A 57,671-nucleotide genomic window follows, 5' to 3' on the forward strand; every position below is an offset into this window, starting at 1 on the left:
ATTTCGAAGAAATGGTACCGGCCATCGGCTTCGAGAACCATTTCGGATTCATGCGCCTGGGAGCGCCCGGCAGCCCCATAATCGCTGTGGTAAACGCCGTATTTGATCTGGGTGGCGGGTTCGGTGCTTTTATCGATGCTATTCTCGATGCAGCCGGCGAGGAGGACGCAACCCATCCCGGCGGCGAGGGGAAATCGGGAAATCATCCCCCTAACCTAATCTTATATCCGCGAATGCGCCCGCATTAATGGACCCGTGCCAACGGTATCAAGGCATCGGGCGTCAATGCGACGGCAAGCGGCGTCCGTCCGGTAGATAATCGAAGGGGCCGCCCGACAATCGGAAGAAGCGCGGGTTATCGGCTGGCGGCGCATGCCGACCCCGGCCTTTGGGGGATGCGGAGAGCGCAAGTGGCGGGTCGCCTCGGCGATAAACTCCTTCCGGAGTGATCGCGAAAAGAGTGCCTTCGGGACTACGGTATAAGGTTTCTATCCGCAGATCCCCTAGCCCTTGGTTGCGCGCGATCCAAGTTGTTCCCAGGTCGGTGCTGGAGAATATGCCCTTACCCCAGGTTCCCAACCAGAGGGTCCCATCGTCCTGCACGCGGAAGGCGGTGAGGGCGGAGTCGGGTAGCGCGAACGGTCGCGAATCGGGCGCGCCCGCGCTGCGGTAACGAAGAAGTTCCGGAACGTGCACGGTACCGCCCTCTTGGAAGGACGCGGAATCGTATATGGCCCACAAGGTCCAGCCCGAGTCGGTCCTTTGTAGCGATATCTTAAACGGGAACAGCCCGTCCGAGGTGGCCCCGGATTGAGTCCAGGTCGCGCCTCCCGTGCGGCTGATCAGCAACCGCGCGCCGGATCCGAAAACCCACTGCGAGTCCGGTGCCTCGAACTGCAACACCGGAAAGTAATAGCCCAACGCATGGCTTTCCTTCCACGTCAGGCCGGAATCATTCGTGTTCCGGATCCTATCGTCGAACCCTTGGAAGGATGCCAAGTAAGTCGCGGGTTTGACTTGGACGACCGCGGAGGCTTCCTTTAGCGGAACGCCGGATCGGTATCCCCAGTTTCTCCCCTGGTCCCAGCTATACCAGCTTACCCCCCATTGCACGGCCCCTTGAGGGTCGGCAAAGAATGGAGCCGGAAGCGTGTCCTGAACGATGTCCTGCCCCGGGAGAGGGGAGAGGCGGTGAAAATGCCAAGAATCCCCATAGTCCAGGCTCATCCAAAAGAGGCTGTCGTCGGAGAGGTATAACGCGCCTTTCCCATCCCCGGCCATACGATTCGCCAACAGCTTTACATGGTCGCGATAGTCCATGAAAGGGCGATTCCCGGCGGATGCATGATAATGCAACTCCCCAACAGGTAATCTCTTCCATACGGGCTGGGCGGAAACCGGAGCCGAAATGGCTCCGATTATCATGATGCGGATCGCGGCCTTACGCATGGGCAGAAAGTACACCCGCGTCAGCGCTCCTGCCGGACCCTTGGCAAAGCTTCCGTTCACTGCGGAGAACGGAAACATTGCGGACTATCGGCGGGGACTACGGAAAACTAGGCCGGCTTTTGCGCGACGATGCGCATCCCGCCGCCGTCGGGCAGTCCGGTAATGGCGGCCTCCGCGAATCCGGCCGCGGCGAAGAGATTACGCAGGGTGGCCTCATTCCAGGCATAGAGTGGCAGCGGGTCCGCCGAGGTATTCGCGGCGTTCCCTCCGTTCGCGCCTCCCGCGGGCACGACGAATATGGCGATGCCGCCCGGCGCCAGGCTCGCGAATCCTTTCCGCAAAACCGACAACGGTTCCGGCTCGCACTCCAGGCCACCGTCGCAGAGCAGGGCATCGCCCGATCCCTCTCCCAATTCATCCCAGGTCCCCAAGGCGTCGATCCCGTTTTCATAAAGTGATTTTTTGCAGGCGGAAACATCCTTATCGATGATCGCCTTGCTGGCGCAGTCCAGGCCGCGCAGGAGTTGCGAGGCATTCCTTCCGATGGCGAAAGCCGTATCCGTGATCTTAATCAGGGATTGGAACTGCAGGGCCGCTTCGGAACGCGTCGGGGGAACGGGCCAGGCATCTCCCATGCCCTGGCGTATTTGATCCAAATAAGGGGCCAGCCGGTCGGCGCCCAAAGGCCGGGATACCCGTCCCGCCGCTTCGAAATGCGGTAAGGCATCGGCGAACCTATTCTGCCTGAGCAGGCTTAGCCCGTACCAGAAACGTAGCCGGCCGTCTATGCCTCCGTCCTTGGAATTGATCAGGTCGCGCAGGGTGGAGTGGAAACCCGGATCGGGCTCTTCCTGGATGCGCTTGTCGGCCGCCAAGAGCTTCTCCCGGGCCGCGGGGCTCCCCATCTCCCCGGCCAGGCTGATCCGCAGGGCCCCGATCAGGGCATGGTCAGGGCCAAATATGCGGGCGTATTCGCCGCACACCTCGCCGGCGAAATCGAAACCGGGCGGGCAGCCCGGCCGTCTCCGGAACGGCCGTCCAGCCACCTTCCTGCCGCAGGCGAGGCTACTGGAATAATCCAGATCGACGAGCAGGTCCTGGGCGTAATCCTTCCAGACCCGCCAAGAGCCGGGCCAGCCCATTTCCACGTCATGGAAGGAAATGAAGCCGCCATCCTTTACGTACGGGTAGATGTTGCGGAAATCCTCCAGCACATCGATGTACTCGTGCGCGGCGTCGATAAAAACGAAGTCCGGAGGGGGATAGAGGTGCCTTTGGGGAACCATCTCGGTGGTGAATCCGCGCAGAGGCGTCGCGTATTTTTCCAGGCCGAAGCGCCGCAGGTTTCCCTCCCAAACGGGCTGGAACTCCTCGACCTTGCCCATCAACCCTTCGTTTCCGCAGAAGGTGTCGACGGAGAAAATCCGTTTGCGCGTTCCCACGCAGGCGAAGGCCATGGCGACCGTGCTCTTGCCACGGCAGGCGCCCATTTCCAGGATCACGGCGCCATCGGGCAACGCCTTTACCTTTTCGAAAAGGAATCGCTCCTGATCTTTCAGGATCCAGCCGTATACGGTATCCAGCAGTACGCTTATATATTCGAACTTTTCCGGAGGCCGCGTGCCGCTAAGGGTCATCGCGGGAAGCGCACCCAAGACGCGCAGGTAGAGTTCGCTTTGGAGGGGATCGGACCACTCCCGGATGGGGATTTGCAATTCCTTGGCCAAGTCCACGAGTTGCGCGTCCGGTTTATGGCAATCGACGAATCCCTTCAGGAATTCGCGCCCCAATTCCACCAGTCCCAATTCGTGCAAAAGCCGGGTCATGGCCGCCGCCGTCCCCTGATCGTTGGGGTTCCACTCCAGCTCGTTCCTAAGTTCGCCGAGCCGTCGCAGGGATTCGTTTTCCATGCAACCCTTCCGTGAAATAGGGGGTCTTCCGCCGCATCGATATTAGCATCAAATCCATCCCCGGTGCCGCAATCAAGCGTCCGTCTTGTTAAGTTAGCCCCGTGTCATCCCTCCCTTTTTCCGAACTGAACCTTCCCGCCCTCCAATTGGAGAACCTGGAAAGCCTCGGGTATCGAGCCATGACTCCCGTCCAGGCCGAAGCCCTGCCCATCGCCTTGGCCGGCCTTGATCTCCTCGCCCAAGCCGCTACGGGAAGCGGCAAAACCGCCGCCTTCGCCATTCCCTTGCTGCAAAAGCTGGTCGCGCGGGAAACCGCGACGCAGGCGTTGATCCTCTGTCCCACCCGGGAATTGTCGCTGCAGGTATCCCAGGAGTTGCGCAAGCTGGCGCGATACCTGGGGAACGTGAAGGTGGTCGCGCTGTACGGCGGACAGGCCATAGCCCTGCAAAAGACCGCGCTCCGGAACGGCGCGCACATCCTGGTGGGAACGCCGGGCCGCATCCTCGATCACCTCGGCCGGGAAACGCTTTCGCTGGGCGCGGTGCGAACCTTGGTGCTCGACGAAGCGGATCGCATGCTGGATATGGGTTTCCTCGGGGACATTACCGAAATCATTTCCGTGTTGCCGCGCGAGCGCCAGACCTTGCTATTCTCCGCCACCTTTCCGGAAGACATCCGCGTATTGAGCGATCGTTTCCAACGCGACCCGGCGCACCTGCATATCGAATCCGATCCGGCGGATTCCCGCATTGAGCAAAAGTTCATCGAATGCGGGCAGGAGAACAAGCTGACGGCCGTCGCCTCCCTGCTATCCCTCAGGCAACCCGAGAGCGCGCTCGTTTTCTGCAATACCAAGATCGCGGTTAAGGAAGTGGCGCGGCACTTGTCCGATCTGGGATTCGCCGCGGCTGCCTTGCATGGCGATCTGGAGCAAAGGGAGCGGGAGCAAACCCTGATCCGCTTCCGGCACGGAAGCTGCCGGGTGCTGGTGGCCACCGATGTCGCCGCGCGGGGGCTGGACATCCAAGGCCTGGGCGCGGTGATCAACTTCGAGGTGCCGCATGATATGGAGGCCTACGTCCATCGCATCGGCCGTACGGGACGGGCGGGGAATTCCGGCTTTGCCTTCACCCTGGCATTACCTACGGAACGGCATAAGATTGCCGCCGCGAGCGCCTTCCTGGGTTTCGAAGTGCCATTTGGGCCCCTCGAATGGGATGACGCGGACGCGCGCGAGCCGCTGACTTCGGAACTGGCTTCCCTATGCATTTCCGCGGGCCGGAAGGACAAGCTACGGGCAGGCGACATCCTGGGCGCTTTGACCGGCGCGGACGGGCTGGACGGCAAAGCCGTGGGCAAGATCGACGTTATGGACTACCAGGCCTACGTTTCGGTGGAAAGCCGGTTCGCGCAGAAGGCCCTGGCCCGCTTGACCGGGAACAAGATCAAGGGGCAACGTTTCAAGGTCCGGCTGCTGGTATAGTCCCGGCGTTATCTCCGCCTCCGCTCCCGCCCGAGCGCATCCCACGATCCCGAACCGAACCACCCGGGGAAGAACGGCTGCGCGGCGCGTAGGGGAGGGCCCGAAGCGAGGATCCCGTCCGGAACGCCGCCCAGGCCCGTCCAGATGCCGTCGTAAGCGGGTTTGGGGGCGTAGGCCGAATCCAAGAGCAGCGCGGCGCCCCAGCCGGGATAAGAGGCCGGTACCCAGGAATAGGCATCGGTAACTCCCCAGATCATGAAGGTTTTGCAATTGGGATTCGCGAGGCAGACCTGGAGGGCTCCTTGGTAATCCTCTTTTTGCTTTTGGAGCGCTGCGGGAGTCGCAGGAAGCGGAACCCGGAAGTCGACCTCGGTGAACGCCACCTGCAAACCCAGGTCGGCTAAGCGCTTGATGTTCGTATCCATGTCCGCGAAGCTCGGCAAGGAATCGTAACGGAAGTGGCATTGCAAACCGACCCCATCGACGGGGACGCCGCGATCCTTAAGGCCTTTCAGCAAGTTGTAGACCTTATCCGATTTGGCTCCCAAGCCTTCGTTCCAATAGTCGTTGTAGAAAAGCTGGACGTCCGGATCGGCCAAGCGGGCCCAGCGGAAGCAGGAGTCGATGAATTCGATCCCCATCCTCTGGAACAGGAAGGTATTGCGGTAGGTGCTGTCGGGATTGTTGGAGATGGCTTCGTTGACCACGTCCCATTGCGGGATCCGGCCTTTATACCGGCCCACCACGGTCTGGATATGCGTCTTCAGGATGGCGTACATTTCCTCCTTGGAGAACTGCGTCGTTTCGAGCCATGCCGCTTCCTTATGCCAAACCAGGCAATGCCCACGGAGCTTCATGTGGTTCGTATCGGCGTATGCCAGCATCCTGTCCCCAGCGGCCCAATTGAAATCTCCGCGCGTCGGTTGGATTTGGCCGAACTTCATCTGGTATTCCGCCACCAGCGCGTTGAACTCTTTTTTAAGATTCGCCTTGAAGACGGTACTGTCCCTTCCGAAGAAGGCCGTGCCGGCGGCGGCTCCCAGCATAATCCCTTTTTTGTCCGCCAGGACGCGCAAGCTATCCTTGGCGATCGAGAAGGTCGGCGCGATGGAAACGGCAAGCAGGATAAGGAAAGAGGGTAAGGTCAATCCGCCGATATTCCCCTGGGTTCTCCGCATCGATGGCTCCTGTCGGCTTGGCTTGGTCAGCAAAATTAGTATCCGGAACCGGATCGCCCGCTCATCTTTGCACCGTGGATCCGGCCCAGAAGGTTATCTTGGTAGAAACGGCTCTGGTTCGATCCCCAACTTTTCCCTGGAGGCCCCCATGGAACCCACCGATCCCCGCTTGGACTCCGTCGATACCGAGGGCTACGAAGCCAAACCCCTGATCGCTTGGGACGATTTCCGGAATATGAAGATCAACGTCTCGGAGGCCGAGCGTTGGGGTTCCGCCGCCCTGGGGGGAGGCCTCGTCGCCTACGGCTTGCGCAAGCGTCGTTGGAGCGGGGTTTTCTTCGTGCTGGCGGGCGGGGTCCTGCTCTTGCGCGGGGCCTTGGGCCGCAGCTTGTTCTACAAGACTTTGGGCATCAATACCGCGACGGGGGAGGGGCTTCCGGGACAGGACAAGACCGCCAATCTCATCCGCATCGATAAATCCATCGTCATCTCCCGCACCGCGGAGGAAATCTACCGGCATCTACGGGAACTGGAGAATCTGACAGGGTTGTTCGGCCATCTCAAATCCGTCGAACCGCTTGCCGGCGCCCGTTCGCGCTGGACCGCGCGCATGCCGGCCGGCGCCGATCTCGCTTGGGAGACCGAGCTCACGGAGGACCGGGCCAACCGCAAGCTCGCCTGGCATTCCGCCGCGGAGGCGGCGCTCAAGAGCGAAGGCGCCATCGTCCTGGATGCCCTGGCAGGGGGTCGGACCCAGATGGGGGTTCATCTCGAATACGCTTTGCCCGCGGGCAAGACGGGGCGCGTCTTCGCCAAGCTTTTCGGCAACCATCCCGACCGATTGCTGGACGAGGAGCTGCACCGCTTCAAGAGCCGGTTGGAGACGGGTGTTTAGCGATCCCTTTTCGAAATTAGGGGCGAACGGCGCCCCGAATTCCTTCCGCCGGATCCAATTTCCTCCCCTTCCTCCTTCCAAAAAGATTGTTTCAACCCTAAGGCCGGTCTTCCCTGGATCGAGGCGGTTATCATTTCGACCGTTCCGATCCGGGGGAACGCGGCCTGCAAGGAGGTCTCACATGGAAATCCGTGAAATCATGACCGAGAACCCCGTCTGCTGCGTTTCCGAAACCAACCTGGAAGAGGTGGCGCGGATGATGGCGGAGAACGATTGCGGCGCCATCCCGGTGGTCGAGGACCAGGAAAAGTGGAAACCGATGGGCATCGTGACGGATCGCGATATCGTGGTGCGCGCCGTGGCCGAGGGCAAGAACCCCCTCGACATGAACGCCGAGGAGGTGATGTCCCAAGGGCCCGTCTCGGTGCGGCAGGACGCGAGCGTGGAGGAATGCGTTCGCGAGATGGAATCCCATCAATTGCGCCGCATCCTGGTGGTGGATAGATCAGGCAGCTGCGTGGGCATCGTCTCCCTCGGCGATATCGCCCTGCATCGAGGCGGACAGGAGACGGTGGAGGTGGTTGGGGAAGTTTCCCGTCCCTCATCCCCGGATCGCTGAACCGCGACATGGCGGAAGTCGCGGCTACCCTCACCGAAACGGCCCCTTCCGGGCACTTCCCCATTCGCGGCGAGATTTTCAGCGCCGAGCATTTGGAGGAATACGCCGCGCGCCTCGCCGAGGCCCATGGTAAGGCCCGCCCCGGGCGCCGGGGCGTTCCCTTGCTGCGGCAGGTGGACCAGAACGGGGCCGCCCTTCGTGCCGTCTACAATTCCATATCCCGCATGGTGCGGGCGGATCGCAGCATAACGCCCGCGGCGGAATGGCTGGCCGACAACTTCCACGTGGTGGACGAGCAGTTGCGGGAAATCCGCAATCATTTGCCGCCGTCCTACTATCGCGATCTCCCCAAGCTCGCATCCGGCCCTTTCGCCCGCTATCCGCGCGTGTACGCCATGGTTTGCGGTTACATCGAACATACCGACAGCCGCCTCGAGGCCGCCTTGCTGTCCCGCTATATCCGGGCCTACCAGAGGGGAACCGAACTGACCATCGGCGAGCTTTGGGCGGTTGCGATCACCTTGCGGGTGGCCCTGATCGAGAACTTGCGCCGCATGGCGGATATGGTGGTGGGCGGACGCGAGGCGCGGCTTCGCGCCGATCGCGTCGCCGATGCGCTCTTGGGGTTGCGCGGCCAGGACGGGACCGCCCCCGAGGCTAAGCCCGGGGACTGGGAGGATTTCGCCGAGTCGCCGTACTTCTCCGCTTTCGCGGTGCAGCTGTTCCAGCGGGTGCAGGATCAAGCTCCCGCGCAAGCCCGCCCCCTGGAATGGCTGGACGGGGAGCTAGCGCGCCGCGGCATTTCGGCCCAGGAGATCATCCGGCAGGAGCATCAGGCCCAGGCCGCCCTCAACGTTTCGGTGAGAAATATCATCACCAGCATGCGCCTGGTGTTGGAACTGGACTGGAAGGCTTTCTTCGAAGACGCCAGTTCCGTGGAAGCCATCCTGCATGCCTCGCCGCTCTATTCCGATCTGGATTTCCCGTCGCGGGATCTGTATCGGCACGCCATCGAGGATCTGGCGCGCGGATCCGGCCGATCGGAAACGGAGGTGGCGCAAAGGGCGGTGCGGGCCGCCGGGGAGCGCGTGCCCGGGGCCACCGGCGAAGTGGGCTTCGTCCTGTTCGGCGAAGGGCGCCTCGCCTTCGAAGGCGACCTGGGATATCGCACCGGTTCCCGGGAAGCCTTCGCGCGCATCCTGCGCGCCCACGGGAAATGGATCTACCCTGGAGCGGTACTGGCGGTCACCGCCCTGTTCGCCTGGTACGGCCTGGAATCCCTTTCCGGCAGCGGACTGGGATGGGCCCCGTTGCTGCTCCTCGGCATCCTGGGCTCGGCCCCGCTTTCCGAAGGCGCCCTGGCATTGGTCAACCGGTTCCTCATCAGCTTCCTGCCACCGCGAATCCTGCCCAAGCTCGATTTCGGGAACGGCATCCCTTCCGCATGCCGCACCTTGGTGGCGGTACCCGCCTTTCTCCGGGACCCGGAGGAGATCCGCGACTTGCTGGAGAGACTCGAAGTGCATTACCTGGCCAATTCCGATGGCGATATCCGTTTCGCGTTGCTGACGGATTGGATCGATGCCGCATCCGAATCCATGGCCGGGGACGAAGCCTTGCTGGAATGCGCGCGCGAAGGCATGGCCGATTTGAACGAGCGCTATGGCGCCCTTCCCGATGGCGGCTCCCGCTTCCTCCTGCTGCACCGGAAGCGGACGTGGAACGAGCGCGAGGGGAAATGGATGGGGTGGGAGCGGAAGCGGGGTAAACTGAAGGAGCTGAACCGCATCCTGCGGGGCGCCCGGGATACGACCTATCTGGCCCCGGCGGGCGGGGAAGGGGCGATTCCCCGGGACGTCAAGTTCGTCATCACCTTGGACATGGACACGCGGCTTCCCAAAGGCGGCGCCGCCAGGCTGGCGGGTTGCCTGGCGCATCCCTTGAACCGTCCCCGCTTCGACGCGCGTTCGGGGCGCGTCACCGGCGGTTACGGGATCCTGCAACCCCGGGTGGTTCCCAGCCTTCCCGAAGATCGCGAGCGCACCTTCTTCCATTGGGTGACCGCGGGGCCGTGCGGCATCGATCCTTATGCCGCCGCCGTCTCGGACGTATACCAGGATCTGCTCGGCGAAGGGTCCTACGCGGGCAAGGGCATCTACGACGTGGACGCCTTCGAAGACGCGCTGCGCGACCGCATCCCCGACAATACCCTGCTGTCCCATGATTTGTTCGAAGGCATCTTCGCCCGCTCCGGCCTTTTGAGCGATGTGGAAGTGTTGGAAGAATTCCCTTCGCATTACGGGGCATTCGCCGCCCGGGAACATCGCTGGGCGCGGGGGGACTGGCAATTGCTTCCCTGGATCCTGGGCCTGCGCGGCAAGGGGCTCCCGTTCCTGGGCCGCTGGAAGATGCTGGATAATTTGCGGCGCTCCCTGGTGCCCCCGTGCGCCTTCCTCTCCCTGGCCCTGGGCTGGATTTTCGCCGCCCAAGCGCCGGGGGCCTGGACCGCCCTGGTGCTGGTAGCCCTGTGCCTTCCTTATCTGGTCTCCGCTTCCGAAGCCGCCGCCCCGCCCCGCGCCGGCACCGCTTACGCCCGTTACTTGCGCGATACGGGAGAGCTGCTCTTGCAAGGCCTGGCCCATTACCTTTTCAATCTGGTGGTTTTGGCGCATCAGGCCTGGCTGCTCGGAGATGCCATGCTGCGATCCCTCTGGCGCATGGCGATCGGACGCCGCAGCCTGCTGGAGTGGGTGACGGCGGCGCAAGCCGCGACCCAACGGGAGAAAGGCCTGTGGGGAGCCTACCGGAACATGCTGGCCGCGGCCATCTTGCCCGTGGGGTTGGCCGCCGGCCTGGCCGCCCTGGGCCGCAACGAAAGCCTGCGGCTCGCGGCCCCGTGGATAGCCTTGTGGATGGCCTCCCCGGCCCTGGCCATGATGGCGGGAGCCCCGAAACGTTCCCGCGCCGACGACATGCTCACCTCCGGGGAAAGGCTGGCCCTGCGTGAGACGGCGCTTAAGACTTGGCGTTTCTTCCGGGAGTTCATCCGCCCCGAGGATCATTTCCTTCCCCCGGACAATTTCCAGGAGGATCCCAAACCGGTGGTGGCCCATCGTACTTCGCCCACCAATATGGGCTTGGGACTGCTCTCCATCGCCACCGCGCGGGATATGGGGTGGATCGGGCTAAAGGAGGCCGCCGGGAGGTTGGAGGCGATGCTGGCTTCCATGGGGAAACTCGCGCGTTACCGGGGCCATTTCTTCAACTGGTATTCCACGACGGATCTGCGGCCCCTGGAGCCACGCTACATCTCTACGGTGGATAGCGGGAACCTGGCCGGGCATCTGCTGACCTTGGCTCGCGCCTGCCGCGAATACATGGAGTCGGAAATCCTCGCCCCTTCCCTGGAAGAAGGATTGGCCGATCTCATCCATCTGGTGCGGGACGCGGCCCAGGCCCTGCCGCGGGACTTGCGCGTGCAAGCCTTCGGGAAACGGCACATGATCGAGGCCCTGGAGGCCTTGGAGGGCGTTCTGCTGCCGGTTCCGGCGGATGCGGGCGAATGGTCGGCGCGGGTGCGCGAATGGGAGGCCCTCGCCGATACCGTGGTCGACGTGGCGCGCACGCTGGCGCTCGAGCAGAAGGAGCCGGGAACCATCGAGCTGCAGTCGCGCGCCGAACTGATGCGAAGCTCCCTGGAAGGCCTGTCCGGGGACGTGAAGGCTCTCTTCCCATGGGCGGGGTCCGGGCTCACCCTGGAAGCCTTATGCGACCTGCCGATCCCCGCCACCCATCGGCTCTTGCATGGACGCTTGACCTTGGCCGAATTGGAACAGGGCTGCCTGGCCGCCGCCGCGGAAGTACGCCAAGTCCCGTCCCTGGGATCGGACACCGGCGCGTCGACCCCTTTGGCCCAGGGACAGGCGGCCACTTTCGCCGCCGCCTTGGTGGATGCCGCCACGGCCGCGCGTTCCCTGATGGATCGTTTCGCGGGCCTGGCCGCGGCGGCCGAACGTCTGGCGTTGGGCATGGATTTCCGTTTCCTGATCGATCCGCAACGCAAATTGTTCGCGATCGGTTTCCGCGTCCGGGAGGAAGCGCTCGATCCGTCTTTTTACGACTTGCTCGCCTCGGAAGCGCGCCTTACCAGTTTCCTTGCGGTGGCGAAAGGGGACGCGCCGCCCTCGCATTGGTTCCGGTTGGGACGTACGCTTACGCCGGTGGGCAGCGGGGCCACCCTGCTTTCCTGGTCGGGTTCCATGTTCGAATACCTGATGCCGCAGCTGGTGATGCGATCGCCGCCCGGCAGCCTTATCGACTCGGCCTGTCGCAGCGCGGTGAAGCGGCAGATCGAATACGGGCGCGAGCTCGGCATCCCCTGGGGCGTTTCCGAAGCAGCCTATAACATCCGCGATCTGGAAATGACCTACCAGTATTCCTCCTTCGGCGTACCGGGCTTGGGCCTGAAACGGGGGCTCTCCGAGGATCGGGTGATAGCGCCTTATGCGACCGGGCTGGCGGCCATGGTCGCCCCCAGGGCGGCGGCCGCGAACCTGGAGAGCCTGCGCGCGGCGGGGGCCGAGGGACGCTACGGCTTCTATGAGGCCATTGATTATACCCAGGCCCGTCTGCAAGAGGGCGAGCGCGCCACCGTGGTGCGCGCCTACTTCGCGCATCATCAGGGGATGATGCTGGTGGCCCTGGGGGACGTGCTGCTGGGCGGACGCATGCAAGAGCGTTTCCATTCCCTGCCCATCGTGCGCGCGGTCGATCCCCTCCTCCAGGAACGCCTGCCCAAGGGCGTCACCGTATCCCTGCCCAATGCCTGGGAGGCATCCTACCCGGCCCGCGTAGAAGCGTCCATCGAACCGGTTCTGCACAGGTTCACCACGCCGCATGAGCTGGTCCCGCGCACCCATCTGCTGTCCAACGGGAATTATTCCGTGCTCATGACCGTTGCGGGATCCGGCTTCAGCCGCTGGCAAGCCTTGGCGGTGACGCGATGGCGCGAGGATGCCGTACTCGACGATTACGGCCAGTACTTCTATCTCCGGGACGGCGAAAGCGGCGCGACCTGGTCCGCGGGCTATCAGCCATTGGCATCGGATCCGGACCTCTACGAGGCCGTCTTCGCCGAGGACAAGATAGAGATCGAAAGGCGCGACGAATCCCTGATCACGCGCATGGAGGTCGTCATCTCCCCCGAGGACGATGCCGAGGTGAGGCGCATCACAATCGAGAATAAAGGGAGTCGTGATCGCGAAATCGAGATCACCTCCTATTGCGAAATCGCCTTGGCTCCGCAGGAAGCGGACATCGCCCATCCCGCCTTTTCCAATTTGTTCGTGCAAACCGAATTCCTCCCCGCACTATCGGCCTTGCTGGCGACGCGACGGCCGCGCTCGGCGTCGGAGAAGCCGATCTGGGCGGCCCACGTTTGCGGGGTGGAAGGGGAGGTGGCGGGCGGATTACAGTACGAAACCGATCGGGCCCGCTTCCTGGGCCGCGGACGCACGGTCCGCGATCCGGTTTCCGTCGCCGACGGTAAACCCTTGTCGAATACGGCCGGCGCCGTACTCGATCCCGTTTTCAGCCTTAGACGGCGCGTGCGGGTTCCGGAAGGGGGACAGGTCCGTCTGGTGTTCGCCACCTTTATCAGCGGCACCCGTGAACATGCCCTGGCCCTGGCGGACAAGTATCGCGAAGCTTCCACTTTCGAGCGGGTCGCGACCCTGGCCTGGACCCAGGCCCAGGTCCAATTGCGCCACCTCGGCGTGGGCCCGGACGAGGCGCGCTTGTACCAGCGCTTGGCCAACCGGCTGTTCTATCCGGACCCGGCGCTCCGTCCCTCTCCGGATCTGCTGGCGTTGAACCATAAGGGGCAGGACGCGCTGTGGCCCTACGGCATCTCCGGGGATTTGCCCATCATCTTCGCGGCCTTCGACGAGGCGGGTGATCGGAACCTGGCGCGCGATCTTCTGAAGGCGCATGCGTACTTCGAAATGAAGCGCCTGGACGTGGACCTGGTGCTCCTCAACGAAAACCCGTCGGAATCGTATTTCCAGCCCCAGCAGAACGAATTGGAGGGTTTATTGCGCATGCGTCGGGGAGGCGGCGAAGGGATGCGCGGCGGGGTTTTCCTGCTGCGACGGGACCGGATTCCCGCCGAGGACCGTCTATTGATCCAAGCCTGCTCTCGCGTCGTGCTCTCCGCCCGCCGCGGCAGCCTTTCCGATCAGGTCATGCGCATGCGGCGAGTGCCGGTGCCGGCCGCTCCGCCCCATAGGCGCCGGGAAGCCTCGGCGCAACCCGTGGTCCCGCCCCCACGGCCCTATCTCGAATTCTTCAACGGCCTGGGCGGATTCACCCCGGACGGGAAGGAGTACCAGATCATCCTAGGCGAAGGGCAATGGACGCCCGCCCCTTGGATCAATGTTATCGCCAATCCTCATTTCGGATTCATCGCATCGGAGGCGGGATCGGGTTACACGTGGTGCGGGAATAGCCGCGAGCGCAAGCTGACGCCCTGGTCCGATGATCCGGTTTCCGATTCCCCGGGCGAAGCCATGTACGTGCGCGACCGCGAAAGCGGGGAAGTGTGGACGCCCACGGCCTTGCCCGTGCGTTTGGCCGGGCGGCCCTATGTGGCCGTGCATGGGCAAGGGTATACGCGGTACATGCATGCCTCGCAAGGGATCCGCTTGGAACTCACCCAATGGGTTCCCGAAAGCGATCCGGTAAAGATCTCGCGGCTGGTCCTGGAAAACGTTTCCCCCAAGACCCGCCAACTGGACGTGACCGCCTACGTGGAGTGGGTGCTGGCCCCGGTGCGGGGGATGGCCACCCAGCACATCGTGACGCGTCGCGACCCGGCCACCGGCGCCCTTACCGCGCGAAATGCCTGGATCGCCGAATTCGCGGAGCCGGTCGCCTTCGCGGATCTGCAGGGCCGGCAATCCTCCTTTACCTGCGATCGCGCCGAATTCCTGGGGCGTAACGGATCCCGGGCCCAACCCTTGGCCTTGCAACGCGTGGAGCCCTTGTCCAACCGCAGCGGCGCCGGCCTGGATCCTTGCGCGGCCCTGCAGGTTTTGATCGAATTGCCTCCCGGCGGCAAGGCCCAGATCGTATTCACCCTGGGACAGGCCGATTCCGACGAGGCAGCCGCCGCCCTAATTAAGAAATACCGCGACATTGATCACGAAAAGAACCTTGCCGATACGCGGCAGCGCTGGGATAGCCTGCTCGGCGGGGTGCAAGTCAAGACACCGGATCGATCCCTGGATCTCCTGCTCAATCGCTGGTTGCCTTACCAGGTGATCGCCTGCCGCCTATGGGCCCGGACCGCCTTTTACCAGGCGGGCGGCGCGTTCGGTTTCCGCGATCAATTGCAGGACGTCATGGCCATGTGCGTCCTCGCCCCGGAAATGGCGCACGAGCAAATCCTCCGCGCGTCGGGCCGGCAGTTCCGCGCCGGGGACGTCCAGCATTGGTGGCATCCGCCTTCGGGCCGCGGGGTCCGCACCCATTTCTCGGACGATCGCCTTTGGCTGCCCTACGCGGTCCTGCATTATCTGGAGGCCACGGGCGATGCCGCCATCCTCGAGGCGCAAGCGCCCTGGTTGGATGGGCCGGAAGTGCCGGAAGGACGCGAGGACGCCTATTTCCAGCCCACGCAGAGCGAGGACACCGACAGCCTTTATGAACATTGCGCCCGCGCCCTGGAGCGGAGCATGGGGCTCGGGGCGCATGGCCTGCCGTTGATGGGGAGCGGCGATTGGAACGATGGCATGAACCGCGTGGGGCAGGATGGCAAGGGGGAGAGCGGTTGGCTGGCCTGGTTCCTGATCCCCAACCTGAAGGGCTTCGCAGATTTGGCGGAGGCGCGCGGGGATGAGCGTGGCCGTATCTGGCGGGAACATGCGGAGCGCGTACGCGGGGCCATGGAGACGGCGGGATGGGATGGCGATTGGTATCGGCGCGGCTATTTCGACGACGGTTCGCCGCTCGGATCTTCCCAGTCGCAGGAATGCCGGATCGATTCCATCGCCCAATCTTGGGCGGTGCTTTCGGGAGCCGCCGATCCCGCGCGGGCCCGCCAGGCCATGTTCTCCGTAGAGGAATACCTGGTGCGCCAAGCGGAGGGCCTTGTCCTCCTTTTCACCCCGCCCTTCGACAAGGCTCCGCAGGATCCGGGCTATATCAAGGGATATCTCCCCGGCGTGCGCGAGAACGGCGGGCAGTATACCCACGCCGCGCTCTGGGTGGTAGCCGCTTTCGCGGCGCTAGGGGAGGGCGATAAGGCCGCGGAGCTGTTGTCCTTGCTCAACCCCGTGAACCATGCCGCCACGCGGGCGGGCGTGTATCGCTACAAGGTCGAACCTTATGTCGCCGCCGCCGACGTGTATGCGGTGGCGCCGCACGTGGGCCGCGGAGGCTGGACCTGGTACACGGGATCGGCGGGATGGATGTACCGCGTGGGCCTGGAGTGGTTACTGGGATTCCGGGTCCAAGGCGATCGCCTGCGGATCGTCCCCTGCCCGCCGCGCGATTGGCGGAGGTACGGGATGCGTTACCGCCGCGGCGGATCCATCTGGGATATTTCCGTTTCCAATCCGGAAGGGGACGGGCGCTTCATGGTGGCCTGCGAAATCGACGGCGTTAAGCGGGAACCGCCTTTCGACGCCATCGACGTTCCCGATGACGGGAAAGCGCACGTGGTCCGCATCGTGTTGGGGAAAGGGAATTCGGAACGGTACATGGATTCTTCTTCCACCCGTCCCGCAACAACTTTATCTTGAGGGGTACAAACCTTTTCGGCTGGGAGGATGGCCATGGAAGAGAATCCCATTTCCGCGGATATCGCCGGCGTGGATGCGGCCACGGAAAATCCGGGCGAACGCGCTACCTTCGGCATGAATGTTTCGATCCCCGAACGCTGGATCTCGGCCGTGATCGGCGGGGCGCTCATCGCTTACGGCATCCGTAGGCGGTCTTGGACGGGCGGGCTCCTGGCCCTGGCCGGAGGGAACCTGCTGCTTCGCGGCGCCCTGGGACGCAGCTTCCTCTACCGGGCCCTCGGCATCGACACGAGCAAGGCATTCGCGAAGCTCGCGGAAAAGGCGGGTAAGGGCGAACGCTTTACGGTGGAGAAATCCATCAGCCTTTCAGCTTCCGCCGCGGATGCTTACCGCTTCTGGCGCAATTTCGAAAACCTGCCCCGGGTAATGCGCCATCTGAAATCCGTTCGTACCATCGACGAGCGCCGCTCGCATTGGGTGGCGACGGCGCCGGCAGGCTTGGACATCGAGTGGGACGCCGAGATCACCGATGAGCGCCAGGATCGCAAAATCGCCTGGCGTTCGCTGGAGAACGCCGACATCGAAACCAAAGGCGTGGTGCTCTTCGAACCCGTCCAGGACGGCAATGCCACCGAGTTGCGGGTTTACCTGGAATACGCGCCGCCGGGGGGCAAGGCCGGCAAGGCCTTCGCGAAATTCTTCGGCAAGGATCCCGCCAAAATGGTCGATGAGGATCTGCGCCGTTTCAAATCCCTGATCGAATCGGGCGAGCCCGTTCTCGATCGGAATGCGCGGGGTTGATATGGTCTCGCCCGCTTCCCTGGAAACCGATTCGGTGAAAGATAGCGTCCGTTTTTACGGGTCCCTGGGTTCCCAGTCCATATCCGATCGCCTCGCCGCTTTGGAGGACGAACCCGAGCTCGAGACCGTGGCCACCCTAGGGCTGGCCGGAGCCGGCGTACTGGCCTTGATCTTCGGGATGCTGGGCTCGCGCCTATGGCGGCTATTGGCCTGGATGGTCCTTCCCCTCATCTTCGCGCATGCCCGAGGGCGCTTGGCCGCCCCCGGACAGTTCCTGAAAACGCTGGGCCTGCGCTCGCGTAAGGAGATCGAAGAGGAGAAGTACGCCCTGAAGGCCCTGCGGGGGGATTTCCGGGACATGGGCGAATCCCAACCCGAAGGAATGCCCGATCCCGCGTCCGCCTTGGACGCGGTCCGTTCCTGATCAAGAATCGAGGAGCTCGGTTGGCCGGTCCTTAGGGGCCGGCCATCGCCGTTTCCACGGCCGCGGGAACGGGAAACAGGAAGGGCCGGAAGCGCGAGAGGGCTTTGGCGGCTTGCGTCGCGAAATGCGCCAACACGTCTTGGTCTTCCTCCGCGAACGCCTTGGGGCCGGCGGGATCCTGGGAGCGTTTGTCGTAAAGCGAAAGCGTGCCGACCACCTCGCCTCCGATGCTGAGGGGCGCCGCCAAGGCGGATTCCGCCGCGTGGATGTCCGTCCCGAACCGGGAATCGGAAAGCTTATCGATCCGCACTGAAGCCGCGGAGGAAGCGGCCTCGCCCGAGAGCTTCCGGTCCACGGCCAGGATGTCCTTCATCCAAACAGGATCGCGTTGGCTCAAGGTTTCCGCGACTTCCGGCTCGGCTCCGGAGCCGTGCCGCAAACGCAGCACGCAGGAATCGGCATCCACCAGCAAGCGAACGTTGGCCAGGATCATCCGCGAGAGTTCGGGAAGATCGGCGGCCCGGGCCGCATCCGCGGTGAACTGGGAAATTGCCGAATACTTGAGGGACTGGACCTTGATGGATTCGAGTTCCAGATGCTTGGCGGCTTCGCGGGAGAGCATGTCCCCGATGCGCTTGAGCAGGAGCATCTCGTCCTTGAAATGGTTCCGTTCCGAATGCAGGTAAAGGAACAACGCGCCGGCCAATTCCGTTCCCGTGCGGATGGGTTGCAACAGGTACCACTTCTTGGCCCGCGGCTCCTTTCCCGCGGAGTTGACGCAAAACCCGTGGGGGGTCTTGAGCAGCCGCTGCGCGAAGATGTCGTCCAGGAGCATCGGCCGTTCCTTGAGGAGGATTCCGCTCATGGAGCTGGATGCCTTGGCCATGAAGGTGCGCTCGGTGGCGTTGAATTGATAGTAGGTGCAGGCCTTGGCCCCGAAGGTATTGGCCATTTTCATGAGCAATAGGTTCAAGCGCTCTTCGAATCGATAGCGCATGCCCAATATGTCGCGCACGCTATTGAGCAGTCCTTGCCCTTGTCCCTGCCCGGCCCCCGCTTCTCCTTCGCGTCCGTAGCGCACCGTCTCTGCCGCGACGCGCGCCAACTCTTCCAGCGCTTCGACGTCCGTTTTAACGAAGACGCGGGCCTTGTTGCGGCTGGCCAGATTGATAACCCCCAACACTTCCCCTTCGCAGCACAGGGGGCAGCAAATCGCGGAAACGAGTTCGGGCCTCTGGTATTCCGCCGCGAAAGCCTGTTGGTCCACGGCCCCGTTGATGATCACGGCTTCGCGATGCCTGACAACGAAGCCGGAGATGCCTTGTCCGACCCGTTGTATCGAAGAGACGACGACGCTTTCTTCCAGGCCGCAAGCGGCTTCGATGGTCAACTGGCGGCGGGAAGGATCGAGAAGCATCAGGGATCCGCTGTCCGCCCGCGAGGTCTTGACCGCCGCGTTCAGGATGGCCTGCAACATGGCCCGTCGATCCTTGTTGGGGCCCGCGGCGCCGCGGATCTCGTCTAAGGCCCGGGCGGCCGTGTCCCGGGATTCGGAATGGCCGTCCCGTACGGCGCAGATCAATAGGCGCGCCCCCAGACCGCTGATCACGTCCACTTTCTTAAGCGGCAGCTTACGCAAGCGCGCCGCGATGGATGGATTCCGGGTGGTATCGATGATCACTTCGAGATGCGGATAGGTCGTGAGTCGGCTCAGATCCTCGAAATCGGGATTGAGCACCTTGACCACTTGGATGCCTTGCGCGTCCAGCAAGTTCGGCAACAGCTCCGCGGTCGCGCGGTTCAAGCCGACCAATGCGATCTGGCGCGCCCCTGCGGCCCGCTCGGGGATTTCCTGGTGGGGAACCGGGGTGAAGTCCGGGGTATCTGGCATATTCCCAATCGTTTTACCCAGAGGTCGGCATGCGGAATTCGCCTATCGGGCAATCGTATCCATTGTACGCTCGGGAATCGGCATGCGGCAAGGGAACCGATGCCCTATTCACGCGTGCTCCCGTCCGGCAGGCATACCCAAGAATTCCAAATTCCCAAGTAAACCCAAAAGCGGGTAATCCTCGGCTACGAAGCGGCGGGCCAGCCGGATAGGGGTAACTTGCACGAGACCTCCGTCCCGGCGCCTGCGCGTTGCGGCAATCGGCCCCCGTCCCTTACAATCCGGGGATGCGCGCCTTGAGTTTGCTGCCCGGCCCGGCCAGTCGCCTGCGTTTGCGGCGCCGCGTTCCCGCGGACGAACGGCCGCCGATCGCCTATGGCATCGGGCTCGTGTCGGTCGCCCTCGCCATCGTCTTTTTGCCCTTGGGCTATGCGGCCCTTTGTTTCGGGACCCTTTGGATCCTGGGATGGCATGCCGTAAGCCACCAGGGCTGGCTGATCGGTCCCGAGTCCGCCTTCTTGCCGGGATTGGCGTACGCGTTAGGCTTGCTCATGATCGCGGGCATCGCCTTGTTCCTCATCCGCCCTCTCGTCAGCGGGCATCGGCGCTCCCGCCCCGATTTGGTGCTTCGCCCGGAGCAGGAACCGAGATTGCATGCCTTCGTCCAGCAGATTTGCAATTCCCTCGGTTCGCCGACCCCCGTGCGCATCCAGGTGAGCATGGACGTGAACGCGTGCGCCCGCCTGGCCCCGGGCCGGGAGAATTTTTGGAACGGCGGTTTGGAGTTGGTGTTGGGGCTTCCGTTGGTACGCGGCCTGGAACTGGGCCAATTCGCCGCGGTGCTCGCCCACGAGCTCGGGCATTTCCGCCAGGGCGCAGCCATGCGCCTGGTGCACGGCATCCGCCGGGTGAACCAATGGTTCGCTCGCGCATCCGCGCACGAGGATGCCTGGGAACGCGACTTGGCGGCCCGCTCCGACCGCATTGATCCCATGCTCTATGGTTTCTATTGGTGCGGGCGCGCCTGTTCCGTCACCGCGCGTGGGATCTTGCGATCCCACGCCCGTGCCGGGCAGGCGGTCAGTTGCCTGTTGCTGCGCGAGATGGAGCATCAGGCGGATAACGCGGCCATCCGCTTGGTCGGGGGCGAAACGTTCGCGTCCATGGTGCTGGAGGCCAAGGTGATCGAAGCGGCCTGGGGATTAGCCAACCGGAGCTTAGGGCTGGCCCTGCGCGAAGGCAACCTGGCCGATGATCTTCCCGCCCTGGTGGCGGCGCATACGCGCGTGTTCATCCCCGAGGTGCGCCGCCGGATGGAACGGACCATCATGTCCGAACGCACTACCTGGTTCGATACCCATCCCAGCCTGGCCGAACGCGTTCGCCGAGCGCGTCGGGCGGCATCGCGGGGCATGTTCCACGCCGCCGGGCCCGCGCATACGCTTTTCTCCGACTTCGTCGCCCTATCACGTAAGGCCACCTTGGGCTTCTACCGTACCGATCTGGGCGAAGAGTTCAATCCCGCCCGCGTCATGGCGACCGGCGATCTGGTGTCCGGCCAAAGCGAGATCCAAGTCGGCGAAGCGGCGGTGACCGGTTATTTCCTCGGCATGCTCTCCAATCTGCGGCCGTTGTGGCTGAACGCCGCCGACATGGCCCCGGACGCGGAGGAGGGCCACCTGCCCTTGCATGGGGACGAGGACGCGGCGGCCGGCTTGTCTCCCGAATCCAGCGCGCGCTGGCGGATCCGTCTGGAAGACGCCCGGCAGCGGCTCGAGTCCGGGTTCTCCAAGGCCAGCGAAAGCTCGCGGGCCTATGCCGCCGCCGATGCGCGTATGTTGGATGCCGTCCAGGCCTTGGCGCTCATGCGGGCGAATTTCTGGATCGAGCCGGGCGATTTCCAGTTGCGCGAAGGCGGGGCCGCCCAAGCCGGCGCGGTTTTCCGCGAATCCGAAGCCGAGCAGCGCGCCTTGGCCATCGGAATGGTCGGGTTCGAAGACGCTATGCGCCGCCGCCTGGCCGCGGCCTTACGATTGTTGGACGACGTCGAGGTGCGGAAGCGTTTGCTGGACGCGAGGTCCTGCTCGCGCGAGGCTTCGCGGCTCTTACCGGTATTGGCGGCCCTCGGCCGGGTGCAAGCGCGCCTGGAATCCCTGCGACGCTCTTTTCATGGGATGGGAATCTTGCTCGAGAACCTGGAAGGCAACGAGAGCGCGCCGGAAGTGGATGCCCAGCTTAAGACCTACGCTCTCGCCATCCGCCTGGAATTGGAGGCGATCGGGAAGGGGCTGCGGGGGGTGGAATACCCGTTCGGGTCTTCGCCATCGGATTTGGCCGACTACGCCTTGGACGAACTCCCCTCGGAGAAGAATTACGCCGGCCACTATGCCATTGCCGAAGAAGCCTTAGGGCGATCATACGCATTGTACTTCCGCATCTTCGGAAGGCTGGCCCTATCGGCGGGCCGGGTGGAAGGCGTCTTGGGGTTAGGACCCTTGCGGGTCGACGGGTAGAATCGCTACCGTACGTTTGCGCTGCCTTATTTCCAAGATCCTTTGCGTAATAGGATCGAAACCAATAGCCAGAATCCCACGAAGGCGGCGCTTAGGAAGCCGGCGACGCCGATCAGGGGCACGCCATACCACTTAGGCGGAATGCCCGAAAGCACGACGAGGGACGAACCGATGATGAGCGAGGCCAGGACCAAGGCGAAAACCATCCGGGTCATCATGCGTTCATGCGTCTTGAGGATGGGCTCCAGACCTTGATGTTGGAATTCGATGCGCAGCTTGCCGCGCTTGATGAGCCCCAGGATATCCCGGGCTTGCGCTGGGAATTCCTTCAGCATCGGCGTCAAATCCAAGGCGCCGTAATAGAGGTCCTTGGCCAAGCGATCGGGCCGTAAACGTTCCCGCATGGCACGCTTGGCGAACGGCTTAATGCTTTCCACCATGTCGAAGGCCGGGTCCAAGCGGCGGGCCACTCCTTCCAGGGTCACGATGGCCTTCAGCATCAGGTAGAAGCCCGGCGGCATGCGCAGCCGGTTGCGGATGATCAGCCGGATGAGGCGATTGAGGAATTCGCCGATGCGGAAATCCTTGAGGGCGACGAATGAGTAGGCCTCGAGCAATTCGCCCACCTGGTATTCCAGATCCTCGACGATGTCCGAGGGCTGGAAGGCCAATTGCAGCAAGGTCTTGGCGATGCGTCCCGCGTCCTGCGTGGCAACGCCCACCAGGATTTCGAGCAAGCGCTCGCGATGAGTCGGTGAAAGCGAACCCACCATGCCATAGTCCAGGAAGCACACGCGTCCGTCCGGCAGGATGAGGATATTGCCCGGATGGGGATCGGCATGGAAAAAGCCTTGCTTGAATACCTGGTGCATGAGTACTTGGGATAGGTCTTGGGCCACGCGCGCGGGATCCAGGCCCGCGCTCCGCAGGCCGGCCAGGTTGGAAACCTTGGTCCCCGCGATGAACTCGGTGGTGAGCACCCTGCGGCCGGTGCGGGAACGATGCACCTTGGGCACGTAGAAAATCGCCAGGTCCGCGGAAGCCTGGGCGAAGCGCTCCATCTGCGAGGCTTCCAGGGAAAAATCGAGCTCCTTCATGATGGTGCGGTCGAACTCTTCGCAGATCGCCACGGGATTGAGTATGTCCATGCCCTGCACGTATTTCTCGAGCAGTTGGGCGAGCTGGAACATGATTTCCACGTCCACCTTCACCAAGTCCTCGATGCCGGGGCGTTGCACCTTGACCGCGACCCGGGTGCCTTCGCCGATGTCTGCGACGTGGACCTGGGCCATGGAGGCTGAGGCGATGGGCGAATCGCCGAAGGAGGCGAATAGGCTTTCGACGGGCTGGCCGAATTGTTCCGTCACGACTTGGCGCGCTTGCGCGGTGGGGAAGGGCGGAACGGAATCCTGCAGCTTCTCCAAGGCGGCGGCCCATTCGGGAGCGAGCAGGTCGGGGCGATTCCCGATCATCTGCCCGAGCTTGATGAAGGCCGGCCCGAGCTCTTCCAGGGCCATGCGGAATCGTTCCGGGCGCGTGGGGTGGATGGTGGCTACGCGCGGCGGCAGCCTCAGGTATTTGCCGCCCAGGTCCAGGTATTTGTCCAGACCCAGCTTGTCGGCCAAATCGCCGAAGCCGTGCTTCGCGAATACGGAAAGGATTTCCCGGAAACGGTTGGCTCCCCGGACGGTGCGGGAGATCCGGCGGATGTTTCGGATCACGCGGGTCAGCCGCCGAGTCGGGCTTCGAGCGCCTTGACCCGGGCTTCCAGGGCCTTGAGATCGCGATCGCGCGCGACGTTCATCCGCTCCAGGGCCGCCGAGACGCCCGCGTCGACCGCGCGCTGCAGGGACGATTTCGCCTCTTCGGATTTCTTCAGGATCTCGTCGATGAACTTCTTCCCTTCGGTCTCGCCCAGCTTGGCCTCTTCGGCCAGCTTCTTCGCCATCTCCTCGATCTTTTCGCTGGTGAGGAAGGCCATCCCCACTCCGGCGTACAACGTTTTCTTCAAGGTGTCGAACAACATGGTTCCCTCCGGGATCACGAATAATGTACAACCTGGAAGTGCGGGGATCCCGCCCATGCGCAAAGGAGCGGGTTTTCAGCCGCCCGTGCTGCGGAGCATGGCATGCAGAGCGGGATGGGGTTCGATGAGGATGCGATCCTGTTTCGCCAAGGCCAAGCGGTCGGCGTCCAGGAGCCCTTGGGAATGCATGTAAGCCATGACCGGCTGATCATCCCGGCGCCCTCCGGCGAAAAGGGTTTGGCGCACGCGCATCAGGGCCGATTCCGCGAACTTGGGCACCGGCAAACCGGCTACGCCCGGATGGCCCCGCAATTCGTCCGTGCCGTTGCCGGCGATGCGCAAATCGGCGAATTGCAAATCCTGGCGGCTGGGCAGGCCCACGGGCAACTTGAGATCGAATCCTTTCGGCAGCGGCAGATTGCGCTCGAAGACCACCGGCCTTAGGGCTGGATTATAGCGCATCAAAACCGCCGTGGAATAACCCGAGAGCAAACGCAATTGCCGCGGGGTCCACTCATGCTCGAGGCGGAGCGTTTTCCACCCGGGCGCGGTCGTACCCGGCTTGTGCAGGCCCGGATAAAGCCTATCCGCCTGCATGGCGAGACTCGAAGCCGCCAGGAACATGGCATAGTAAGCGCGCGAAACCGGACCGAACGCGTCGGCCTGGTAAGTGCGGATGATTTCGCCCGGATCACGCGTGCCGGTCTGCGCTACTGCATCCAGCATCTGGCCGGGGCCGGCATTGTAGGACATGATCGCCAAAGGCCAGGAACGCAGGTTGGCGCGGCACAATTTCAAGTAGCGGGCGGCGGCGCGCGTGGAAGCATCGGGATCGAAACGTTGATCGATGCGCTCGTCGATGACCAGGAAACGTGCTCCCGATGATTTCACGAATTGCCATATGCCGGCGGCTCCCGCGGGGGACATGGCCTCCGGATTGAAGCGCGATTCGACATGGGCCAGGTACTTGAGGCGCGTAGGCAAACCTTCCGCCCGGAAAACCGAGTCCATCATGGCCAGATAGGGGAGGGAGGCTTCCAGGGAAGCCCGGAAGCTTTTGCGCATGCCGCGATGCGCCGTGAGCCGTTGCGCGGAGACGGCGATGTCCCCCTGGCTCCATGCCGCCGGGAAACGCTTGCGAAGCGCCTTTTGATCATCGGTCCATTCGGCTTCAGGCGTGACCGCCAGCCCGCATACCCGGGTGCGCGCCGTCTCGCGCGCCCGCGCCAGGCTGTCCTCGGCGGCTTTGGCGACCAGGTTCCGCAATGGGACGCGGCCCAATACGACTTCGGGCGATTCGGGATCGAAGATCAGGCCCTCGTCCTCGTCCATCCGGTAATTCAGTTCCACCATCAGGCAGGCCTGATCCAGGATGGTCTTATCGGCGGTGAAGGAGTTGTCGGTCAAGATGAGGGCGCGATTCGCGTCCAGCGGGCCGGCGAATGCAGGCGCTGCAAAGCTCGTTAGCCCAGCCAGGCAGGCCGCTATCAGCTTCGCTTGCGTCGATTTCGGCATCTCGCCCCCTAGCCCGGCACCTTGGAATCGATCCGCTTCGCCGCGGACCTTTCCCAATAAAATCAATTGCCTTGGCGGTTTCAACATCTTTTAGCTTGACGCGTTTCCGGCCCGAACGTGAGCCTCGTGGCGCTTAAGATAGTCCGACTTTCATTCGCTGCGGAACATATTTTCCCCCCGCCTGTCGGACTTTGCGGAAATATGGTCGCATTGCAAGGGGTGTTTTCGGTGCGCGTGGAAATCATGGTTTTTGGGCGCCTTGGGTCCTTTCCGAATTCATAGGTACCATCCGTGTTTCGTCCCCTGCGGGTTTCCCCTTTCCTTCCTGCGGAGGCGCATTGGGTAACTCGCGTGTTACCTCCGATCTTGATTGGATCATCATCCACCGCAGTGGTTCGTCATCCACCAACGGAATAGGTCATTTATAGCCGTTTTCGCCGCGGTTGGCTGTGATCGGCCTCATATGTACGCAAGGGCCGGATTCCGCGCGCAAAAAAGGCCCGCCTGGATGGTTTTCCATTAGACGCTATTCCCGGTCCGGGAGTTTCCTCGGAATACGGGCCAAGACGGGAGAATCCCTCCCGCCTAGCCGTCCCGATTTTTGGCGTTTCCGCTGCCATCGACCGGATGGTGGTTTAGATTTCAAAGGATTCAAGGGAATCCCAGGTTCGCGGAATCTCCGTGTAACCGCCGCTCCGCTTTCGGCCCTTGGACTGATGACTCGGGGCTTGGCTTCGCCCTGGCGCCGATGCATGGGATTCATGTCGGACGGCGAATAATTGAACGAACCTTTGATCGGTCCCATCTAATAGGGCCGATCGTTGCCAACCCGGTGGGGGATATCATGGCTGTCGGTAAGCTCCTTTCCATATGCGCAGCGCTTGGCACGCTCGCTTTCGCCTCGCCATCGGCCCCGGACCCGAAGCCTGCGGCGCAAGCGCCGGAAGCCAAGGACGTTTGTAAGCAAGGACGGTCCTTATACTCGTCCGGGGACGTGGTGAGGGCGGCCAAGGCCCTAACGCATTGCGTAGAACAGGAGCCGCGCAACCGTGAAGCCTGGACCGCATTGGCCAATGCCGATCTCGAAGCCGGCCGTTTCGCCCAGTCCGCCGAAGCCTTCGCCCGCGCCGAAGCCCTGAAGCCGGGGGATGATGCCTTCCTCAATGCCTATCTCTCCGCTCTCGAAGGGGCGGGAAGGGATGAAGATCGGATTCCCGTGTTGCGCAAGCTCGCTGCGCGGAAATCCGGGGATCGCCAGGCCGCCGAACGATTGTTGGCCGCCGTGGAGGCCTCCGGGGTCGATCGCCATGCCGATGACTATCTGTTCGCCTTGCAGATTCTCGGCGATGGCCCCCGCGCGGAACGCTTCCATGTCGAGAAGTTGGCCGCGGCCTATTTGAAGCGGAAGGACTACGAGAAGGCCGAAGCCGAATACCGCTGGCTGCTGGAAAAAAGCCCGGAGTCCCCGGAAGGTTGGGCGGGTTTGGGGTCCGCGCTGGCGCTATCCGATCCTCAGGCGGCCTCGGATTGCTATCGCAAGGCGGCATTGTACTCGAACCATGCAGAGCAACGCGCAGGTTACCTTGCCGAGCGGGATCGGCTGGCGAAGGCTTCCCCCGAAGTTAAGCCAAGCCTCCCGCAGGACGTCAAGGAAACGGCATTGGCGGCACCCACGCAGGAGAAGGCCATTGCGCCCAAGGCCGCGCCTGCAGCGGAAAAGAACGCGGTGGCCAAGACCGTACCCGCACCTGAAAAGATCATGGTGGCGAAGGCCGCGCCGGTGGCGGAAAAGCCTCCGGTAGCCAAGGCCGTACCCACGCCGGAAAAGCCGGCCACGGCCAAGGTAGCCGCCGGCTCGGGTCTAGATCTCAAAGCCTTCCAGGACAGCGTTTATCGCGCGGAGTTGGCTAAACAGCTAGCGGCCCGGCACATCAAGAAAGCGGATATCGCCGCCGTTACCGCTCCAGGCACCCAAGCGTCCCCGGTGGTCGCCGTTCCGGCTCCGGGCAAGCCGGCGCAATCCCAACCTCCAATCCAATCCCAAGCCGAAAAGAACCAAATAGCCATTGAGGAAAAGCGCCAAAAGGAGGACGCCCGTAAGCAGGCCGAAGCGGAAAAACTCGCAAAGGCGGAGAAGACACATAAGGACTCCCTTGATCGCGCGGCGGAAGCCAAGGCCACGGCCGAAGCCAAAGCCAAAGAGGATGCGGCGAAACGCGATGCCATGGCCAAGGCCGAGAAGGCCCGCCAGGAATCCCAGGCGAAAGCCGATAAGGCCCGAAGTGATTCCCTGAAGGCCGTTGCGGATCGCAAGGGTGCGGAAGAGAAACTACGGCAGGAGGCCTTGGCGAAGGCGGACAGGGCCCGGCAAGATTCCCTGGCCCGCGCCGATAAAGCACGCCAAGAGGCTATGGCCAAGGCCGAGAAGGCCCGCAACGATTCGCTCGCCCGGGTCGCCGAGACCAAGGCGAAGGAAGAAAAGGCCCGGCAGGATGCGGTCGCCAAGGCGGAGAAGGCCCGCCAGGAATCCCAGGCCAAAGCCGACAAGGTACGGAGCGACTCCCTTAAGGCCGTTGCGGATCGCAAGGCTGCGGAAGAAAAAATCCACCAGGAGGCATTGGCAAAGGCCCGCAAGGATTCCCTTGATCGCGTGGCGGAGGCGAAAGCAAAAGAGGATGCGGCCAAGCGGGAAGCAGTCGCCAAAGCCGACAAGGCCCGCCAAGACTCTCTCGCCCGCGCCGACAAGGCGCGCCAAGAGGCCCTGGCTAAAGCCGATAAGGCCCGACAGGATTCCCTAGTCAAGGTCGCTGAAGCGAAATCCAAGGCGGACAAGGCCCGGCAAGATTCCCTGGTTCGGGTAACCGAGGCGAAGGCGAAGGCGGAAAAAGCCAAGCAGGATTCCTTGGCGATGGTAGCCGTGGCGAAGGCCAAGGCCGATAAAGCGAAACAGGATTCTTTAGTCATGGTTGCCGAAGCGAAGGCAAAAGCGGACAAGGCGCGTCAAGATTCCCTAGCGCAAGTCGCCAAAGTTAAGGCCAAGGCGGACAAGGCCCGCCAAGATTCATTAGCCCAAGTCGCCATGGTAAAGGCCAAGGCGGATAAAGCGCGCCAAGATTCATTGGCCCAAGTCGCAGTTGCGAAAGCCAAGGCGGAAAAGGTACGCCAAGACTCCCTGGCCCGGGTCGCCGAGTCGATAGCAAGGGCCGAGAAGGCCAGACAGGATTCCTTGGCGCGGGCGGACAAGGCGCGCCTGGAAAGGGAACGGCTCGCGCGCGAACGTCGGGATCGGTTCGACCGCGCGTATGCGCATTATCGCGCCGGACGCTTGGACTCTTCGGCGCTGCTATTCAAGGCCGTGCTGGCGGATTCTCCGGTCGCCGATGCGTGGTATTACGCCGGCCGCGTGCAACTGGCAAAGGGCGATTTCTCCCGGGCCCTGGAATTGTTCGAACGCGCTGCTTCCGACAAGCCGGACATCGACGGCCTTAAAGGAAAGGCTTTGCTTGGAATGGGGAAGCCCAAGGATGCGCTGAAACCCCTGCAGGCACAGTACACCAAGGACAAGAACGATTCCTTGCTGGAGGACATCATTGCGGCCAAGCGAAAGATCGGGGATGAAGCGGGAGCCATAACCACCCTGGAGGAATTGGCGACGCGCCGCCCCGGCTCCCTGAAGGTTCAAACCGAACTGGCGGCATACTGGCGTTCGAAAGGGGTTAGGGCTAAGGCGACGGAACGCTACAACCATGTCTTTACGCTCGATCCCAAGGACGGCGAGGCCAATTATTGGCTCGGCATGGAAGCCATCCAATCGAACGGTTTCGTCCGCGCCGCGCCTTTGTTGGAGCGGGCGGTTATCGCCTTCCCGACCCGCGCGGATGCCTGGAAGGGGTTGGCCAAGGCCGACCTCGCTTTGGGGCGCAGGGATGCGGCCTGGGAGGCCCATCGCAAAGCCTTGGCCTTATCGCCGAATGATCTCGAATTGGCGAAGGGCCGTCTGGCCTTGGCCCGCGAATCCCACCCCAACGAATTGGCGCAGGCATATGAAGAAGTGTTGCGCTTGTCCCCCGGCGATACCTCCGCCGCCATGGGCCTAGCGCGCCTTCGCTACGGACGCGGCGACTATGCGGGCGCGGAGAAGGACTTCCGCATCGCGCTGAAGGATTCGAAGGACGGACAGGCCTGGGCGGAATTCGGCCGGACCTTGCTGGAACTGAAGAAGTCCGACGAGGCGGCCGCTGCGCTCCAGAAAGCGGTGGACTTGGGGGAGAAGGATCCATCGCTGCATTTGGATCTGGCGCGCATCCGCATCGATAAAGGCGATCTCGATGGGGCCGAGGCGCTCGTGAAGGACTTGGCTAAACAATCGCCGCGGGACGCGGAAGCCCAGTATTGGCTGGGCCAAATCGCCCTCAAGCGCCAACAAACCCAAGTGGCGGAAGAGTTCTTCCGGAAGGCCCACCAGCTACAGCCCGATCATGCGAAGTACGCCGAGTCTCTTGCCCAGGCCCTGCGCGATAAGGACGAGTTCAAACAAGCCCTCGCCGTGCTTTCGCAAGCGGAGCCCTCCCTCTCGCCGGGGGGAAAACTCCTGTTCGGCGAATGCCTCGCGCGCTCAGGCGATCCGGGCAAGGCCATCGAAGTCTACGCGGCCCTATTCGCTAAGCAACCGTCCGCCCAATTGTTGGCCCGGCGCATGGATCTGCTGGTTCTCGCAGGGAAAGCGGAGCAAGCGGTGGAATTGACGGGAGCTTCGCCTTATGCCCAATCAAACGAAGTCCGGTACGCCCTCGCGAAAGCACAACTGAACCTGGCCGAATCGCACGTCCTGAAGGGGGATGTGGATCAAGCGGTCGATTTGATGAAGCAAGTCGTTAAGAGCGACGATCATCGCCCCGAGTACCACTATTACCTCGGCCTTGGCTTTTTCGATCAGGCCCGTTGGAAAAAGGCGGTGGATGAATTCGGCGAAGCGCTGACTTACAGGGTGGATTATCCCGAAGCCTTGTACCGCAAAGGACTTTGTCTGCTCAAGACCGGGGACGCGAAGGAAGCCGGCGATGCCTTCACCGAGCTTTCGCAGCACGCCGATGCGCAGTGGAAAGCCCGTGGCCTTTACGGCATGGCGATGGTTTTCGAGGCCGACGGGAAAACGGAGGCCGTCCAACATCATCTGGAATTGTCCATCGCGGCCGCAGCCCAAGCCGATGCCATGGCCGACCTCGCGCGCATCCTACTCAAGCAGGGCAAGGTTCCCGAGGCCCAGGAATGGGCCCGCCGGGCGCTGGCCATCGACCACGGCCATGAGGCGGCCACGGTGGCTTTAGGCGACGCCCTGGCCGCGTCCAAGAAACAGGATCAGGCCATGGAATTGGCGCGGGCCGGGTTGAAGGTCAAACCCCTTTCCTGCGGCCTTCTCGTGCAATCGGCGAAATTGAATTTCGAAGCCGGCCGGATCGATTCGAGCCTGGTCGCGAGCAACGTGGCCATGAAAAATTGTCCTACCGAACCCATGGCCTACTACTATGCGGGCGTGGCCACGCGCTCCAGCAATCGATCCAAGGAAGCTAAGCAGTACTTCAAGACTTTCCGCAAGCTGGGCGGGGACGGAAAGATGGTTCCGGAGGAATGATCGCGTGCGGCGGCCGGTTGGATCGCTATCCTTCAGCCGCCGCCGGACTTAACTTCGGGCTACGCGATCCTCGGGGAATTTCCCGGAGCGATTCACCATCCCCGGCAAGATCCAAATCAGGAAAACCATGGCGCTGAAAAGCGCGGTCATAACAGGAAGCGATTCTCGCGGTAGCCATTGCATGGCGCACCTCCCCTGGCGGGTAGCCAATCCATTGTACCAAGACCCGGGCAAGCCTGACCAGGGGGCCCGGAGCCGGACCGGCTTCCCCCACCCGTACCAGCCCGATTCCGCTGAATTCGGAGGTTATTAACGCTTTTTAAGCCGCATGGATCCGTGCTTCCCGAAATGCTATCATTCCAGCGTTCCGCGTGATCCGGGGTCAGAATCGGACATCCCCCCGGGGATATATTGACTAGCGGGACGACCAACTCCGAGTGAAATCGAATCGTGTATGCAACCTTATGAAATTACCGCCATCCAATGGCTCCGTGATGAAATTCGCGTCTACCTAAGGGCGCGGCGGGAAGGTAAACAACCCCCCGCCCCCGGCGATTGGGTAGGCCTCGCTTGGGAAATCGGCCATAGCCTATCCATGATGGCTGCCCATGGGATCGCGGTGAATCCGGTAATCGCGGCCGTTTCTGGTAAATTACGGTTGGAGTTCGTGGGGGTACAAGGTCTCATGCCTTCGGACTTCCACCGGATGCGGCTGTTCTATCTGAGCTATTTCGAGCGCTCCGCCTTGTTGCCGAAGCTGAGGCAAATACCTTGGGACCGCCACGAGGTCATTCTCGAACGGTGCAAGGATCCGGGCCAGCAGGAGTTCTACCTCGACCTGTGCCTGAAGGAGGAGCTGAACCGCGATGGCCTCCTGGAGGCCATCGCCAAGCAGCGTTACGAGACCAGTGCGATGTCGGGTATCGGCCGGGCCGATTCTTCCGTCTGATCGGCTCGGAAATCCGTCTTAGCGGCTCGGAAAGAAGGCTCCCGGATTGAACCCTCGGGCAAAGGACCTGTCGCGTCCCCGCGGGCCGGTCCATCTCCCGGCTCATTGTCCGCATAGACGTCCAAGTGTTCCTGGCCCCACAGCTGCATCGCCGTCAGAACCGGCGCCAAGCTCCGGCTGCGCTCGGTCGGCGCGTAGAGGATTCGCGGCTTATCCGTTCCGGTGACCATGCGCGTGATGAGCCCATCGAACTCGAGCTCTTTCAAATGCTTGGCCAGGATCTTCGCCGAAATGCCTCGCGAGAGCTTCTTCAACTCCCCGAAACGCTTGGACTCTCCGGTCAAAAGGAGATTCAAGATAAGGCCTTTCCATTTCCCTCCGATGAGGGATAAGGTCAACTCCGCCGGCCAAGTGAATTTTTTCAGTACCACATTGCCTCCTCGTTCAGATAGGGAAACAAGGCAACCCCTGTGCCAAGTCGTGACCTGCCGGAAACCTGCCGGAAAAGGGAGGGCTCGGAGTTCGGATAGGTAACCGATCGGAAAGGACGTTCCAGAATGGTTCTATGGGTTCCAAAATGGGCCGCAAAAACGCGATTAACTATCTTTGTCCTTTCTCCGGGAGAACCATGCCACGAACGTGCCTCGTCTTCGCTTTTGCGATCGCATCATTGCTTATTTTGCCCGGACGACTCCCGGCCCAACCCAATTCCCAACAATCCTCGCAACTTCCGGGCCCCGCGCCCCAGCCGCCCACTCCTCCCAAAGCGGTCAAGGATTCGGTTAAGGCGGCCCGCGCCAAATCGAAGAAGGCGAAATCTCCCGTTGCCGATACGACCCGAACCGGTGCGTCGAGCGCGGCCGCCGCTAAAGCTTCGACGGCCCCCGCCGGATCCCCGGCCGGCGTAAAGGACAGCCTCCAGACCTCGTCCCAAGCCACGGCGCCCGTCGCGCCGCCCCTGGCCACGGACAGCGCCAAAGCCAAATCGTCCGCACCCTTCGATTCGAATAAGGCTCCCGCCGATGTCCTGGAAGCCAAGCCGGAAATCGCCAAGGTGGAACCCAAACGCCTCCCTCCCGATTTGAGGCTCTTCAATGATCCGCCCCTGATCGGGCGCGAATATGGATTCGGAATCCTGGGTTCGGTGGTCGCCAGCACCTTGGGCTTCTTCATCGGAAGCGGTATCGAGACCGCCATCGTGGGTGAAAGCCGGGCCCACAAGGGAACGCTTTCCTTCACCGGCATCCGTTACGACAATTTCAAGGGCGCCTTTTGGGGCGGGTCCTCCGGCATGGTCCTCGGCTCGGCCCTCACCATCTATTTCACCGGTCAAACCGAAGAAGAGGACGGCGGGCTATTCGCGACCTTGGCGGGTACGACCGCGGCCGCCGCCGGCGCCTTCTATCTCGCCAGCCTGATGGGCGTGAACGATGACGTCGATTGGAAGCCCTTCATCCCTTTGCTCGCGGTTCCCTCCTTGGGAGGCGCCTTGGGATTCAACGTCTCCCGGTGGTTCCACGATCGCCAGCGCGAAGAAGTGGTCGGGAAGGAGGCGGCGATCCGTTTGCACGCCCCCTCCTTAGCCTTCGGCCTGGGACCCCGCGGGGAGCGCGTGGAGATCCGGGCCCTGCGACTGACATTTTAAGCGTCGGCTGGGCCTTTCAAGGTACGGCTTCTGGGTAACGGAGGAAGGGCGTGGGTTTGAGAATCCGTTCCTTGGCCGCCGCATTCGCGGCCATAGCCCTTTCCGGCTGCAACAAGATCGGCCTCCTTTACGATTATGCGGATAAACTGGTCCGCTATAAGGTGGAGGATGATTTCGATCTGGATAAGGCCCAGCGGGTCCGCCTCAAGACGGACGTCGAGGGCTATTTCCAATGGCATCGTAAATCGCTGCTCCCTGCCTACGCCGACTTCCTCTCCTATATCGTCGATAGCGCGCGCGTCGATCTCCGCCCGGACGAAATCGATTCCGGCTACCAACGTTATCTAGTACTCTATCGCCGCACCATGGAACCCGTGGCGGAGAAGTCGGCGGCCTTGTTGCTGAGCCTCAGCCCGGATCAGGTCGACGGTTGGATCGAGCGGCAGCGGAAGAAGAACCGGAAGCTGCATAAGGACTTCAGCGGGAGCCAGCCGGAACGCTTGGAACATCGCGCCAAGAAGATCATCGATGAGCTCGAGGATTGGACGGGCAGGTTGAGCAAGGAACAGAAAGAGAAGATCAGGATCCTGAACGGGTCGGTTCCCTGGAACGGTATCCTTTGGCTAGACCTCCGGGAGAAGGTCCAGGAACGGGTGGCCGAAATGGCGAAGCGCAAAGCGCCGGCCGATTCCCTGCGGGCCTACCTTGCGGAGTACTATCTGGGCGATGAGAATCTGAAAAGCGAAGAGTTCCGGGCGCGCTATCGCGAGTTCGAGCAGCGGTTGAAGACGTTTATCTTCGCGATCCGCAATCTGTTGACGGAGGAACAGAGGGCCCGGTTTCTGCAACAGGTCGAGAAGCTGGCCCAGGATTTCCGCGCCCGGAGCCAGCAGGAATAGCCGCCTTTACTCCGCAGGCGGAGGGGGCAGATCGTCAATCCCCGGGGGATTGGGCACGCTCGGGCTTTCGGAGGATGAGCCGCTTGCGGACGAAGAGGATCCGTCCGTAGCATCTCCCGCGTCTGAACCGGCATCGCTGGACGGCTTTGCGCTCTTCTTGCGCAAGGCGGCGCCCCGCGCGGCGGCTTTGGCCATCGCCGACTGGCTCGAGGGCTTGGTCCTTGCGCTGGCGAAGGCCTTCTTCGACTTGGGCGGTTTGCTTTCCACCGGCTTGGTGGCGGCCGCTTTTGCGGTCTTACCGGCCTTTCCCGCAGCTACTGGTGCCGCGGTGCCGTGTGCCGCCGGCGCGACCTCTTTCGGGGCGGCAGTGCCCGATACTACGGCCACCTTGGAAGACTCGACAGGGGACTTCGTAGCCGCCAATTCGTCGGTTAGTTTTTTCACCTCGGTTTCGAGCGCGGTGACATGCGCCTTGGTTTTTTCCTGGAAGTCGGCCATGGCCGCGTTCGCATCCGTCAAGGCCTTGCGATCCACGAAGGCTATCGATGCCTTTTGCATCTCTTTCGAGATCAAGCGCGTGGTGATATAAGCGGAAAGGGCGACTGCGGCCACCAATCCGGCCAACAGGGTGAGAATCCCGATCCCGGAGGAAGCGGGGGCCAATCCGTACATGGCGGGGGAACCGTTAAAGGTCGGGGATTGGGGGATCGAAGCCAAACCGCCGCGATCCGAAGAATCAAATCCGCGCAGGGCCGGTTCGGGTTCGGCAGCCATGTGTTGCACCTGGACCGGTCTCGCTTCCCGATCCGGGGAAGGCATGGGACGGGGCATGGGCGGTTTCGGTTCGGGAGCGGCCATGCCGCGTTCGGGCCCAGCCATGAAAGAGGAACGCACTTCGGACGGAACCCGGGCTTCGACGGCGATGGGGCCACCCATGGCGGGCATCTGGGCGGTGGCCGCGGCCAAGGGCGGGGTGCTATGTCCCGGAAGGCGCTCGGCCATCTGGGATCCGGCAAAATTAGAGGAAGGAACGGCATGGCTGGAAGAGCCCGAACCCGGAAACCAGCATTCGATTCCCTGGCTATTCACCTTCTTGGTTATCAGGCCCTGGCCCTGGAGCGATGAAAGGGATTCGCTGATATCCGAGATGCTGATATTCAAGCGCGTCATCATTTCGGTGATGGTTGGCGCCCGGTCCCCATTCTGGTTCAGGAATTTCAGGATGCGCTGATCATGCTTGGCCATGGATCCTCCGGGCTTGTCCCGCGTTGCCGCAGGAATTGAAAAATGGGCCCCCTAATATAGCTACCCCGCCAGTGGCGGAGTAGCCGGGCCGGGAACCGCTCCTAAACATCGGGATTGATGCCTGAGCGCTTTGCGCCGGCTATCCCGATAACTTATTTAAATGCATAAGGCTTCCCGGGTATCCGGGATCCTGAAGCGGGTAGCCTTGGAACCGGGGCATTCCGCACCGTTTCACTTTTTGGAGGGAAGCCATGATCAAGGCGATGAGCAGTAAAACGTTCGATAATATCCGGGATGGCGTAAAAGACGGAATGGGGACGGCCTGGAAGGCCTCCAAACGGATGCAATTCCGATCCCCGGTGGTGTACGAGCGGCGTACCATGGCATGGGCCGGGGGCTGGCTCGGGATTGCCGTCCTTTCCACGGCGGCTTTGGCCTTGGGGGCTTGGATGTATTTCCGCAAGCGCAAGCAAGTGGCTGATCACTACACCATGGGCGAAGGGCCGGGACCGTCTTGGGAGGCCGACCAAGTCTCCACCGGCCATCAAATGTCCAGCCCCGCTTAGGATGGCTTTCGCAGGGGATGGGCTTTCTCCCTTCCCGAGCCCTCCGCAGGGTAACATGTATGTTACCCGGCCATAGCCTGGCCGGGCGCGCGCATAAGCGCGGGGCCGATTGCGCCCAGGGGAAACATTCCCCGAATCGATAGCTATCATGGCATCGAAAGATTCAAATTGCTATAATACCGAGAAATCGCGCGCGCTCCGTAGTGCGTATTCAGGGAAAGGCCGGGATGTCCAAGGAGTTGCGTTCCTTTGCTTGTGTCTTATCGCTTTTGGGTCTGTCCACGGCCGCCGTGCCGCAGCCGACCAAGGAAGAGTTCCTCACTAAAATCGTGGTGAAAAGCCTGGCTTCGTGGCATTATAGTCCCCCGAAGATCGATGATGCGTTCTCGAAAAAGGTTTACTCCCTCGAGGTCAAGCGTCTGGATCCCCAGAAGAGGTTCCTCATCCAAGAGGACCTGGACTCCCTTTCCCGCTTCGAGACGGATATCGACAACGAGTTGAACCAAGGCTCGCTCGATTTCTTCGACGCCGCTTCCGCCCTGCTGCGGAGGCGAATCCAGGAGGCCCAAACCATGACGGCGGCCTTGCTGGAAACCCAGTTGGATCTGAACGTGGAGGACTCCCTGCCGATGGAGCCGGAAAAGCTCCCCTGGGCCAAGAATAAAGAGGAACTGCGCGATCGCTGGACCAAGATGCTCAAGTACCAGATCCTCGCGCATATGCAAGACGCCCGGGAAACGAAGGATAAGGACAAGGAAGAGAAACTCAAGGAAGCATCCAAGGAAAAGCCCAAGCCGGACGCCGTGAAGGGCGCGAAGGGAAACAAGGGGTCCAAGGCCGCCGTGAACGCGAAGAATGGCGAAAAGCCCGTGGCCCCGGAAGACACGGAGAAGAATGCGCGCGAATACGTGAAGCGCAGCACCCGTCGCCTCTTCGAGCGCATGCTCAAAGAGGATAAGATGGAACGCATTTCGTCCTATTTGAATACGGTGGGGAATACCCACGATCCGCACACCGAGTATTTCAAACCCGAAGCCAAGGAGGATTTCGATCTCTCCATGACCGGGACCTTGGAAGGCATCGGGGCGGTTCTTCGCGAGGACGACGGCTTCATCAAGGTCGTGAGCATCGTGCCGGGAAGCGCCTCGTGGCGCCAGAAGGAACTCAAGGCGGAGGATAAGATCCTGAAAGTCGCCCAGGGCAACGAGGAGCCGGTGGACCTGGTGGAAGCCAGCGTGAACGAGGCAGTGCGGCTCATCCGCGGGCGCAAGGGCACCGAGGTGAGGCTGACCGTGCAAAAGCCTTCCGGACGCATCCAGGTCATCCCCATCATCCGCGACGTGGTGGTGGTGGAGGAGACTTACGCCAAGAGCTCCATTCTGACCCCTCCCGGCAGCAAGAAGAAATACGGTTACATCAACCTGCCGGCCTTTTACCACGACTTCAATAACAGCCACGGCCGGACTTCCTCGGCCGACGTGCGCGATGAGCTGGAAAAGCTCAAGGCGGAAAACGTGGAGGGCGTGGTGCTGGATCTGCGCAGCAATGGCGGAGGCGCGCTGGACGACGCCGTGAAGATGGCGGGATTGTTCTTCAAGACCGGACCTGTGGTCCAAATCAAGGATCAGAAGGGCAATACCACGGTCTTGAACGATCAGGACGCGGACGTCACCTATGACGGGCCGCTGATGATCATGGTCAACACTTTCAGCGCTTCGGCTTCGGAGATCGTGGCGGCGGCCCTGCAGGATTACGGTCGCGCGGTTATCATGGGGACGGATACGAGCTTCGGGAAGGGGACCGTGCAGTCCATGCTGGATCTGGACGCCTACCTGCCGCCCGCGTTCAGTTCCTTTAAGCCGATGGGATCCCTCAAGCTCACCATCCAGAAGTTCTATCGCATCAACGGCGGCACCACCCAATACAAAGGCGTGGTTCCGGACATCATGATACCCGATGCGTACAGCAACCTCGAAGTGGGGGAGAAGAACCTGGATTACCCCATGCCCTGGGATACGGTCAGTTCCCTCACTTACGCGAAATGGCCGAAGCGCGCCGATATCGCTTCCTTGAAAAAGAAAAGCCAAGGCCGCGTCAAGGCCGATCCCTTCGCCCAGAAAATGCTGGAACTGGCCGACAAGCTGGCCAAGCAGCGCGACCGCGCCTACGTAAGCCTGAGCAAGGCCAAGTTCTTCCAGGAGCAGGAAAGCGCCCGCAAGGAATCCGAGAAGTTCGAGGCCTTGCAGAAAGAGAACGCCAACATGAAGGTCTCGCCCCTCGCCTTGTCCCGGCCCCCCGTGGACTCGCTAGAGGATGAGAAGGAGAAGAAGTGGCGCGAGGGCCTGGCCAAGGATTACTACCTGCGCGAGGCCGTAAACGTGCTGGGGGATATGGTCCAACCGAACGTGGCCGCCAAGTAGGAACTTGGCCGCCGGGCGGCCGAGCGGACTCCCTCATTCGCTTCCGCGGCGCTAGGTCGGCTTGATTTCGAAGACCAGATCGCCGGGCGAGACCTCGTCGCCCTTCTGGACAAGCACCCTGGCAACCATCCCCGCGCACGGGGATTTCACCACGTTCATCATCTTCATGGCTTCGGTGGTCAGAAGCTTCTGGCCCTCTTGGATGCGATCTCCGGCGACGGCGGAGATTTCCACCACCTTGCCCGACATGGGCGCCGCGATGTGGCCGGGATTGTCCGGATCGGCCTTGTCCCGACGCTTCACCTTGACGGCCGCCTTGGCATCGGCCACGACGGTGTTGCGGCGGCGGCCGTTCAGCTCCCAAAATATCGAACGGGTTCCGTCAGGTTGCAAATCGCCGATGGCCAGCAGGTTCACGATGAGGGTCTTGCCCTCTTGGATGGTGATGGCCTGCTCCTCGCCGACTTTCACCCCGTAGAAAAAGGTCGGCGTATCCAGCACCGCCACGTCCCCGAAATGATCGCGGAAACGCAGGTAGTCGGTGTACACCTTCGGGTACTGGGCATAGCTGAGGAGATCCTCCTCCTCGAAGTGCCGATTGAACTTCTGCTTCAGCATCGTCCTGGCCGCATCGAAATCGAAATCCTCCAACAACTCGCCTGGGCGGCAAGTGATGGGTTCTTCATCCTTGAGGATCGCCTTTTGGAGCTCGGGCGGGAAGCCGCCGGGAGGCTGGCCCATCATGCCCTTCATCATGCTTACGAAGGAATCCGGGAAGGCCAAATCCTTGGCCCGGCCGATCACCGTATCCGGGGTCAGGTTGTTCTGGACCATGAACAAGGCCATGTCGCCGACGGCCTTGCTGGAAGGCGTAACCTTGATGATGTCGCCGCACATGTCGTTGACCGTGCGGTAGGCATTCTTGACTTCGTCCCACCGTTCGCCAAGGCCCAAGGAAATGGCTTGGGCGCGGAAGTTCGAGTACTGCCCGCCGGGCATCTCATGGCGGTAGACATCCGCCGTGCCGGCCTTGAGTCCGCATTCGAAGGGGGCGTAGGGCTCGCGGGCCACTTCCCAGTAATCGGCCAGCTTTTGCAGGCCAACTTCATCCAGTCCGGTATCGCGCTCGGTCGCTTGCAAGGCGCAGACCAGGGCGTTCAGGGACGGTTGCGAAGTCACTCCCGACATGGAGGACAGGGCCGCGTCCACCACGTCCACTCCGGCCTTGGAGGCTTCCAGCAAGGCGGCTACCTGGTTTCCGCTGGTATCATGGGTATGCAGGTGGATGGGCAAGGACACCGCATTCTTGAGTTCGGTGACCAGGATGCGCGCGGCTTCGGGTTTCAATAGCCCGGCCATGTCCTTGATGGCCAGGATGTGCGTTCCGGCCTTCTCCAATTCCTTCGCGAGCTTCACGTAGTACTGCAAGGTGTACTTGCCGCGCCGGCTGTCGGTGAGATCGCCGCTATAGCAAATGGCCGCTTCGGCGATCTTGCCCGTCTTGAGGACGGCCTCGATGCAAGGCTTAAGGCCTTCGATCCAGTTCAGGCAATCGAAGATGCGGAACACGTCGATGCCGTTGCGGGCGGCTGCGTCGATGAAGCGGTTTACGACGTTATCCGGGTAGTTGGTGTAGCCCACCGCGTTCCCGGAGCGGAACAGCATCTGCAGCAGGGTGCCTGGCATCAGTTTGCGGATGGCCCGTAGGCGCTCCCAAGGATCTTCGTGCAAGAAGCGCAAGGCCACGTCGAAGGTAGCGCCGCCCCACATTTCTTGGGAAAAGAGACCGGCGGCAAGGTGGGCCGATGCATGGGAAATCTTGACCAGATCGTCGCTGCGCATCCGCGTTGCGAGCAGGCTCTGGTGAGCGTCCCGGAAGGTGGTGTCGGTGAGGAGCAATGCCTTTTGCTGCTTAAGCCATTTGGCCAGGCCTTCCGGCCCATGCGCCTTGAAGACGGCGAAGGCGGGGGAGACGGGCGGGGCCGTCTTAGGCACCTTCGGGATGGGGGGCGTTTGCAGGCGCGCCGGTTTCAGTTTCGGGTCGATATCCGGAAAGCCGTTTACGGCGATCTGGGAAAGGTAGTCCAGGAGCTTATTGGCCCGGTCCAGCCGCGGCTTGAAATCGAACAGCTCGGGATGGGTCTCGATGAAGGTGGTGGTGCATTTGCCGGCCAGGAATTCCGGATGCTTCAATACGTTTTCGAGGAAAGGGATATTGGTTTTCACCCCGCGGATACGGAACTCGCGGATGGCGCGCAAGGCCTTGTTGGCGGCCTGATCGAATTGCAGGCCCCAAGCGCATACCTTGATGAGCAGGGAATCGTAATGGGGGGTGATGACGGCGCCATCGAAGCCGGAACCCGCGTCCAGGCGGATGCCCATGCCTTCGCCGGCGCGGAAGGCCGTGATATTGCCATGGTCGGGGGCGAAATTGTTGGTCGGATCCTCGGTGGTCAACCGCAGCTGGATGCAATAACCGCTCTTCTTCACGTCCGCTTGGGACTTGATGCGGATGGAATCATGCCCGAGGGGGTAGCCTTCCGCGATACGGATCTGGGCCTGCACGATGTCCCGGCCGGTGATCACCTCGGTAACGGTGTGCTCGACCTGGATGCGCGGATTGACCTCGATGAAGTAATGCTTACCCGAGCTATCTACCAGGAACTCGACCGTCCCGGCGTTGACGTAATCGACCTCCCGCGCGATCTTGAGCGCGTCCGCGTAAAGCGCTTCCTTCTGCTCCTTGGACAAGGTAAGCGCGGGGGCTATTTCCACCACTTTCTGGTGTCGACGCTGGATCGAGCAATCGCGCTCGAACAGATGCACCATGTTGCCGTGCCTGTCGGCAAGCACCTGGATCTCTATGTGCTTGGGGCTTTCCAGATAGCGTTCGATGAAAACCTTGGGATTCCCGAAGGAGGCCTCGGCCTCGGCGCGGGAGCGGGCGATGGCCGTGACCAGTTCATTCCGGTCCCGCACGATGCTCATGCCGCGGCCGCCGCCGCCCATGGCGGCTTTGATGATCAGGGGGTATCCGAATTCCTTGGCGAAGAGAAGCGCGTCTTGCTCGCTTTCGACCGCATCCTTGGTGCCCGGGACGGTGGGCACGCCCGCCTTCTCCGCAATCAAGCGCGCCGCGGTCTTGTCCCCCATGGCGTCGAGGACTTCCGGAGGAGGCCCGATGAAGGTGATTCCGGCCTTCACACAGGCGCGCGCGAACTCCGCGTTCTCGGAAAGGAAACCGTAGCCGGGGTGGATGGCGTCCACGCCCTTGTCCACGGCGAGTTGCACGATTTCATCGATGGCCAGGTACGCCCCGACGGGGGTCTTTCCCGCGCCGACCAGGTAAGCCTCGTCGGCCTTGTAGCGGTGCAGGTGGAGGCGGTCCTCCCGGGAATAGATGGCCACCGTTTGGATGCCCATCTCGGCGGCCGCGCGGAAGACGCGGATGGCGATCTCCCCGCGGTTCGCCACCATGATTTTACGGATCGGCTTGACCGGGATTTCGCCCATGCGCCTTGCCCCCTTGGATCAGGCCGGAATTACTTGGCCGGCTTGGCGGCTGCGGCCTTGGCCGCGTCCGAGGCCTTGGCGGGCTTGCCCGCGGGAGCGCTTCCGGGGCCGGTCTTATCGGGACCGACGATGCCGAGCAACTCCACCTCGAAGATGAGGGCGGCGTTCGGGCCGATCTGGTGGCCGGCGCCATGCTCGCCATAACCCAATTGCGGCGGGATGAAGAGCTTCCATTTGGAGCCGACCGGCATCATTTCCAGGGCCTCGGTCCAGCCCTTGATCACGTTGGTGACGGGGAACTGCACCGGCTGCCCGCGCTTGTAGGAATTGTCGAACTCGGTTCCATCGACCAAGGTGCCGATGTAGCTCACCGAGACGGTGGAAGTGCTGTCCGGCTTGGGGCCCTTGCCTTCGACTTCGACCTTGTACTGTAAGCCGCTCGGGGTCACTTGGACGCCCGGCTCCTTGGCGTTCTTATCCATGAAGGCTTTCGCAGCTTTCAATCCCGAATCGGCCTTGACCTTCTGCAGGGAATCGTTGCGGGCCATCATGACCTTTTGAAAATCCATCATGGTGGATTGCAGGACGGAGTCCGGAAGGGCGGGTTTGGCGCCGGTCATGGCATCCTGGATGCCGTAGCGCACCTTTTCGAGATCGATATCCTGGCCGCCGAGATTTTGTTGCTTGAAGCTGCGGCCGATGTCCACGCCGATGACGTAGCTCACCTTATCCTTGGTGGTCTTCAATTCGCGCGAACCATGTGTTTCGATTTTGTCGCAAGCCGTAAGCGCAAGCGTGGCCGCTACAACGGAGGCCCATATGCGCATGCTGTTTTCCATATCCAACTCCCTGGAGATTGCTTTTTTTAAGGCGGTCAGAAGCTAGAAAAAAAGGCGGGATTTGGTCGGGCTAGGAATATAATCTATGGTATTCGGCCCTTATCCGCGCATCCAGGAGGCGAGATGGAACACAGCGAAAGATTCCTGCGCATCGTGAACGATGCTAAGACCCGGATCCATGAGATCGGGGTCGCGGAAGTGAAGCGCAAGCAGGACGCCGGCCAGCGCTTCCATCTCGTGGACGTCCGGGAAGAAAGCGAGTGGGCCAAGGGGCGCCTGCCCGGAGCCACGCACCTCGGTAAAGGCATTCTGGAGCGCGACATCGAGAAGGCCATTCCGGATCTGGGCGCCGAGATAATCCTGTATTGTGGCGGGGGATTCCGCTCGGCCTTGGCCGCCGATAACCTTCGGAAAATGGGCTACTCCCGTGTTTTCTCCTTGGATGGCGGCTGGAGGGCCTGGAACGATGCGGGCTTTCCCGTCCAGAATTAACCTGTACGGATTATTATAAGTGGCCAATATTTAAGGGGTAAGGCCAAATGACGTGATGCGGAAGGGGAGGCGGGCCGGGAGATTCCCGTCCTTGCGTCACGAATCCGTAGCATGGCGTTTCCCGGTCCAAGCTAGCTGCGCGTCCACCCGTTTCTCCGCTTTCTAGCGCTAACATTGTTGTAGCCGGTGTTAGCGCCCCGTGGTACGATCGCATTAAGACCTCGGAGCGGGAAACCCGCCTTGTCGCCCGGAAGCATACCGCCCAAGCGGGGTGTTACCGGGCGAAAAGAATGTCCGGCCCTGGGGAGATGGAGGGCGAGGCGATGGACGCGGCGGACGTAACTTTAAGCGCGGGCGCGATGGGCGGGCAGACCGGGTTGTGGATGCTCGCCGTCTTCCTGCTGGGACTGGCGACCATGGCATGGCTTACCGTGAGGGAAGCCAGCCTCTATGAAACCCGGACGGCCATTAAGAATCTGCGTAAGCAGCGTAGGCACAAGTTCCCCGCGCGCGAGGAATTGTCGCCTCTTTCACGCATGAATCTTTTCATCCGCCGGGTAATCCGTGGCGGCGAGATTCTCGAAGTGCTGCAGGAATTCCCGGCGGCGGCGCGCGAAGAGTACGAAGCGCGCTTGCGCCGCGAGATCGATAAGCTGGTCGGCAAGCAGGTCTATCATGGGGGCAAGGAACAATTGAAGCCCCCCACGCGTCCCACTTCCGATTAATTCCGCCGACTCTCTTCCGCAACGATTCCGTAATGTCCAGGCCGCCAGCGAAGGCGGCCTGCATCGTTTCAGGGATTGCCGCGCCCGGTCCTACCGTATCAACGGGGCTGGAACCCGCGAATCACGGCACGGGGAACGCCGCGCCTTCTCCTGACTCCGAACAAACCCCAGAGCGATCCGCCCATGACGGCCCCGGCCAGTTCGCAGCCGTCGCAGGAAGCGGGGCTGTCACCCGGCGAGACTTCCTCGTCTTCGCTTGGGCTCGATTCGGTATCGGAGGGTTTGCTTTGCGGCGCCGCGGGTTTTTCCGCATGCGGCTTCGCCCGGGGAACGTTCTCGCGGGAAGGAGCGGACTCCGCCGGTTTGGGATAGGGCCGTAAATGATGTCGCTTACGCGACGGCTGGGCCAGTTCTTTTCCGGCGCGGTCGCGGGCATGGGCCGGGCCGGAAATGAAAAGGCAGCCGCACGCGGCTACGGTAACCGCCAGGATACGGGCAGAAGGGAACATATATCCGCCTTTCCAAGCTTTGGAAGCTTTCGGGGATAAGCGCGCCGAAAAGGTATAGAAGCAAATGCCGGGCCGCCGATCCGGGCGAATCCGGCCGGAATTTCAGCGATGTGTAAGAATTTCCTTTACGGAGTCGGGAAATTGAACGTGTTTTTGATTTGTCTCCGCCCTGGAGGCCCTATGCGCGTAGGCTTCCGCGGCTGGCTTACTATATTTGGTTCCACCGCGTCCAAAGTGCGACTCTAAATACGTTGCTATCGCTTTTTTGGTTTTCATACAATACGCGCATGCGAGGGAACATGTCTCCGAAGCCTTTCCTGATTGGCCTTATCTTTTTCTCCGCGGTTCATGCCGCGGATGATTCCTTCCGCCTGGTGCGGCAGGACGAGAAGGTGAACATCTACGGGAAAAAGCCCGAGGCCTGCGTCTCCGACGGGGCCAGCGTGATGTTTCTCGTCGAGAACAAGACCAAGGAGCGTCTTGAGCTGAAGTTGGAGCTGCTTAACCTGAAGGTAAAGAACACGCTCACGGTGCGCGTGGAACCGGCGGGCAACACTTCGGTGCTCTCGCTATCCCCGGACCCCGAAGCCTGCACGACCCAGTTGGTCGACATGCAGGTGAGCGCGGTGACGTCTAAGCCGGCTAAAGCCGCCGCCAAACCCGCCGACGCGGCTCCGGTGCTTTAGAGCCCCTGGGCCTCGCTCTTCGCATCCATTCTGTCAGAGTCTCTTCGCGCCCGCGCCCTTAGCTTGATAATTCAATTGGTCTGCTTGGCTTCCAGGGCCGCCCATCGGGCATAGAGGGCTTCGACCTCCGCTTGGCGGGCGGCATGCCTTTCGGTTGCCGCCTTGGAGGCTTCGTAGTTCCCGGAAGCGCTGGCTTCCAGCAGGGCGGCTTCGGCGGCCATCGCTTCGCCTTCCTTGGCCGCGATGGCGGCCTCCATCCCTTCCAACTCCTTTTTCTCGTTGTAGGATAACGTTGAGCGCTTCCTGGCAGGGGCCTCCGCTTCCGGGCGCAGGGGCGCCGTTGCGGCCTCGGCGGTTTCGTTCGCCATGGCTTCCAGGTAATCGCTGTAGTTGCCGGGAATCTGGCGGACCCGGCCGTCCGCGGAGAAAACGAGCATGGATGTCGCCACCTGATCGAGGAAGAACCGATCATGGCCCACGACCAGGGCGCACCCCGGGAAATCCGCCAGGGCCCGTTCCAAAGCCTGCAAGGTGGCGATGTCGAGATCATTGGTCGGCTCGTCGAGGATGAGCAAATTGGCCGGCGCCGAAACCAGCGCCAGGGCGAGCTGGAGCCGGTTCTGCTCCCCGCCGGAAAGCTTGCCCGCCAGGGCGAAATGCATGCGCGCGGGGAAAAGGAAGTTCTCCAGGAAGTTGCGCTTGGCGACGCGCGCGCCCCCGAACTCCACGTACTCGGCATCGCCGCCCAGGGTCTGCCAAACGGTTTTGGACGGATCCAGGGCTTCGCGTTTTTGGTCGAAGTAGGCCGGAACGGTATTCACTCCCAGTTTGATGAGGCCGGAATCGGGCTTAAGATCGCCGAGGACGAGCTTCAGGAAAGTGGTCTTACCGGAGCCGTTGGGCCCGAGGATTCCCACGCGATCCCCGGGAAGCAGGCTCAAGTTCAAATCCCGGAAAAGGGTATGGCCGCCGAAGGATTTGGATATCCCCTGCGCCTCGAGAATCGTTTTCCCCAGGCGGGCGGATCCCTCCAGATCGAGGGACATGGTTTTGTCGGTGGAGAAGCCTTGCGTGTCCCGGGCGGTTTCGAAACGTTGGATGCGGGCTTTAGCCTTGGTCCCGCGGGCTTTGGGGCCCCGGCGGATCCAATCGATCTCCGTCCGCAGGAATCCAAGCCGCTTGGAGTCGGCCTTGGACAGGCTTTCCTCCAGCTCGGCCTTCTTCTCAAGATAGCGCCCGTAATTTCCCGGGAAGGATCGCATCTGCCCCTGCCATAGCTCCAGGATATGATCGACGGCGTTTTCCAGGAAATAACGATCGTGGGTGACCACCACCAAGGTGCCGGGGTAACTTGCGAGTTTCCCTTCCAGCCAGCGGATGGCCGATTCGTCGAGATGGTTGGTGGGCTCATCGAGGAAAAGGAGATCAGGGGTTCCCGCCAAGGCCCGGATGAGCTGGATCTTCTTGATCTGGCCGCCCGAAAGCCGCGGGTTCACGGTCCAGGCCAGGTCCACGTCGAGCTGGCCCGCCAAGGCCTGTACCTGGCCGTATAAATCCCATCCGTGCTCGCGATCAATGGCGGCGGCGAGGTCGGCGAGGATTTCGGCATCCCCGCCGGGAAGCGCCAGGAAATAGCGGGCTAACAGGTTTCCTAAGGGACCATGGGGAGCGAAGATCTCCTCGGCGACCGGGCGGCCCTCGGCCAAGTCGCCCATTTCCGGCCTAGCCTCGGACGGAGGTACGATACGGGCGGCTTGATCAAGATACCGGTAGGCGAGGTTGGTCCGCCGGGTGACCGTGCCGGCGTAGTCGCTTTCCCGGCCGGCGAGGATGCGAAGCAAGGTCGATTTGCCCGAGCCGTTGATGCCGAGCAAGGCGACCTTCTGCCCGCGGTCGATGCCGAAAGAAAGTCCGTCGAAGAGGGTTTTTTCGCCCCAGGCTTTGCGTAGATCCTGGGCGGTGAGGACGTTTTCGGCCATGGGACGGGAGGCTCCGGAAAGGGAGGGGGGAAAGGTAGCAAAGCCGGGAAGGCAGAGAAGCGACGAGGGGACAAGCCGCGTCCCGCGGCTCCCGGACCTATAGCGGCAAGCTGCGGGAGAGGGCCTTCCGCAAGCGGCGCGGGATGGTGGTGGCTTTGAGCAAAGCTTCCGTACGTCCTTGCGCGTCGAGCCTCAAGGCGCGTACGCGGGCAATCAGGGGGTGATTCATAAGCTCCGGTAAGTCGAAGCAAAGGCGCGCTTCGCATCCCGGAAAGAGGAACACCGCGGGGTCTTGGGAAGTGATCCCGAAGTTTCCGCACGGCCCGACGGCCGATAGGGCGAAGGCCGAGGCATGCCCGTACAGGATGGGATGGGGGATGCGCCCGGAGAGGGACGGAACGGCTGCCTGATCGGGAAGGCGGGATGAGGGGTTGGTGAATTCGTCTACGTCCAGCCGCTGGACTCCCACCTTGAGACCGTCGGGAGTAGCCGCGACGGAGCGGACCCTCACCTCGACCATGGGGAATTGGCGTCGATCGAGACGGATGCGAACGGTCAAGATAGAGCCGGTACGGATCGGGATGGGCGAAGGAGCGTCCAGGGTGAATCCGAAGGAGGTCGATGAGAAATCCCATAGCTGCGCAGGATGCCAATCGCCCGCGTCCTGGGCGCGTACGTCCATCGTTACGAGACCAAGTTCCCGGCGCGAAACGCGGGTTATGGCGCGGCTTTCCCGATAGATCGGGAAGATCCGGCCTATCGGGCCCGGCCTTCCGCGTACTGAAGCGGGACCAGGGGGTCGATCGTATTCCCCGCTCAAAACAGGTCCCTACGGTAGCGCTTGCCGAGCTTCGCCTCGAAAGCGCGCGACTCGGCGTAGCGCAGCCGAAAAGCGAGGAAGGGATGCGCCAAAAGCCTCACGAGCAGGCCCGGCCACTCACGCAGACGGGGACGGAAGTACCCTTTGATGGTCCGATCCATCACGACGGATGCATAGGTGGCCGACCAGGCCGAAAGGTTCATGCCCGCGCCGGAACTCGCGCGGCTGCGCGGGGCCCTAAGCAGGTAATGTTCTTTGCCCAAGCAGGATCCGGAAGCCCCCGTGTCCTCGAAACCGACGGAGAGGTATATCGGTTTCAGGTATCGGTCGCACAAGCAGTAGAACCATTCCCTGCCGGATTCGAGGAAGACGCGCGCGATCTGTTCGAATATGGCCTCGCGGACGTCGCCTCCCCGGTAGCCGCGATGCATGCAAAGCCGGTTGATCTCGAACATCGTCCGGCGGGGCGGGATCGGGCCGGGGAAGCGGTTGCCAGGAAAAATGGTCTCCCCTACGAGAACATCGTCTTCGGAGTTGGCGAAACAGATGGCGGCGCTCGCGACGAGGACATCCCCGTGGAACGCGCATAGGATGCGGCTGGAATTGTCCCAGGCGAAGACCATGTCCTCGGGTTTGGCCCCGGCGCGGACTTTGCCTACCCGCGTGTACGCCTCCTTGCGCAATTCCAGGACCTTGGCATAGTCCTCGCGCGTGACGGCGTAGCTGAAATCCAATCGGCCCCGGAAGATCCGCAACGGGAAGCCGACCCGGTACGCTTCCGCCGGAGGGATTCCCGCCGTGAAGACCAGCCATGAGGAAAGGGCGTTCGCGAGGGAATAGGGGAGGTGCAATGGCGCGGTACTAAAGCGCCAAGACGTGCCTTCGGGGAGGCATAGGGTAATCCGGCCGCGGTACAGCGTCGGCCCGGCGGAAGGGACCATGATTCGTGTTTCCAGGACATCCCCAGGCCGCGGAATCCACCCCGGAAAGGCGGACCTGAACTCCAGACTTAAATCCGGACCAGAGCCGCAGCACCAGAGACCCGGTCCCCGCGGGACGCCCCGTCCCAGGAGTCGCGCAGGCAAAGGCGGATCCCAAGCCAGGTTCGGGCGCGTTTGGGATGGGGCGGAAGAGACGGGGCCATCCGCACCCTCTTCTGCAGCGGAGCCAGAACGATCCTGATCCTCGGGGCTCGCATTTGCGCCACCGGCAAGGCTCAATCTCGTATGGGACTGCATCAAAATCGCTCCTTTTGGGCCTTCGGGTTAAAAAAATAGAATTCGCTTCCAGCCCCGGGCGGACGGGGCGCAGCCGTATCAGCCGGCTTCGGCGCCCGCTTCGGTTTCCGGCAGAAAGTCTTCGGTTTCCAGCCCCCCGGACCGCAGGATGGGGGCGGGCGGGAGCTTGGGCCGTTCGCGCTCGCGGAGCAGGACCTGGAGATGCCGGCGGAACGCCTTGGCGGCCCGCTTTTCCAGGATTCGCTTTGATAAGGGTCCGAATAGAAGCTTCGCGCGGATGAGAAAGGACACCGGCCCTGGAATCTTGAGGATCTTGCCATCCAGCAGGTGCCGCACCAGGTCGCCGAAAAGGAAGTTCCATAGGAACAGGTTCATCCCTTTGCCCGAGAGGAAGGCGTCGCGATGCGCGAGGATGAGGTGATGCTCCAGATTGTTGAGGCCCGGATGCCTGTAGCTGGCTCCGAGCTTCACGAATCCGATGCGCTCGTACAAGGGCAGCAGGTCCGATACCGCCGAGGTGAGGAGCCAATAACGATCCGAGAGAAGGAAATGCTTGGCTCCGTGCTGGAAAAGGCCCTGAAGCAAATCGGTGCCGCGGTATTCTTCGTCGATGCACAAGCGCGAGACCTCGATCAAGCTGGTCTTCGGGGGGATAGTGACCGGGTATTTGCTTCCCGGAAAGCCCACCTCGCTATCGAGCGATTCTTCTTCGTGCGCCGGGAAGGCGAAGGTGATTGAGCCTACAAGCTTGTCATGGTGCCAGGCCATGAGGATACGGCTGTGCCCGTCCAAACGGCTGGCCATGTCCTCCGGAAGCGTATCCTTCGGCTTCTTGCCCGTGCCCACGTAGGCTTCGCGCCGCAAATGGAGGACTTCGGCGTAATCCTCCATGGTTTTCACGCTGCGGAAGCGAAGCCGGCCCTTCACCTGGCGGGCCAGAAAGCCGGCCTGCCGCAAGCGTCCCGGGGTCCATTGCCTGGAGAACAGGAGGTAATCGCAGATCCCGTTATGCAGATCCCAGGGTATGTTGACGCAGGCGACGCCGAACCTTACATGGTTGGACTCTGTCGCATACACCCAGGTGACGCGGCCGGACAGGGGCGTATCGCGATGGCGGGCAAGATCGAAATGGATCCCGATCTCCATGCCCTCGAAGAGGAGGATGGACGGATCCTCGCTCAGGAACGAAAGGCCCATGTGGCGGTTGATGTCCGAGACGACCAAAGGGGACCAATGCCCGAAGAGGAACGGATGCTTCACCCGGGCCTTGAGCGAAAGGGTGGGGGACAAGGGCAATCGAAAGGCTTCGCGCCGTTCCGCATCCACGACCTGGGGGAAATTGACATCCAGTCGCCTGAGCCCGATGCGGGTCCCTTCTTTGATCGGGATTAGGTTCTTCACTTGGCACCAGGTTTCGAATTCACGATCCGGCGAGAGGCGGATGCGGATCTCGACCTCATCGCCCGGGCGGATGCCGAGCGGGGCGGGGGATTCCGGTCCGGTAGCGGCGGGATCCATAGGGCCGGCATCCGGGGGTATGCCAGGCATGTCGGCCGGAGTCGCGGCGTCTTCCATCCCCGCCGGCGCGGGCCAAGAGGCGGCCGGGGCCTCGTGGATCACGCCGAAGGAGATGGACGTGAAGTCCCAGAGCTTGACCGGAAGCCAGCGGCCTCCGGGAGCGCGTAAGGAGACGATAACGAATCCCAGCTCACGGTGCGAAATGCGGTCCTGCAAGCGGTTCTCGGAGGGCCCGGAATACTTGTAGAGTCCGGTCGCGAGTTTGCCGTGATCGATGTCCGGCGCGGCGCTCCAATCGACCGGCGTCGCCGGATCCGATCCTTGCGAGCTTCGCGCCAAGGCTTTCCGGGCCGAACGTTTCATAGCCGGGTCACCGCCTTGGGTGATGCCGCGGGCCGCCAATCCTCCGCCTCTTCCAGGATGCCTTGGAACATGCCCGCATGCAAGCGGCACGTCCCCCTCAAGCCGTAGAGCACGGCTTCCAGATCCTTCTCGTTCTTGACGAAGCCTTCCAGGTATTCCCGGTTCCATTTCAGATGGACGGGATCCGCTTCGGCATGCTCCCGGAGGAAGGTCGTGGCTTCCAACGGGACTCCGATGCGGAGCAGGGATTCGATCACTTCGGGACCGAAATGGACGGGCAGGGCCTCGAGGTGGTACAGATAACCCAGGTACGACAAGGGATTGCGGTGCTGGATCTGGAAAGTAATGAAAGCGGCCATAGCCTCGGTGGTGGGCAAGGGAAGCGATCGGCGGACATCTTCCGTGTTGCCGCCCAATTTTCCGAAGTCCTCCAGCGCAAGCGCGTCATGCCCGATTTCCATGGCGGTATGCTTCAGGAATTTCGCTTCCAGATCCGGCCGGTCCGAATCGAGATGGGCGATGAACAGCGCCATGTTCCTGGGGTTGCAGGCGGCGTTGAAATAGGTTTCCCGGAGAAAGCCCATATAATAACGGATCTCCAGCCGATCCGAAGCGAGCCGCCGGAAATATTCTCCTTGCGTCATCCGTTCGAATTCCTTTTGCCACTGCGAATCCAATTGCGATGCAACGTCCATTTTTAACCTTCCGCCGCGGTAGCGGCCTTCCTGATAGCCTTATCGTTCTTCGCGTCCATGAGCCATTCCGCCAGCGGGCCAAGCGCCAGCCGCAACCGCAGCGCCCATCTCTCGGCCCGTGTCAAGCGGACCAGTCCTTTGCCGGCCAATTCCCGCATGAGGTCGCCGTAAAGGATGTTCCAACGCAGGAGGCCGATGCCCCGGGCGTGGGTCACCGTCTCTTTCGGAACCCGGATGAGATGGTGGGGCCGGCCCAGGAAATCGCCCACGTACCCGGGAGCCTTGAATCCGATGTCCAGATACATGGGCAAGAGGGTATCGTCGGAAAGATTCATGATATAGTCGCGATCGGAAAGCACGAAGATGCGCGCGATCTGCTCGAAGACTGCGTGCAAGAGGTCGCCTCTCCGGTAATCCTTGTGGGTGCAGAGGCTATTGACCTCCATTACGCGGGTGCGGGGCGGAGGATTTCCCGGGAAACGATGGCCCGGGAAAGCGGTTTCCGAGCGCATCACCTCGGTTTCCGAGGCCGGGAAGGTCAAGGCCGCGCTGGCCACCAGGGTTCCTTTGTAATAGAAGCAAAGGATGCGGCTGCGCTTGTCCCAAGCGAGGGACATTTCTTCGGGCGAGGTCCGGGCCTCGCGTTTGCCGACGTCAACGTAGGCGTTGCGTCGCAGAGCCAGGACCTGGGCGTAATCATCCATGGTTTCCACGAAGCGGAACTCGATCCGATTGCGGAAGATGCGGATCGGAAGCCCCATACGCCGCAGGGATTCCGGGGAGAATTGGTATTCGTACGCGAGGGCCTCGGCGAGATCGTTCGCCAGGCCCGCGCCCAGCCTCTCCGCGCGCACCCGCACTTTGATCCGCGCGCCGGGCGCCAATTCCAGGGATTCGATCCGCCCTTCCATCGCGCACTCGCCCGTAGTCGGGATCAGCAGATGCAACTTCAACCGCTGCCCGCGGAACAGCGGCTGGGCGGGATCCTCGGCGAGGAAATCGAAACGCAGGCCGGGACGCAGGCCGCATAAGCGCAGTTGCGAACGCTCCCCGAAGAAAAGGGGATTCTCCGCTTCGGCGATCAATTCCGCCTCTTTGGGAATGCGCAACAATTCTCCGTGGGGCGTAGACGACCACGCATCGGGTCCCACCCGCCGATCGAGGTCCCGGCGGGACAACCCGATGCGGCTTTTGCCCTTGTGCATGGATATGTTCGCCACGCGGCATTCCGCTTCCAGCCGGTTGCCATCGGCTTCCAGGCGAATGCGCACTCGGTCGCCTACGTTTACCCCGCCCTTCACGGTCTCGGGCCCTTGCAAGACGGCGAAACCGTGAGGGGAAAAGTCCCAGAGCGTCACCCGGCTTTCCCGGCCGTCGGGCGATACGAGCCAGGAGGGAATCCGCTCCAGCTCGCGTTCGCTAACGCGGTTGGAAACGCGTCCGTTGGCCCCTACGCTGGGGCGCCAGGCTTCGGCCGGCAGGGCTTGCAATTCCAGTGGCTTCATGGGCGCGAGATTCCGGATCGTCGTGCGCGTTCTCATGCTCCGCGTCACGATCCGCTTCAGGTTTTTCAGGGCCGCTCAGATATTAGGGGCCGGTCCGCGCCGCCGGCAAGGTTTCCCGTAATCGCGTTTGGGAATTAGCGGAATTGGGGATTAACTAGATTTGCACGCCATGCATCGCGCCGCAACGCAACCGCGTCCTCCGGAAAAGGTGTATTCGAACCGCCTTATGTTCGGCTACCTGAAAATCATGGACGATCGGGCCGGAAAGACGGCTACGAACGATGCCCTGGCCCGGTACGGCCTGGATCGCCTCAAGCTGATGGATCCTTCCGGCTTCGTGACCTTCGATGAGAACGATCGTCTCGTGCGGGCCGCTCGCGAGGTAACGAAGGAGGAAGACGTCGGTTATCTCGTCGGCCGGAATCTGCCGAATAGCGTAGGCAATGCCCAGGCGTTCATCCTGGGTATCACCTCTCCCGGCTTCCTCATGCGTAGCTTCGGAACCATCGAGTCCAAGCTGGCCCCCCGAACCATCGCGAAGTTGAAGCAGGTCGGCCCCAACGCTTTCCAATCGGACATCACCCACAAGGACGGATTCAAGGAAGCGCCGTACGTCTGCCGCAATCGCATCGGCTCCTACGAGTCCATGCCCTTGTTCTTCGGCCTTCCGCATGCCAGGGTCGAGCACCCGGAATGCGCTTTCAAAGGCGCTGATCATTGCGTTTACATCGTCCGTTTCCCCGCCTTCGGGACCGGCTGGTTGAACCGCGCTTTCTTCATCCTGGTCGCCGTGGCCGCGGCCCTAGGAGTTGCGTTCCTCCTGCATCGGGATCGCTTCGCCATCGCCGCATCCGCGCTCATTTCCTTGAACCTCGGGTGGGCTTGCTTGGCTTTGCACAAGAGCCGCAACGCGAAACGGGCCGTGGACTGGTCGCGCCAGACCAACGAAGGCCTGGAGCGCCAGAACAAGATCCTCGAGGCCACCAACGAGCAGATCCATTCCCTGCAGGAATTGACCTCCATCCGGAACGCCGGCATGAGCGTGCAAGACATCTGCGATCGCGTGGTCCGGACCCTGGTCGACAATTTCCACTTCGGCTCCAGCCAGATTTGGCTTCTGGATGAACCGCGTAAATACCTCTCCTGCCACAACGCCGTCGGCTATTCGCCCGAGCTTTTCGCCTTCATACAGAATACCCGGTTCAAGATTAGCCAGGACTGGGACAACCCGTATGGATTGCTGATCCAGACCTTGGATCAGGGAAAGACCCTGCTGGTAAACGAACCGGAAGAGGTCTACGCCAAGGTTACCCCCCGGACCCGCGAGTTCCTCATGGCCCTCGGGATTTCCTCTTTCATCATCACGCCCCTCATTCACGAGGGGAAATCCTTCGGGATCCTGGCGGCGGAATACCACCACGGGGAGAAGTTCCGGAACCAGGATCGGCTGCTTTTCCAGTCCATCGCGAATTCCATCGCCGGCACCTTGGTGGCCGCCGAACTATACGAGGCGATGGAGCGGAAGGTCGAGCAACGGACGCGCGAATTGGCCGCGGCCAACGAGCAGTTGCTGGCCGCCAAGGAGATGGCGATCCAAAGCGAGAAGCTATCCTCCTTGGGCCAAATGGCCGCCGGCGTGGCCCATGAGATCAACAATCCCCTCAATTTCTTGGTCAATATCATCCCGGACGTAAAACGGGACATGGAAGGCCTGGAAGCGATCCGGACGCTGGCGCTCACGACCGGACCGGGCGAGGAATTCGCGAAAAAGGCCCGGGAGATCGAGGAGTCGTACGATCTGGAATCCCATTTGTCCGAGAAGGACTTCGTCTTCGAGAAAATCCGGAAGGCCCTGGATAAAAGCACCCGCATCGCCAATAGCCTGAAGGTTTTCTCCCGCACCAGCGCCAAGGAAAAGGTGGTCCGGGAGACTTGGGCGGACATGGTGCGGGAAGTCATCGAGCTGATCCCGGCGAAGGTTAAGGGGGATACGCGCATCCAGGTGGACATCCCCGCGGCCATGAATTGGCTTGTGAACAAGAACGAGATCGAGCAGGCCATCCTGGTTCTCATCAACAACGCCATCGACGCTTTGGCCCAGAAGGGAAACCTGGAGGTTACGGGCCGGGAGGCACCCGAGGAGCAGGTGCTTGAATTCAAGGACGACGGTCCCGGAATCCCCGATGCCATCCTCAAGAAAATCTTCGACCCGTTTTTCACCACCAAGCCGCCCGGCAAGGGAACGGGGCTCGGCCTCACCATCGCCGCCGAAATCGTGAAAAAGTACGGCGGCAACCTGAGCGTCCAGTCGACGCCGGGGAAGGGCGCCACTTTCCGCATGCGCTTCAGGAAATAGACTAAGAGCTCCATCAAGTTAGAGGCTCTATGCGCTTTCCCAAATTCCCAATTGCCATCGGGCCATCCGGTCCATAGATAGGATTTAAGGGGTATTTGCTGGCCCGGGAACAAGGGTCCCGCCCCAGGCACCCCTTTCCCGGAAACTCCTGGCGGATGCTTGGCTACTAATCCCGGCGAGCCGGCTAGGTTGCCGGGCAGGAGAATCATGCCGAGTACACCAACCCGTTTCCGTTCCGCTGCCGCCCTTTTCCTGGGCGCCCTTTGCTTAGGCGGCCTATCCACGGCCCACGCCGCTCTCAGCCCGTGCAAATTCAATTTCGGCGCAGGCTGGAACGGCCTCAACGCCAACTACCCGGCCGCCGCCGATTACATCACCATCTGGGCCGGGGCCGACGAGGACTGGAACACCTACTGGATCGGGGATATGGTGAAATCGACCCGCCCCGGCGGCAAGGCTGCGGGGAAGACCCCGGTCTTCTACAGCTATTTCATCGCCTATACGGCCCGCCACGATGCCGGCCTGCAGGATTGCAACGTCGGGACCCCGGACCTTTGCCATAAGGGGGCGAATTTCATCCGCCAACAGAAGAGCCGCATCCTTTCGCAGATCACGAAGTACGCTTCAGAGGCGGCCAAGATCGTGGGTTCCGATCCCATCGTTTGGCTGATGGAGCCGGACTACTACCAATACGCGCAACCGGGTTCCGCGCAGGAAGGCGGCCCCTTGACCTTCGCCGAAGCGGGGTCTTTCATGAAGGAAATGGTCGCGACCGTGCGGCAAAGCCTTCCCGGCGCGGTCTTCTCCCTGGACATCTCGCCCTGGATCAACGATGCGGCGGGGTGGTACGGCGCCTTCAACATGGGCGACTTCACCTACATCAATACCTCCGGCGGCGCGACCGATGCGAACAGCTCCAAGATCCGTAATGCGAATCCCATGACCTGGAAGAGCGTGCACGATCTGACGCATAAACCCATCATCGCCGATGACGGGTACGGAGTACAGGGCACCCCGACCTTCCACGATGATACCTGGGACGACGTGAACAATCTGAAGGCGCGCATCGCCGATGGCGTGGTCGCCATCAGCCAAGCCAATCCCAAGGCGGATTGGAATTCCACCCTCACCTCGGTGCAGGGGCAATTGCCGAAACCGGAATGCACGACGGCTATCGGCCTCGTCCAGCCGATGGCGCCCAGATCCTTCGGAATCCTCCGCTGGGACGCCCTGGGCCGCCCGCAGTCCCTTTCGCGCAAGCTCCCGACCCTGATCCTTTCCCGTTAGGCCGCTTTTCTTACCTTTCGGGGGAGGGGGAAGCAGCATGATCAGGAAGCAACTCTTCGGGATAACCGTTTTCATCGCGGCCGCATGGGGTTCCGGGGCCCGGGCGCAAGCCGTCGCCTGCTCCGATTCCTTCTCCGTGGCCGACGTCGGGGAGGGGAAGACCTGGCGCTTCGTCGCCTTCGACAAGTCCACCTTTGGAACCGCCTCCGTCGCCGACGGCAAGCTGACCTTGGCCGGCCGCGGGGCCGACATCTACGGCGCGAAGAACGAATTCGTTACGGCCT

38 protein-coding genes (1 of these 38 running past the window's edge) are annotated in these 57,671 nt (G+C 62.1%); 19 read left to right on the top strand and 19 right to left on the bottom strand.

The features are described 5' to 3' along the window. From JF616_12055 to JF616_12065, 3 genes are all read right to left on the bottom strand, one after another. The coding region (locus JF616_12055; GenBank protein ID MBW8888480.1) for a hypothetical protein at positions 1-206 on the bottom strand (206 nt) is incomplete at its 3' end. 76 nt (positions 207-282) lie between these two features. Continuing rightward, positions 283-1,320, bottom strand: coding sequence for a hypothetical protein (locus JF616_12060; protein ID MBW8888481.1), 1,038 nt, complete (start codon positions 1,318-1,320; stop codon positions 283-285). Positions 1,321-1,556: 236 nt separating this feature from the next. After that, positions 1,557-3,359 (bottom strand): class I SAM-dependent methyltransferase, encoded by a 1,803-nt coding sequence (locus JF616_12065; GenBank protein MBW8888482.1) that lies wholly within the window; start codon positions 3,357-3,359, stop codon positions 1,557-1,559. A gap of 101 nt (positions 3,360-3,460) precedes the next feature. On the opposite strand from JF616_12065, the gene dbpA reads away from it, so the two are divergent. Further along, positions 3,461-4,843, top strand: coding sequence for an ATP-dependent RNA helicase DbpA (gene dbpA, locus JF616_12070; GenBank protein ID MBW8888483.1), 1,383 nt, complete (start codon positions 3,461-3,463; stop codon positions 4,841-4,843). A gap of 8 nt (positions 4,844-4,851) precedes the next feature. Here the strand turns inward: dbpA and JF616_12075 are convergent, their stop codons facing one another. Then, positions 4,852-6,021 (bottom strand): endo-1,4-beta-xylanase, encoded by a 1,170-nt coding sequence (locus JF616_12075; protein MBW8888484.1) that lies wholly within the window; start codon positions 6,019-6,021, stop codon positions 4,852-4,854. Between the two features lie 148 nt (positions 6,022-6,169). Between JF616_12075 and JF616_12080 the strand changes: the two genes are divergently transcribed. The 5 genes from JF616_12080 to JF616_12100 all read left to right on the top strand — a co-directional run bounded on the left by JF616_12080 (position 6,170) and on the right by JF616_12100 (position 17,561). Further along, positions 6,170-6,916 (top strand): DUF2892 domain-containing protein, encoded by a 747-nt coding sequence (locus JF616_12080; protein MBW8888485.1) that lies wholly within the window; start codon positions 6,170-6,172, stop codon positions 6,914-6,916. Between the two features lie 199 nt (positions 6,917-7,115). Then, positions 7,116-7,535, top strand: a complete 420-nt coding sequence (locus tag JF616_12085; protein ID MBW8888486.1) for a CBS domain-containing protein — start codon at positions 7,116-7,118, stop codon at positions 7,533-7,535. A gap of 8 nt (positions 7,536-7,543) precedes the next feature. Then, complete coding sequence (locus JF616_12090; GenBank protein ID MBW8888487.1) at positions 7,544-16,336, top strand: phosphorylase; 8,793 nt, start codon at positions 7,544-7,546, stop codon at positions 16,334-16,336. A gap of 114 nt (positions 16,337-16,450) precedes the next feature. After that, positions 16,451-17,137, top strand: a complete 687-nt coding sequence (locus tag JF616_12095) for an SRPBCC family protein (protein MBW8888488.1) — start codon at positions 16,451-16,453, stop codon at positions 17,135-17,137. Between the two features lies 1 nt (position 17,138). Then, complete coding sequence (locus JF616_12100; GenBank protein MBW8888489.1) at positions 17,139-17,561, top strand: hypothetical protein; 423 nt, start codon at positions 17,139-17,141, stop codon at positions 17,559-17,561. 31 nt (positions 17,562-17,592) lie between these two features. On the opposite strand, the gene JF616_12105 is transcribed toward JF616_12100, so the two are convergent. Then, positions 17,593-19,452: a GAF domain-containing protein gene (locus tag JF616_12105; GenBank protein ID MBW8888490.1), complete on the bottom strand. Its 1,860-nt coding sequence runs from the start codon at positions 19,450-19,452 to the stop codon at positions 17,593-17,595. A gap of 296 nt (positions 19,453-19,748) precedes the next feature. Here JF616_12105 and JF616_12110 point away from each other — a divergent pair, with 296 nt between their 5' ends. After that, positions 19,749-21,965, top strand: coding sequence for a M48 family metalloprotease (locus JF616_12110; GenBank protein ID MBW8888491.1), 2,217 nt, complete (start codon positions 19,749-19,751; stop codon positions 21,963-21,965). Positions 21,966-21,991: 26 nt separating this feature from the next. On the opposite strand, the gene JF616_12115 is transcribed toward JF616_12110, so the two are convergent. From JF616_12115 to JF616_12125, 3 genes are all read right to left on the bottom strand, one after another. Continuing rightward, positions 21,992-23,686, bottom strand: a complete 1,695-nt coding sequence (locus JF616_12115) for an AarF/ABC1/UbiB kinase family protein (protein MBW8888492.1) — start codon at positions 23,684-23,686, stop codon at positions 21,992-21,994. Between the two features lie 5 nt (positions 23,687-23,691). Further along, positions 23,692-23,991, bottom strand: a complete 300-nt coding sequence (locus JF616_12120) for a phasin family protein (protein ID MBW8888493.1) — start codon at positions 23,989-23,991, stop codon at positions 23,692-23,694. Between the two features lie 75 nt (positions 23,992-24,066). After that, positions 24,067-25,506, bottom strand: a complete 1,440-nt coding sequence (locus tag JF616_12125; protein ID MBW8888494.1) for a lytic transglycosylase domain-containing protein — start codon at positions 25,504-25,506, stop codon at positions 24,067-24,069. 844 nt (positions 25,507-26,350) lie between these two features. Between JF616_12125 and JF616_12130 the strand changes: the two genes are divergently transcribed. After that, the gene (locus JF616_12130; protein ID MBW8888495.1) at positions 26,351-31,138 is read left to right on the top strand and encodes a tetratricopeptide repeat protein; all 4,788 of its coding nucleotides are present in this window, start codon (positions 26,351-26,353) and stop codon (positions 31,136-31,138) included. 454 nt (positions 31,139-31,592) lie between these two features. After that, entirely contained in the window at positions 31,593-32,087 is a 495-nt protein-coding gene (locus tag JF616_12135; protein ID MBW8888496.1) for a hypothetical protein, read from the top strand. On the opposite strand, the gene JF616_12140 is transcribed toward JF616_12135, so the two are convergent. Next, on the bottom strand, positions 32,036-32,512 hold the full coding sequence (locus JF616_12140; protein MBW8888497.1) for a helix-turn-helix transcriptional regulator: 477 nt from the start codon (positions 32,510-32,512) through the stop codon (positions 32,036-32,038). The genes JF616_12135 and JF616_12140 overlap by 52 nt on opposite strands. A gap of 203 nt (positions 32,513-32,715) precedes the next feature. Between JF616_12140 and JF616_12145 the strand changes: the two genes are divergently transcribed. Together JF616_12145 and JF616_12150 are read left to right on the top strand one after the other, a co-directional pair. Beyond that, entirely contained in the window at positions 32,716-33,732 is a 1,017-nt protein-coding gene (locus tag JF616_12145; protein ID MBW8888498.1) for a hypothetical protein, read from the top strand. A gap of 50 nt (positions 33,733-33,782) precedes the next feature. After that, the gene (locus JF616_12150; GenBank protein MBW8888499.1) at positions 33,783-34,631 is read left to right on the top strand and encodes a hypothetical protein; all 849 of its coding nucleotides are present in this window, start codon (positions 33,783-33,785) and stop codon (positions 34,629-34,631) included. 6 nt (positions 34,632-34,637) lie between these two features. Here JF616_12150 and JF616_12155 read toward each other — a convergent pair whose 3' ends face one another. Beyond that, entirely contained in the window at positions 34,638-35,876 is a 1,239-nt protein-coding gene (locus tag JF616_12155) for a hypothetical protein (GenBank protein MBW8888500.1), read from the bottom strand. Positions 35,877-36,139: 263 nt separating this feature from the next. On the opposite strand from JF616_12155, the gene JF616_12160 reads away from it, so the two are divergent. Both JF616_12160 and JF616_12165 read left to right on the top strand, forming a co-directional pair. Beyond that, positions 36,140-36,442: a hypothetical protein gene (locus JF616_12160; protein MBW8888501.1), complete on the top strand. Its 303-nt coding sequence runs from the start codon at positions 36,140-36,142 to the stop codon at positions 36,440-36,442. Between the two features lie 227 nt (positions 36,443-36,669). Further along, the gene (locus tag JF616_12165; GenBank protein ID MBW8888502.1) at positions 36,670-38,862 is read left to right on the top strand and encodes a carboxy terminal-processing peptidase; all 2,193 of its coding nucleotides are present in this window, start codon (positions 36,670-36,672) and stop codon (positions 38,860-38,862) included. Between the two features lie 51 nt (positions 38,863-38,913). Here JF616_12165 and JF616_12170 read toward each other — a convergent pair whose 3' ends face one another. Further along, on the bottom strand, positions 38,914-42,375 hold the full coding sequence (locus JF616_12170; protein MBW8888503.1) for a pyruvate carboxylase: 3,462 nt from the start codon (positions 42,373-42,375) through the stop codon (positions 38,914-38,916). A 29-nt stretch (positions 42,376-42,404) separates the two neighbouring features. Then, entirely contained in the window at positions 42,405-43,214 is an 810-nt protein-coding gene (locus tag JF616_12175) for an FKBP-type peptidyl-prolyl cis-trans isomerase (GenBank protein MBW8888504.1), read from the bottom strand. Between the two features lie 123 nt (positions 43,215-43,337). On the opposite strand from JF616_12175, the gene JF616_12180 reads away from it, so the two are divergent. Together JF616_12180 and JF616_12185 are read left to right on the top strand one after the other, a co-directional pair. After that, on the top strand, positions 43,338-43,706 hold the full coding sequence (locus JF616_12180) for a sulfurtransferase (protein MBW8888505.1): 369 nt from the start codon (positions 43,338-43,340) through the stop codon (positions 43,704-43,706). 290 nt (positions 43,707-43,996) lie between these two features. Continuing rightward, on the top strand, positions 43,997-44,431 hold the full coding sequence (locus JF616_12185) for a hypothetical protein (protein MBW8888506.1): 435 nt from the start codon (positions 43,997-43,999) through the stop codon (positions 44,429-44,431). Positions 44,432-44,529: 98 nt separating this feature from the next. Here JF616_12185 and JF616_12190 read toward each other — a convergent pair whose 3' ends face one another. Further along, positions 44,530-44,940, bottom strand: a complete 411-nt coding sequence (locus JF616_12190; GenBank protein ID MBW8888507.1) for a hypothetical protein — start codon at positions 44,938-44,940, stop codon at positions 44,530-44,532. A 299-nt stretch (positions 44,941-45,239) separates the two neighbouring features. On the opposite strand from JF616_12190, the gene JF616_12195 reads away from it, so the two are divergent. Next, positions 45,240-45,626, top strand: a complete 387-nt coding sequence (locus JF616_12195; GenBank protein ID MBW8888508.1) for a hypothetical protein — start codon at positions 45,240-45,242, stop codon at positions 45,624-45,626. A gap of 71 nt (positions 45,627-45,697) precedes the next feature. Here JF616_12195 and JF616_12200 read toward each other — a convergent pair whose 3' ends face one another. From JF616_12200 to JF616_12225, 6 genes are all read right to left on the bottom strand, one after another. Continuing rightward, entirely contained in the window at positions 45,698-47,605 is a 1,908-nt protein-coding gene (locus JF616_12200; protein MBW8888509.1) for an ABC-F family ATP-binding cassette domain-containing protein, read from the bottom strand. A gap of 97 nt (positions 47,606-47,702) precedes the next feature. Further along, positions 47,703-48,287, bottom strand: a complete 585-nt coding sequence (locus JF616_12205; GenBank protein ID MBW8888510.1) for a PilZ domain-containing protein — start codon at positions 48,285-48,287, stop codon at positions 47,703-47,705. A 134-nt stretch (positions 48,288-48,421) separates the two neighbouring features. Beyond that, positions 48,422-49,366, bottom strand: coding sequence for a hypothetical protein (locus tag JF616_12210; protein ID MBW8888511.1), 945 nt, complete (start codon positions 49,364-49,366; stop codon positions 48,422-48,424). A gap of 375 nt (positions 49,367-49,741) precedes the next feature. Continuing rightward, entirely contained in the window at positions 49,742-51,544 is a 1,803-nt protein-coding gene (locus tag JF616_12215) for a GNAT family N-acetyltransferase (protein ID MBW8888512.1), read from the bottom strand. Continuing rightward, on the bottom strand, positions 51,541-52,239 hold the full coding sequence (locus tag JF616_12220; GenBank protein MBW8888513.1) for an iron-containing redox enzyme family protein: 699 nt from the start codon (positions 52,237-52,239) through the stop codon (positions 51,541-51,543). Before JF616_12220 ends, JF616_12215 begins: the two co-directional genes overlap by 4 nt. A gap of 2 nt (positions 52,240-52,241) precedes the next feature. Then, positions 52,242-53,744 carry a hypothetical protein gene (locus JF616_12225; protein MBW8888514.1) on the bottom strand — a complete coding sequence of 501 codons (1,503 nt, stop codon included), beginning with the start codon at positions 53,742-53,744 and terminating at the stop codon, positions 52,242-52,244. Positions 53,745-53,904: 160 nt separating this feature from the next. On the opposite strand from JF616_12225, the gene JF616_12230 reads away from it, so the two are divergent. The 3 genes from JF616_12230 to JF616_12240 form a co-directional block, all read left to right on the top strand. Beyond that, positions 53,905-56,100, top strand: coding sequence for a GAF domain-containing protein (locus JF616_12230; GenBank protein MBW8888515.1), 2,196 nt, complete (start codon positions 53,905-53,907; stop codon positions 56,098-56,100). A gap of 207 nt (positions 56,101-56,307) precedes the next feature. Further along, complete coding sequence (locus JF616_12235) at positions 56,308-57,387, top strand: hypothetical protein (GenBank protein MBW8888516.1); 1,080 nt, start codon at positions 56,308-56,310, stop codon at positions 57,385-57,387. Between the two features lie 37 nt (positions 57,388-57,424). Beyond that, positions 57,425-57,671: the 5' end (the start) of a hypothetical protein gene (locus JF616_12240; GenBank protein MBW8888517.1), read on the top strand. It continues 581 nt past the right edge of the window; only the first 247 of its 828 coding nucleotides appear in the window; it begins with the start codon at positions 57,425-57,427; the stop codon falls past the right edge of the window.

Source organism: Fibrobacterota bacterium (assembly GCA_019509785.1).
Classification (GTDB): Bacteria; Fibrobacterota; Fibrobacteria; order UBA11236; family UBA11236; genus Chersky-265.

Excerpts from the sequence above, each read along its gene's own strand:
- JF616_12060 (MBW8888481.1), bottom strand. The coding sequence starts at position 1,320 with ATGGACTATCGCGACCATGTAAAGCTGTTGGCGAATCGTATGGCCGGG.
- JF616_12065 (MBW8888482.1), bottom strand. The coding sequence starts at position 3,359 with ATGGAAAACGAATCCCTGCGACGGCTCGGCGAACTTAGGAACGAGCTG.
- JF616_12075 (MBW8888484.1), bottom strand. The coding sequence starts at position 6,021 with ATGCGGAGAACCCAGGGGAATATCGGCGGATTGACCTTACCCTCTTTC.
- JF616_12080 (MBW8888485.1), top strand. The coding sequence starts at position 6,170 with ATGGAACCCACCGATCCCCGCTTGGACTCCGTCGATACCGAGGGCTAC.
- JF616_12085 (MBW8888486.1), top strand. The coding sequence starts at position 7,116 with ATGACCGAGAACCCCGTCTGCTGCGTTTCCGAAACCAACCTGGAAGAG.
- JF616_12090 (MBW8888487.1), top strand. The coding sequence starts at position 7,544 with ATGGCGGAAGTCGCGGCTACCCTCACCGAAACGGCCCCTTCCGGGCAC.
- JF616_12095 (MBW8888488.1), top strand. The coding sequence starts at position 16,451 with ATGAATGTTTCGATCCCCGAACGCTGGATCTCGGCCGTGATCGGCGGG.
- JF616_12100 (MBW8888489.1), top strand. The coding sequence starts at position 17,139 with ATGGTCTCGCCCGCTTCCCTGGAAACCGATTCGGTGAAAGATAGCGTC.
- JF616_12105 (MBW8888490.1), bottom strand. The coding sequence starts at position 19,452 with ATGCCAGATACCCCGGACTTCACCCCGGTTCCCCACCAGGAAATCCCC.
- JF616_12120 (MBW8888493.1), bottom strand. The coding sequence starts at position 23,991 with ATGTTGTTCGACACCTTGAAGAAAACGTTGTACGCCGGAGTGGGGATG.
- JF616_12125 (MBW8888494.1), bottom strand. The coding sequence starts at position 25,506 with ATGCCGAAATCGACGCAAGCGAAGCTGATAGCGGCCTGCCTGGCTGGG.
- JF616_12130 (MBW8888495.1), top strand. The coding sequence starts at position 26,351 with ATGGCTGTCGGTAAGCTCCTTTCCATATGCGCAGCGCTTGGCACGCTC.
- JF616_12135 (MBW8888496.1), top strand. The coding sequence starts at position 31,593 with ATGCAACCTTATGAAATTACCGCCATCCAATGGCTCCGTGATGAAATT.
- JF616_12145 (MBW8888498.1), top strand. The coding sequence starts at position 32,716 with ATGCCACGAACGTGCCTCGTCTTCGCTTTTGCGATCGCATCATTGCTT.
- JF616_12155 (MBW8888500.1), bottom strand. The coding sequence starts at position 35,876 with ATGGCCAAGCATGATCAGCGCATCCTGAAATTCCTGAACCAGAATGGG.
- JF616_12160 (MBW8888501.1), top strand. The coding sequence starts at position 36,140 with ATGAGCAGTAAAACGTTCGATAATATCCGGGATGGCGTAAAAGACGGA.
- JF616_12165 (MBW8888502.1), top strand. The coding sequence starts at position 36,670 with ATGTCCAAGGAGTTGCGTTCCTTTGCTTGTGTCTTATCGCTTTTGGGT.
- JF616_12170 (MBW8888503.1), bottom strand. The coding sequence starts at position 42,375 with ATGGGCGAAATCCCGGTCAAGCCGATCCGTAAAATCATGGTGGCGAAC.
- JF616_12175 (MBW8888504.1), bottom strand. The coding sequence starts at position 43,214 with ATGGAAAACAGCATGCGCATATGGGCCTCCGTTGTAGCGGCCACGCTT.
- JF616_12180 (MBW8888505.1), top strand. The coding sequence starts at position 43,338 with ATGGAACACAGCGAAAGATTCCTGCGCATCGTGAACGATGCTAAGACC.
- JF616_12185 (MBW8888506.1), top strand. The coding sequence starts at position 43,997 with ATGTCCGGCCCTGGGGAGATGGAGGGCGAGGCGATGGACGCGGCGGAC.
- JF616_12190 (MBW8888507.1), bottom strand. The coding sequence starts at position 44,940 with ATGTTCCCTTCTGCCCGTATCCTGGCGGTTACCGTAGCCGCGTGCGGC.
- JF616_12195 (MBW8888508.1), top strand. The coding sequence starts at position 45,240 with ATGTCTCCGAAGCCTTTCCTGATTGGCCTTATCTTTTTCTCCGCGGTT.
- JF616_12200 (MBW8888509.1), bottom strand. The coding sequence starts at position 47,605 with ATGGCCGAAAACGTCCTCACCGCCCAGGATCTACGCAAAGCCTGGGGC.
- JF616_12205 (MBW8888510.1), bottom strand. The coding sequence starts at position 48,287 with ATGGACGTACGCGCCCAGGACGCGGGCGATTGGCATCCTGCGCAGCTA.
- JF616_12210 (MBW8888511.1), bottom strand. The coding sequence starts at position 49,366 with ATGGTCCCTTCCGCCGGGCCGACGCTGTACCGCGGCCGGATTACCCTA.
- JF616_12215 (MBW8888512.1), bottom strand. The coding sequence starts at position 51,544 with ATGAAACGTTCGGCCCGGAAAGCCTTGGCGCGAAGCTCGCAAGGATCG.
- JF616_12220 (MBW8888513.1), bottom strand. The coding sequence starts at position 52,239 with ATGGACGTTGCATCGCAATTGGATTCGCAGTGGCAAAAGGAATTCGAA.
- JF616_12225 (MBW8888514.1), bottom strand. The coding sequence starts at position 53,744 with ATGAAGCCACTGGAATTGCAAGCCCTGCCGGCCGAAGCCTGGCGCCCC.
- JF616_12235 (MBW8888516.1), top strand. The coding sequence starts at position 56,308 with ATGCCGAGTACACCAACCCGTTTCCGTTCCGCTGCCGCCCTTTTCCTG.